Here is a 57671-nt window from a genome sequence, read left to right on the forward strand (position 1 = left end):
ATGTATGTACTTCGGATTGCCTTCCTGAAAGCACATCGTGCCGCCAAGGAGATCAAAGTGAGGAACGGATGGTTTGTCGGAGAGAAAAGGGTTGTCCGGGTGGATACCAAGCTTTCGCTGCTTAAGGAGCGAATGATGATTTCCCCATTTTGGTTTATAGTGCCTGCGCTCATTGGCGCTGTTCCATTTATGATAGGGGGGCAGGGAGACGGCGATAACCGGGTGATCGGAGCGGTTGCATTGGCGACGGTGGCGCTGATGCTTGGCGTATTTCGGGCTTTTGGCAAAATGAAACCGAAGGTGTACAGCGTGGACAGTGAAGTGAATGTAAAACTCAACCGGATCAACCAGAGCTACTGGTCGCTGCTGTGGCTTGTCCTCATCATTCTAAATAGCGTTAGCGCTGTTTTGCTTGCCTATGCTCTGCAGAGAGAGGTCTTCCCGGAGAATGCACTATGGATAGCGGGTGTTCTGATCGTTAGCGTTCTGCCTGTGGTCGGTATTTTGCTGGTACACCACAAAGTGCAGACGTTATCGGCGGACATCGCTGGGCAGGGAGAAGGGAAGGTCTTTGTTACCGATGATGATGAGTATTGGATTAACGGGACTACATATAATAACCCAAGCGACAGCTCACTTATGGTACCAAAGCGGATAGGGATCGGCACAACGATTAATATTGGGACAAAAGCGGGTAAAAGTATATATCGCAGTCTTTTTGTATTTTTGCCAGTTGTCCTCATCGGAGCGGGCTGGATGACTGTACAGGCAGAATTCACAACCCCACACCTTGCGTTAAAAGGTAATGGACAGGTTAGCATTGAGTATCCGCTGTACAACACTAAGGAATCGTCCCAAACGAAGAGGATTTTTGCCGACTTGCAGCAAAGGTGAGTTATATCATTGATTTATGAAAAAATCGTATCCACTGGTGGGTTACTGTGATACAATAATCTAGTTGTCTAATTTTAGTCCTCGCCTTATAGATTTTTTGAAATTAAAAGAATAATTCACAGGAAAACAGAGCATTTCAGTGTATTCCGGTGGATTGCAGAGTATTAACGGCGAAACTCAAAGATTTTACTCAAAAGATATCATTTTTTGTCGGTTTTTATTGATTATTTGGGAACTATTCTGTATAATCAGCCTTGTTGATTTTGCATATGGAATTTAGGAGGTTATTAATTTGGGAAAAGCGTTAATTATTGGCGCTGGCGGTGTTTCCAGTGTTGTTGTTCATAAATGCTGCCAGAATCCGGATGTGTTCGAAGAGATTTGTATTGCAAGCAGAACGGTTGCGAAGTGCGACGCGCTGAAGGATAAATTAGATGGTGGCCGTACGAAGATTCAGACGGCACAAGTTGATGCGGACAATACGGAGGAAGTAATCGCGCTCATCAAGAGCTTCGGTCCGGATGTTGTCATTAATGTGGCTCTCCCTTATCAGGACCTGACCATTATGGATGCCTGCCTGGCAACCGGTGTTCACTATGTGGATACTGCAAACTACGAACCACAGGATACTGCGAAGTTCGAGTACTCCTGGCAATGGGCTTACAAGGAAAGATTCGAAAAAGCCGGCCTTACTGCACTACTGGGCAGCGGGTTTGACCCAGGCGTGACAGGTGTGTTCACAGCCTATGCGCAAAAGCACTATTTTGATGAAATTCATACGATTGATATTGTGGATGCTAATGCAGGTGATCACGGTTACCCGTTCGCAACCAACTTCAATCCTGAAATAAATATTCGTGAAATTACCGCTAACGGACGTTACTTCGAGGATGGCAAATGGATCGAAACACCACCGTTGTCTGAGAAAAAAGTATATGACCTTCCGGAAATCGGTCCGAAGGACATTTACCTGTTGTACCATGAGGAATTGGAATCCCTCGCCGTTAACATCAAGGGCGTGAAGAAGATCCGCTTCTGGATGACCTTCTCGCAGAACTACCTGAACCACCTGAAGGTGCTTGAGAATGTGGGCATGACTTCCATCGAGCCGATTGTATATGAAGGCAAAGAAATCATTCCTTTGCAGTTCCTGAAAGCGATTCTGCCAGACCCGGCTTCCCTGGGACCAAGAACTAAGGGTAAAACTAACATTGGTTGCATCATCCAAGGTACCAAAGACGGCCAACCTAAGACTTACTATGTATACAACGTGTGCGATCACCAAGAGTGCTACGCAGAAGTAGGCTCCCAAGCGATCTCTTACACAACCGGCGTACCGGCGATGATCGGTGCCATGATGATCTTGAAAGGCATCTGGAATAAACCAGGCGTACACAACATCGAAGAGTTCGATCCAGATCCATTCATGGAGCAATTGAATAAGCAAGGATTGCCTTGGCAAGAAGATTTCTCGCCAACGCTGCTTGACTAAGGCCAATGAATAAAGAAATCGACATTGACATCAGCAACCTGCCGTCACCCAGCTATCTTGTGGATGAGAGATTACTGGTTCGTAACCTTGAAGTTTTGAATTCTGTGCAAGAACGCTCTGGCGCCAAGATCCTCTTGGCCCAGAAAGGTTTCTCTATGCACTCTATGTATCCACTCGTGGGCAAGTATTTACATGGCGTGACTTCCAGCTCTTTGTTCGAAGCCAGACTTGGCTATGAGAAAATGGGCAAGGAAGTTCATGTCTACGCTCCGGCTTATATGGACCGTGAGTTCGATGAAATCATGAGCTACAGTGATCATATTGTGTTCAACTCCTTCGATCAATGGAACCGGTTCAAGGACCGGGTACAGAGTGCACCGAAGAAGATCAGCTGCGGTATTCGCGTTAACCCGGAATATTCGGAGCTTGAGATTCCGCTATATGATCCGTGCTACAACTTCTCCAGAATGGGTGTAACGCTACCTAACTTCCGTCCGGAAGAACTGGAAGGTATTGATGGACTGCATTTCCACACGATGTGTGAGCAGAACTCCGATACCTTGGAGCGGACGCTGAAGGTCGTTGAAGAGAAGTTCGGTGAATACCTGCATGGTATGAAGTGGCTGAACTTCGGTGGCGGACATCATATTACCCGTCCGGACTATGATCTGGATACTCTTGTGCGCTGTATTGTGTACATGAAAGAGAAGTACGATCTCGAGATTTATCTGGAGCCGGGTGAAGCAGTAGCGCTGAATACCGGATATCTGGTGGCAACAGTGCTGGATGTTATGCACAACGGCATGGATATTGCCATTCTAGATACCTCTGCGGAGTGTCACATGCCAGACGTTCTGGCTATGCCTTACCGTCCTGGTATTATCGGAGCTGGTGAGCCAGGTGAGCATCCGTATACGTACAGATTGGGTGGCATGACCTGTCTCGCAGGAGACGTCATTGGTGACTACTCCTTCAAGGAGCCTCTGAAGTACGGTGACAAGCTCGTGTTCTTGGACATGGCGCACTACTCCATGGTTAAGAATCACATGTTCAACGGTGTGAATTTGCCAGCCATTGCTTCCTATAACGAAGAAGAGGGCATCAAGGTTATCCGCGAATTCCAATTCGAGGATTTCAGCGGTCGTCTGTCCTAATCCTATACGTAATTAAAGGGAGCTTCCGATAGCCGTTTACGGCGTTGGAAGCTTCTTTGTTGTCTTTTCCTTCTGGACAGCAAGTAAATCATACACATCTCAAACGGCGAAGCAGGGAAGATTACGATTTGTAGTCATCCTTTTAAATTTTTATTATGCGAAAATAGACGCCGCTGTGATACAATAAATCAGTCTGTTTTTAGAGCAGGGGTCCGCATTTGGAGGAGGAATTCAGCATCAATGAGACAAGCACCATTTATTGCCGTGGAAGGGCCAATCGGAGCAGGGAAAACAACGCTGTCTTCGATGCTGGCAGAAACGTTGCACCTTCCGATCATCAAGGAAATTGTTGAAGAGAATCCATTCATAGATAAGTTCTATCAGAACATGGACGATTGGAGTTTTCAACTGGAGATGTTCTTTCTCTGCAATCGCTACAAGCAGCTTGAAGAAACCGTCAGCCAGTACATAGACAAGAACAAGCCGGTGATTTCGGATTACCATATTTATAAGAATCTGATTTTTAGCGAGCGGACGCTGAAGGGGACAAAGCGGGATAAGTACCGCAAAATCTACCATGTGCTTACCGATGATCTACCGAAGCCGGATATCATTCTATATATAAGAGCAGATCTGGATACCCTGCTGGCTAGAATTGCGAAGCGCGGTCGCTCTTTTGAAGAAGGAATGGACAAGGCCTATCTGCAGCAACTGATCGAGGATTACGATGATGCGATGAGTTCTCTGGCTGCCCGTGAGCCGTCCACTATAATTATGACCATAGATGGCAATACGGTCGATTTCGTGGAGAATCGTATGCATTTTGAAGAAATTGCTACAAAAGTAAAGGAGCTTATGGAATGAATCAATATCAAATTCCGGAGAACGCAATCATAACGGTGGCCGGAACCGTGGGTGTAGGCAAATCGACACTGACAGGTGCGCTGGCGAGCCGACTCGGCTTCCAGACTTCACTGGAGCAGGTGGATCATAACCCTTACCTGGAGAAGTTCTATCATGATTTTGAACGGTGGAGCTTCCACCTGCAAATTTATTTCCTGGCTGAACGCTTTAAGGAGCAGAAGAAAATGTTCGAGATGGGCGGAGGGTTCGTGCAGGACCGTTCCATTTATGAGGACACTGGCATTTTTGCCAAAATGCATGCAGATCAAGGGACGATGTCCAAGACGGATTATGAGACTTACACCAGTCTTTATGAAGCTATGGTAATGACTCCGTACTTCCCGCACCCGGATGTGCTAATCTACATTGAGGGTAGTCTGCCATCCATTCTAAGCCGGATTAATGAGCGTGGCCGCGAGATGGAGATTCAGACAGATGTTTCTTACTGGGAGCAGATGCACCGCCGGTATTCGATATGGATCGATGAATTCAAGGCTTGCCCGGTGCTGCGCCTGAACATTGATGACTATGATGTGCATGATCCAGCGTCCCTCTCGGATATCCTGGAGCAGGTGGGTCGGACCATTGCGGGCTCGGGAGAAAAAATATAATTTCTGGAAAAGGCGGCATGCTTAAAATGCCGTCTTTTTGCTGTCTTAAGACATGTGCATGTTTAAATTTCCCGGCCCATGTTACAATATTTGAACAACAAGATGATGAGGTGACGATAGTTGAAGTATGATTTTGACCGTGTAATTAACCGCCGCAATACGGGTTCCGTTAAATGGGATGAATGCGGAAAGCTGTTTGGAAACGAGAATATTCTGCCTTTGTGGGTAGCAGATATGGACTTTGAAAGCCCGCCTGCTGTGAAGGAGGCGCTGCTGCGTCGTGCAGAGCTGGGACTTTATGGATATAGCATCAGTGATGACTCCTATCAGGAAGCCATTATCTCCTGGTTTGAGAGAAGGCATGACTGGGTATTGAAGCGGGAGTGGATTGTTAATTCGCCTGGTGTCGTAGTCAGCCTGGGCTTGTGTGTGGAGCTGTTCAGCGGACCGGGGGATGGAGTGATTATTCAGACTCCTGTTTATGGTCCATTCTATGATGTGATCGAAATGAATGGTCGTACTATTGTTAAGAATCCACTGTTACAGCAGGGTGGCCGTTATGAGATGGATTATGAGGGTCTGGAGAGACTAATGCAGGATGGGGCAAAATTGATGATTCTGTGCAGCCCGCATAATCCCGTCGGCCGGATATGGGAACGTGATGAATTGCTCCGTCTGGGTGAGCTATGTCTGCAGTATGGAGTGACGGTTATCTCGGACGGTATTCATTGCGATATGGAGTTTGAAGGTCATAAGTACCTCTCGTTTGCCGGGTTGTCTCCGGAACTGGCGGACATTACGGTGACAGCCCTGTCTGTGACGAAGACCTTTAATTCGCCGGGACTGCAAACCTCCTTTATTGTGGTTTCCAACCCAGTACTGCGGCGAAAATTCAAACGTAGACTGGATGCATTGGGACTTAACAATCTTGGTTATTTTGCCGCTGAGGTCGTCAAGGCTGCTTACAATGAAAGTGAAGATTGGCTGGAAGAGCTAATTCAATACATTGCTGGCAATGTGAAATATGCTACCGATTATTTGGAACGCCATCTGCCGCAGATCGGCATTACCCGCCCGGATGGGACATACCTGCTATGGATTGACTGCCGAGCGCTTGGACTAGATGTTCCGGGCCTCAAGAAGCTAATGTACAAGGAAGCGCAAATTGCCTTCCAAGAAGGTTCAATTTTTGGCATCGAGGGCGAAGGTTATCTGCGAATCAATCTCGCCTGTCCCCGATCCACGCTGCAGGAAGCGCTGGAGCGCTTCGTCAGAGCTGTCGGGAGCCTAAACACACAGTAACATTATGTATATAACAAGGAGGCAACAGCGATGAACCCAACCAGACTTATTTTAGATGTAGACACAGGGATAGACGATGCATTGGCGATTTTATATGCCTTGAAAGCACCGAATGTGGTGGTCGAGGGGATTACGACGATTTTTGGAAATGTGGATGTGGAGCAGGCCACAGAGAATACGCTCCGACTGTTGACACTGGCACAGCCTGGGTATGAGATTCCGGTGGCCGTTGGTGCAGGCACAGCATTAGCGAAAAAGACCGCAGGATATGCCACCGGCGTTCATGGCGAGAACGGGATTGGCGGGGTGGAACTGGCTTCCTCCAGCCAGCAACCGGTCAAAGAAACTGCAGCGGAGTTTATCGTTCGTATCGCCAAGGAGAATCCCGGCGAGATTGTACTGGTCACGCTGGCTCATCTGACTAACTTGTCTAAGGCCCTGAAGTTGGAACCGAATCTGAAGAATCTGTTGAAGAAGGTTGTTGTGATGGGTGGTACAGTCTTCAGACCGGGTAATAAAACGCCGGTGGCGGAAGCCAATATATGGGGTGATCCTGAGGCAGCCGACCATGTATTCACCTCGGGTCTGCCACTGACGATGGTGGGACTGGATGTCACTCAGAAGACGGTTATTACGCGGGAGCACCTGAACCTTCTGCAACGTCAGGGACGGGAAGAGAATCGGGAGATCATCGCGTTCATGGATGAGTCGCTAACGCACTACTTCAAATTCTACCAGGAAGTGAACTATTTCATCGAAAGCGCGCCGCTGCATGATCCTTTGGCATTGATGGTGGCTCTGCAACCAGACCTGGTCACCACCCGCCAGATGAAGGTACGGGTGGAGTGTAAGGGCGAACATACTGCTGGTATGGTCGTTGCAGATCTGCGTCCTCAGCCTAAAGCGGGAGAGTTTATAGAGGTGGCAGTTGAGGTTGATACGGAGCGTGCCGTTGGCGTATTCCTCAGCGCCTTCATATAAACGTTCACTTTGTCTTCTTTAATTTGCTATATATATCATATTTGGTAAAATGATAGGGAGAAAAATAGAATAGCAAACTGAAATTCATATTCTCTTAGATTGGAGACTATCTATGAAACGGTTCAGCAAACTCTTATTATGCCTCGCTATCACCTTGAGCAGTGCCTCAGTCCTGCAGGCAAGTACTACTGAGGCGGCTGCAGCATCTGATGGGGTAAAGATCATCCTGGACGGATATCCCTTACCGTTCCCAGTGGAACCAGCTATGATGAACGGAACGACCATGGTCCCCTTCCGGGCAATATCGGAGGCGCTTGGCATCAAAGTGGAGTGGAATCAGGCTGCCAAGCAGATCACAGCCACCAAGGTGGATGCTACTAACGCCAAGGTGGTTGTCCTTACACTCGGCAGCAAGGACGCGACTGTCAATAGCGGAACGGTCAAGCTGGCCGTCGCTCCGCAAAATGTACGTGGCACTACGATGATTCCGCTGAGCTTCTTTAGCGGGCAGTTCGGTGCAGTGGTGACCTGGGATCAGGCGACCAAGACCGTCTCGATCACCTCCCCGAAGACGGACATGTATAAGCTCGGCTTCTACGCGCAGGGAGCTTATGGTGAGGTGTCGCTGATCCCGAGCTTCGACGCCGTAGCTTTCGGCTGGAGCCGGATTGACCGCAGCGGGAATTTTACAACCACAGGTGATGATTTCAGATGGCCGAAGCCAGCGGGAGATGTGACACCAGAATCTCTTGTCCTGGATGCGGCTGCCGGAGGAACCGAGCCTTACCTGATGGTCTATTCAGTGGATGGGAAGCTTGAGCTGACCAAGAACCTGGAGGACAAGGGGCTTCAGGAACAGACCATAACCAGCATTGTGGATACCGCGTCCCAAAAAGGGTTTAAAGGTATTGCACTCGATTTAGAGGGACTCGGGCTTACGGGGGACAAGGCTAAGGTGCAGGGAGAGTACAATGCTTTTGTGAAGAACCTGTCCACCAAAGCCAAGGCAGCAGGCTTGAAGCTTACCGTTATTCTTCACCCGCTTAACAGCTCTTATAAAGGTTATGATTATAAGACCCTCGGAAACTTAGCGGATGACCTGATCATTATGGCTTATGCCTATGAGGATGAATCCCGGCCTGAACCGATCAATAAGGTCGATGAGGGCATCCGGCTAGCTCTGCAGCAGGTCAGCAAGGACAAGCTGATTCTCGGCATTTCCGTACATAGCGAGAATGAGAGCTCGGTTAATGCCAAGATCGGGCTGGCTAAGCGATATGGTCTCAAAGGCATTGCCATCTGGCGGATCGGTATTATCGGGCAACCGGCCTTGGCTGAAATGAGCAAATCCGTGGAATTCTAGGGATATGTATCCGAAAAAACGTCTGTTGAACAGGATAGCAGCAGACTTCAAGCAGAAAGGCAGGAAACAGCTATGAATACACAGCATTCGCGCAAAGGTCAAAGTATTATCCAGGAAGTAAATGAAACAGAGGTTCCTTACGGTACGCTGGCGGTATGGTTTCTCGGGCAGGAAAGCGTCATTGTCAAAGGGGACGGGATTACTGTCTACATAGATCCGTATGTGTCCGAGAATCCGCATCGCACTTATCCCGCGCCGATCGGGCCTGAGGATATTACGAATGCCGATATCTGCTTGATCACACATGAACACCTTGATCATCTGGATACGGGTTCGATTCCTTCCATCGTGAAAAACAATACGGATATCCGCTTTGTGGCTCCGGCCGTATGCGCAGCACCACTGCACGAACTGGGTGTGAAGGAAGATCAGCTGCTGACCGCGAAGCCGGAGAACTGGATAGAGCTCGGACCCAAGCTGAAGGTATTGCCTGTTACAGCCTCGCATGAGCAGTTGGATCGAGACAGCGAAGGACTCCCACATTATGTCGGTTACATTCTAGAGCTGAATGGGGTCACACTCTATCATGCCGGGGACACTGTGTTGTTCCCTGAGTTAATTGAGACAGTGAGCCGTCAGGACATTGATCTGGCGATGCTGCCGATTAACGGGCGTGATTATTTCCGCAACCAGCGCGACATTGCCGGAAATATGGATTACCGGGAGGCAGCGGAGTTTGCGGCCGTAGCTGGATTCGAGACGGTTATTCCGCTGCACTATGATATTTTTGCTGGAAATGCTGAGAATCCAGGTTACTTTGTGGATTATCTCTACCGTCATTTCCCGGAGCAGAAATTCCATGTGATGGCCCGGGCGGAGCGATTCATCTATGTGTCGCCCAAGGCTTTTCTGAACAGCAAATAGAGCAATCATCTGTAAAAGGATAGATATGTAACGGAAACCCCTCGAAGTAATGAGGGGTTTTTGCTGTGTTTTGGGTGTTTGTACATATATATTTTGAACTAAAGAAAGAAACGAAAGGGGAGAAGGAGTGGAGGGGAAGATTGGAACTGCAGGAGCGTTTTCTAATTTGGTTTTCATTTACATAGAATAAAAATCACATAATCCTGTGCTGCAAACCTTTATAATCACTAAGGTTGACTTACTATTTTGCAGGAGGACTTGTGAACATGAAATATAAATCTCTGGAACTGGACAAACCGTTAACATACGAACTGGAGGGGCTGGAAATTGGGGTCACCTCTAACTGTAATTTTCGCTGCGATTACTGCTGTGCTTACAACCGAAATGATGGGCAAAGTATTGATGCCAAGGAAGTGATTACTATTCTGGAAGAACTGCCTGGGCTCAAAAGAGTACGTCTGTCCGGCGGTGAAGTAACATTGAAATACCAAGATTGCGTAGATATTGTAGCTTACTGTGCCTCACGCGGCATTCAGACGCAGTTGAACTCCAATGGCAGTCTGCTCAGCGCCGAGCGAATCCATAAACTGGTGGAAGCTGGATTAACCACGATCCATATTTCCTTCAATTTCACTACGGCAGAGGCATTTTCCAAGTATTATAATATCCACCCCAGTATTTATAAAAAGATCAGAGAAAATATCAGTCTCTTCGCGGCCACCCCGGTAGATACCGTGCTGGAGACGCTACTGTTCAGCGAAACGCAGGATAACATGAAGGCGATCAGTGACCACGTCTATGATATGGGGGTACGTACTCATGAGATTCAGAACAGTATCATCATGGGACATACTGGCTGGAAAGCCATTGCCGCGCGGGAGCAGCTCAAACAGGCTGTCAACGATTTGATCTCCCGTAAAAAAGACGATACCACGCTGTACTTTACTTGCATGGACCGCTTTATGGAGGAGATGGGCTTTCAGGAACAGCCGGGAGTATATTTCCCGCACTGCATCGAAGGCAAGAAACAGCTCCATCTGCATGGCAATGGTGATATCCTGATCTCCGAATTGTGCCATCCCGTGATCATCGGCAACATCTATAACGGCACTTCGCTCAAGGACTTGTACAGCAGCATGCCAGGACCACTGGCTCAATTTCTGGATAAGCAGCCCTGTCCGGCTAGGGATGCTTTGTTTCCCAAAAAGGTCTAAAGAACCGGATATTGCTCCGTAAAGTAGGATGAAAGACCAGGCCGGCCGGTGCTGAACACTGCCTGTTTTTTCATTCATTTAAACTTTTAAAACATTAAAATTTACATTTCGACAAAATATGATCTAATTTATTGTTTTTCGACTTTTTATATTCATTAACCAGGGCCCATATCCGATAGTAATGGTAATAAAAATGATTGCAATAATTGAATTCCTAAAAAGATTAGATCATGCCGGAAGGGTGTCGAGTACGATGAAGATTCGAATGAAATTATCGGTCATGCTGATTGCAGTAACTCTGTTTTCCACTGCAGTAATGGGTATATTTACCTACAACAAGTCAACCCACACGATACTTAATCTTACAGAATCTTCAATGGAGCAAGTTACGGACAACAAAGCAGAGAATATTGAAGCCATGATCGACAAGGAAAAGAGAAGTGTTGCACTGGTTGCCGGACAGACAGAGATCGCTGAACTGCTCCGAAAAGCTGGTAGAGGAGATATCCAGGCCGGCGACCCTTTGCAAAATGAGGTGAACACTAGGCTGCAGGGCCTGGTGAAAGACGCCGGTAATCTGGAGCATATGTTTGTAGTCGACATGAATGGGACGATCGTCGGAGATAGCGACACGAAATTGCTCGGAGTTAGCGTAGGAGACAGAGCCTATACGAAAAGCGTGCTTGCTTCTGGTGCGCCAGTGATCAGCGAAACGCTGAAATCGAAATCGACGGGTGCGTTCGTGATTGCTTTTGTCCACCCGGTGAAGAGTGACGGCAAAATGGCCGGGTTCATTGCTGCTGCTGTAACGGCCAATAGTATCACACAATATTTGGACGACGCCAAAGCTGTTAATGCCCCATCGTCCTATGCCTACCTAGTGGATGAGACAGGGATTATTCTCTATCATCCCGATGAGAGTAAAGTAGGAAGTGCCGTGGAGAACGCACAAATCAAGTCAGTCGTAGAGCAGGTCAAAGCTGGGGTGATGCCAAAGGACGCTTCTGTGGAATATGTGTATAAAGGTTTGCAGAAGAAAGCCTCTTACACAGTGCTGCCGGATACTAAATGGACACTGGTATTGACTGGCGATATTCACGAAATCAAGAAACCAGTGGAAGAGATGACGAAGTTCATTTTGTTGCTGGGTCTGGGAATTTTATTTGTTACGTTGATCACTGGATTATGGCTTGCTGGTAGAATTTCGTCCCCGATTGTTAAGCTGACCGAGTTGATTAACCGGACGGCCAAGCTGGACCTGAAGTATGATGCGCAGTACGAGTATTTGAAGAAGAACAAGGATGAGACAGGCACCATTGCCAAGGCGATGTTCGAGACACGTGTAGTGCTTCGGGAGATGGCTGGTAGCCTGCTTGCGATCTCGACCAAGGTGCTGGGTAATGCTGAGACCCTGGAGAAGCTGTCCATTGAAGTGCGCGAGAATGCACATGACAACTCGTCTACGGCAGAGCAGCTGTCAGCGGGTATGGAGGAGACGGCGGCTTCCACTGAGGAAATGACAGCAGCCATCCATGAGATTGAGACCCATGTACATATGATCTCCGGTAGAGCCAAAGAGGGGGCTGAAGTGTCCAGCCTGATTACACAGCGGGCCTTGACACTCCAGCATGATGCAATGTCATCTACGGATAAGGCCAAAACGATCTATGAAACGGTACGTACCGATATGGAAAAGTCGATCGAGCGCTCCCATGCCATTGCGGAGATCAATGTACTGACCGATACGATACTTTCGATTACGAGTCAGACGAATCTTCTGGCCTTGAATGCGGCGATCGAAGCCGCGCGGGCGGGAGAAGCAGGCAGGGGATTCGCCGTAGTAGCCGGGGAGATTCGCAAGCTGGCTGAGAAATCTTCTGCGACGGCGGCTGGTATTCAGGGTGTTGTGCAGAATGTATATTCTTCTGTTGAGCAGATGAAAGACAACTCCGAAGCGATCCTTGCTTTTATCGACCAAAATGTTCTGGGAGACTACGGGCGACTGGTAGAAGTCAGTGAGCGTTATAATACGGATGCTCAGATGGTCAATGCACTGATGCATCAGTTCGAATCCGCCGCGGATCACTTGAGTGAGGGTGTAACGAGCATTACCGTTGCTGTGAATCAAGTGGCGGCAACAGTGAATGAAGGCGCCGTTGGTGTGCAGGATATTGCGGTAAAAACAGCGGATATCGTGGAAAAGAGCTTTGAGGAAGCCGCGATGGCAGATGCTAACACCCAGAGTGCCAAGGAAATGCTGGCACTTGTTGAGAAGTTCAAAATTTAGCACAAGCTGCTATAAGGCGAATGCAAGAAGGTAGCGGCCCATTTGCTTAAAAAATAATGCTTAAAAAGAACATGGTGGTACTCAGGAGGATTCCTGAACCCGTCATGTTCTTTTTGTGGTCGACGCCCCTTGAGCAAAGGATGGACAAGCGGAAGGCTAACGAATTGCTATCGAGTTGCTAACGAGTTGCTTCAGAAGGTTGAAACTCATGCATGGGGGCTAACGGACCCTACCGTCGTTCTTTGCACATCAAGCAGCATCTGGAACATGTAACGGACTCAGGGGACGCTATTTCCTCCCAAATCGTGGATTTTACACAGGATTTCTGCTCATAACGTCTTTGGAGTCCGTTACCAGATGGAACAAGAAGGCAAGTACAGATTTCGAGATAGATCCATAAATCTAATGATGGATGTTCTCAAAGAAACTACGTTTTCAACAGTCTGACATTTCACCCCCTTTTTAATGAAGAAGTCTAACCTCGTCTGGTTTCCGGTTGTTTGGAACATACTGTTAATTATAAATAAGCACGTGGGCTGCCTTCACTGCAGGGCAGACAGCGTGTACCCGTTCTGGACAAGGGGCTGGTAGAATGTACGGGGTAATGCTAGTTGACGATGAGAAGAGTGTTCGCAGCAGCATCAAGTCCAAGATTGACTGGAAGGCTGCGGGGTTCGAGATTGTGTCAGAGGCAGGGAGCGCAAGCGAAGCATTGAAGCTATTGAAGCGCAAACCCCTGCCCCAGGTAATCATCTCCGATATGCGAATGCCGCAGATGGACGGTATCGAATTCATCCGGATATGCAAGGAAAAGTATCCTGGGCTGCGGACAGTGGCGCTGTCGGGATACTCTGACTTTGAGGATCTGCGTGAAGCCGTCAGGCTTGGCGTGAAGGATTACTTGCTGAAGCCTGTTGCACGTGATGAACTGAATGCACTGCTTGCTAAACTTGCGATTGATCTTCGCGAAGGACAGGGTTCTGCTCAGTCTTCCAGGCTGAAAGCGAAAACGGCTGTACGAAGCGAGCAGTTGTGGCTTCTACAGGAGGATTATCTGCTGCAACTGGTGAAGGGGGAGTGGTACAGTACCGGCGCTGTGAGGGAACGGCTTGCGCAACTGGGATTGGCCTCACTTACCGGGAATGACCTGAGGGCGCAGTTTGTGGCAGTGGAGATGCATCTGCCGCCCGTATGGTTGACCGAGCGGCAGGAACGGCGCGAATTGCTGTACCAGGGTTTTCAGAGTCTATGCCGTGAGACAGCGGCCAGGTGGAAAGGTATTTATCCGTTCAGCGATTTCGGGAATCCGGCGATGATGTATTTCCTCGTCTCTCTTAAGAAGGAGACCGCAGAAGAGAACAAGACCGTCCGGTTTTCGCAGGAACTGCAAAAGGCATCTGGAGCCGAGTTGATGCTGGACAGTGCGGCAGGAGTCGGGATGGAATTCAAAGGACTCAAGAATTTGAAGAACGGATTTGCTTCTGTTCTATGGAATTGGAGCCGTAGCAGGGAGGGCGATGGCGATAATGAGACGGACCTGCAGACTCTACCTGCGTTTTCCCCAAGTACGGAACGAAAACTGACAAACAGCATTGAACTATGCGAGAGGCAGGCTGTCCGAGAACAATTGGTGGGTATTTTTACAAGTAAGGATGTAGAAGAACGCTCTGCCACTGAGTACAACTTTCTGGCTCTGCGAATCCAACTGCTACTGGTGGCTCTGGCCGGGAAGTATGCTTCCACTGGTTCCTCGCTTCAGAATTATCTCTGGAATGGACAGTTGCTGCTTTCCAGTCATCGCTCCGGTGAATGGTTGTTGGAAGCGCTCAGCGAAAGAGCCCAGAAGGTAATAGAGGAAGTGGAGAAGACGGAAGGCTGGAATGGAGTGCTGCTGGTCGAGGTGGTCAGAAAGTACGTGGAGGCCAATTATGGCTATGGATTGAGTCTTCCAATACTGGCGAACAAATACCATTTGAATGAAGCAGACTTGTCGCGGTTGTTCAAGCAGCATGTCGGTTCCAGTTTGAGTGACTATGTGAGTGGTGTGAGGGCAGCAAAGGCCGAGCCATTCCTTCAGGAGAACATACTAAAGCTGTCCGATATTGCCGTGGCCGTCGGTTATGCAGGAACAGATGAGTTCAGCGCTGCCTTCAAGAAGCACTATGACAAGACCCCGAAAGAGTATCGGGAGCGCTATAGCAAGATGCGTTCAGAAGCATAGGAAAACACCTCCAAGGATGTCTTCCTACCATAAGACAAGGTTCCATTCTCTTGAAGGTGTTTTGATTTGTCTCGCGTTATGGGGGCAGTCCTAAGGTACTGGAGAGGCTCCTGTACCTCTTTCTGCTGTGGCTTGCTCTAAGCGGCGGAACAACGAGAGAATCCCAAAGCAGCAAGCAACCCAGGTCAGCGGTATTGGGCTGCCACGCGGCCATCTTATACCGGAAGATGATCCGCAGGGGCTTCTTGAGGCGCCAGCTCACTTTTTGATCCACTAACCAATAGTTACTTGGTGATCAGGTAGATAGCTTCATCTGGAACGACTGCATATTCGCATTGCTCCCGCATATCCTTCAGCCGTACAATGCCTTCACTAGCTTCATTCTCACCGATCAGAACGACATATCGGATGCCCTTGGTAGAGGCAGAGGCCAGCATTTTTTTGAGCTTCCGCTTCCCGGTCTCAACCGTGGTACGGATACCTTCCTTACGAAGCTGGGCGGCGGTCATCAGTGCCTGTGCCATTGTATCGTCGCCTATCGGGACAATCATGACGGAGGCGTTATTCTCTTCCACCTTGCGTTCACCCAGGAGTGCCATGATCGATTCCATGCCAAAAGACAATCCAACCGTCGGGTACGCCATATCTTCCCGTTCAACGAGCTTCCCAATGATGGCGTCATATCTTCCGCCACCGCCGAGACTGGAAGTGAAAGTGCCGGTAGCATCGAAAATCTCATATACCGTACCGGTGTAGAAGGATAGACCTCGCGACAGGAACGGATCGAATGGACAGGTCTCCTGCAGCCCAATTTCTGAGATCAGGTTCTGAAGGGCCAGTACCTCCACAGCGCCGGGTTGTCCGGTGAGGTTGTACTTGCTACACAGTTGTTCAAAACCGGGATTCTCCATCCCGATCAGTTCGAGAATGGCGGCGGCTGTATCACTGTTAAGTCCCTTAGCCGCCAGCTCACTTTTCACGCCAGCGATACCGACTTTTTGCAGCTTATCCAGGGTTAGCATCACCGATAAGCTGTCGGTGGCTGGAACGCCAAGAGCTTCGAGAATTTCGCCCAGAAAGCGCCGGTTGTTCCATTTCATCACGACAGGGATCTCCAGCTTGCGGAAGACCTCGTCTGCAAGCTGCATCAGCTCGGCTTCTGCCTCTGGGCCGGAAATGCCGACGACATCGGCATCACATTGCAGGAATTCCCGCAGCCGTCCCCGCTTGACCGGACCGTCGCGGAATACTTTTCCGATCTCATAACGCTTGAACGGCAATTCAATTCCGGGATTCAGGGCAATCACTTTGGCGAAGGGGATGGTTAAATCATAGCGAAGTCCCAATCTGCGTTCTCCCTGATCGCTGAGCTGGTACATCTCCTTCAGGATCTCATCGCCTCCGGCGTACTTTGAAGTCAACAGCTCTAATTCGTTCAGCAATGTGGTGTCCATAGATTCATAATCATATAGCGCGAACTGTTCTTCGAGGAGGGTTTGAACTTTTTTTCGCAGCCGTTGCTCTTTTCCGAAGTAATCGTAGGTTCCTTTAACGTTTTGCATGGTTGGCAGCTCCTTTAAATTGGCATGGTAATAGATAAAAAGAACAAAAAAACGCGCAGGACCTCTTGGTCCTGCGCGTTCTCATATGCCGCAGGGAGGCCAAACGCGAAAGCGTTAGCCCGCCCTGAATAGTTACAGGGGTGCTAACGCTGTTTGTAGTAATGATGGAGATGATTCAATATAAAGGTCGTTGTAGTAAGACACATAGTGAATCAGCTCCTTTTTCTTCATGATTACAGCAGATTATAACGGATAATGTTAGGTCTTGCAAGTCAATACTTTTCATATCGTCTCAATTAAGGTAGGCGAATGGCTGTGTGTAGGCTATAATGAGACGTCCATGTACTATTATTATTTATAGCGAAAAGGGAGCATACCCATGAACACCTCACACATTATTTCCCGCACAGAGGAATTTGTGCAGGAGCAACTGGGCCAGGATACGACGGGCCATGATTGGTGGCATTCCGATAGAGTCAGAAATACCGCCTGTGCCATTGCGGCGCAGGAGCAGGCAGACCCCTTCATCTGTGCCATGGCGGCACTGCTGCATGATGTCGCCGACGAGAAATTGAATCCTTCTAAGGAAGCTGGAATGGGGAAGGTCCGCGATTGGCTCCTGTCCTGTCTGGAGGATCATGGTCAGATTGATCATATCCTCGAGATTATTGGCACTATGTCTTATAGCGGTGGTGGGGGCGAACCGATGAAGACCCTGGAAGGGCAGGTGGTGCAGGATGCGGACCGTCTGGATGCACTTGGCGCGGTCGGCATTGCTCGTACATTCGTATTCTCAGGAGCGAAAGGACGCCCAATGCATGATCCCGGTTTGCCTCCACGCGAGGAGTCGCTGAAATCAGAGTACCGGGATTACAGTAAAGGAACAGCGGTCAATCATTTTTATGAGAAGCTGCTGAAGCTGAAAGATCTGATGAATACGCCTTATGGGCGTAAGTTGGCCGAGGAACGGCATGAGTTTATGCTTCATTTTCTAGAGGAGTTCTACAAGGAATGGAATGCGGGCAGCTAGCTGCTACTTGGGTAAAGAAGAGGTTGAATAATGAGCGGATTACAATTTAAGGATTATGGACTACAAGAAGATATTCTGAAAGCGCTGGAGGCACTCTCCTATGTGGCGCCCACAGAAGTACAGAGCAAGGTTATTCCCACAGCGCTGACGGGGCGGGATCTGATCGTCAAATCACAAACCGGCAGCGGAAAAACAGCGGCCTTCGGGATTCCGGTCTGCGAGCTGGTGGATTGGGCAGAGAATAAGCCACAAGCGCTGATCCTGACGCCTACACGGGAGCTTGCTGCGCAGGTGCAGAGTGATATTACCAACATCGGACGCCTCAAGCGGATCAAAGCGGTAGCCTTGGTCGGTAAATCGCCTTTTGCCCCGCAGAAGGTCGAGCTTACGCAAAAAACGCATGTCGTTGTGGGGACGCCCGGACGTGTGTTTGACCATATTGAACGAGGCACATTGCCGCTGAACCGGCTGAAATACCTCGTTATTGACGAAGCGGATGAAATGCTTAACATGGGCTTCATTGAGCAAGTGGAGGCGATTATCAAGAAGCTGCCGGGGGATCGGGTGACCTTGTTATTCTCCGCAACTTTGCCGGACAAGGTCAAGAATCTGTGCCGCAAGTACATGAATGATCCTGTGGATATTGAGATTCAGGCCAACGGCATCACCACGGCGACCATCGAGCATGCGCTAATTGAGGTGAGACCCGCAGCCAAATTCTCGTTGCTGAGCGATCTTCTCACCGTGGAGAACCCGGACAGCTGCATTATCTTCTGCCGGACCCAAGAGCAGGTGAATGATCTGTTCCGCGGCCTAGCCGAGCTGGAGTACCCGTGCGACAAGATCCACGGCGGCATGATGCAGGACGAACGCTTTGAGGTCATGAATGCTTTTAAAAGAGGCCAGTTCCGTTACATGATTGCCACCGACGTAGCCGCACGAGGAATCGACATCGAGAATATCACTCATGTGATCAACTATGATATCCCGCTGGAGAAAGAAAGTTATGTTCACCGGACGGGAAGAACTGCGCGGGGGGGCAAATCAGGTAAAGCCATCACTTTTGTGACGCCGAATGAGCATAAATGGGTCAAGGAAATTGAAAGCTATATTGGCTTCAGCATCCCTGTGATGCCGGTTCCTTCTGATAATGACGTAGCTGCAGCGCAAGAAGCGTTCGGGCAGAAGATCAACAGACAGCCAGTACGCAAGAAGGACCGGAGTGAAGACTTAAGCAAGGACATCATGAAGCTGTACTTTAACGGCGGCAAGAAGAAGAAACTCCGCGCGGTTGATTTTGTCGGAACACTGGCGAAGCTCGATGGGGTGACTGCAGAAGATATCGGAATTATCACGATACAAGATAACGTGTCTTACGTGGATATTCTGAACGGCAAAGGCCCACAGGTGCTTCAGGCGATGCGGGAGACTACCGTGAAGGGCAAGCTGCTGAAAGTGCATATCGCGAAAAAATAAGCTACACTGCTATCTGAGGAAGGCTACTGTTTTCTGGTGATTGTACGCAAAAAAACAGGTCAACCAGAACGCTCTGGTTAACCTGTTCATCTGAAGCTGCCCCGCGTTCATGAAGCGAACGCTGGGGCAGCTTTTCTTTTGGGCAAAGGCCGATTCTCTGGTACATCTCTGAGCTATTGAATGCTATGCGTTAAACTGCACCTGATGCAGGCGGCTGTAAATTCCGCCGGCATTAACCAGTTCATCATGGCGTCCTTGCTCAGCGATACCATCTTCGTTAACAACGATAATTCGGTCGGCATTCTTGATGGTCGTCAGGCGGTGGGCGATGACCAGCGTGGTCCGGCCCACGGACAACTCGCTCAGTGACTGCTGGATCGCGGCTTCTGTCTCCGTATCAAGCGCTGAGGTCGCTTCGTCGAGAATCAGAATCGGTGGATTCTTCAGAAACATTCTCGCGATAGCCAGGCGTTGCTTCTGCCCACCGGACAGCTTCACGCCACGCTCGCCGATCACGGTCTCCATCCCCTCCGGCAGATTCTGGATCAGTTCTTCCAGATGGGCCCGACGGGCGGCTTCCCAGATCTCCGGCAGCTGGGCATCCAGTTTGCCATAAGCAATGTTCTCACGGATCGTGCCGGAGAACAGGAACACATCCTGCTGTACAATACCAATCTGCTTGCGCAGCGAAGTCAGCTTCAAGTCACGAATATCAATGCCGTCGACGGTAATCGCTCCTCCAGTGACATCATAGAAGCGGGGTAGCAGGCTGCAGATGGTCGTCTTGCCTGCACCAGAGGGACCGACAAAGGCGACTGTTTCTCCGGCCTTGACGTTCAGGCTGATGCCCTTCAGCACCGGCCGCTGCTCATCATAACCGAAGGTGACGTCCTGGAAGGCGATATCGCCACGTAATGCATTGACGTCTACGGCGTCCGGCTTGTCGCTGATCTCTGGTTCGGTGTCTATGATCTCCAGGTAACGTCTGAAGCCGGCGATGCCCTTAGGATAACTTTCGATAACGGCGTTGATCTTCTCAATTGGGCGGAAGAAGACATTGGACAACAGGATGAAAGCAACAAACTCACCGATGGCCAGCTCGCCTTGAATAAAGAACCATGCGCCGCTGATCATCACCAGAACGGTAATGAGGCGGGTCATCATATAGGTGACGGACAAGCTTTTTGCCATGATTTTATAGGCCAGCAGCTTCGTGCGACGGAACATTTGGTTGTCTACTGCGAACAGCTCTTTTTCATGATCTTCATTGGCAAAGGATTGTACCACGCGGATACCACCGACATTGTCTTCAATACGGGCATTGAAGTTGCCGACATTGCCGAAGAGCTGGCGATAGGTCGTGGTCATATTGCGTCCGAAGTAAATAATGACCCAAGCCATGATAGGAACGATGACGAAGGTAATGATGGCGAGCTTGAGATTGATGTCTGCCATCAGGATAAAGGCACCGACCAAGGTCATGACCGCGATGAAAACATCTTCCGGTCCATGGTGCGCCATCTCGCCGATATCATTCAGGTCGTTGGTAATCCGGCCGATCAGATGGCCGGTTTTGTTATTATCGAAGAAACGGAAAGATAATTTCTGGATGTGGTCGAACATTTTTTTACGCATATCCGTTTCGATGTTAATCCCCAGCATGTGGCCCCAATAGGTCACGATATACTGCATCACAGTATTGAGGGCGTAGATCGCAAGAAGCGCAACACAGGCAATGAGAATGAGTGGCCAATCCTGGCCTGGGAGCAGGTCGTCTATAAATTTGTTAACGGCCACTGGAAATGCAAGCTCGAGCAACCCCGCGCCGACTGCGCAGGAGAAGTCGATGATAAATAGCTTTCTGTAGGGCCGATAATAGGATGCAAACCGACGGATCATCTTACTTCACTTCTTTCTGTTATTAAAATATGTGGGATTATAACTGGCTTGGTAGGTATAATCTCCATTATTAGGATACTAAAGAGGCATCTTTGATTTGTCAATGCTGTGTTTGCCGTGCACAAAGCGTATAATAGGTTGGATTGGACTTGTAAGACCCATAGCATGATCCATTCCTGTCAGGTTTTTGGCCTGCGGGTATTTTTTTGGCCCCAAGGAGGAAATAACATCATGAAAACAAGACATGGACAAGCAGCCACAGACGATAAAAAATCTACATCCCGATCCCGAATGGACAACTGGCTGCTTATTCTGGGAATTATAATTGTAGCGGCGGCCCTGCGGGCTCCGTTTACTTCCGTTGGACCGCTGGTCAAGACGATCCGCGACGATTTGGGCTTATCCAATACAGCAGCTGGGGCGATCACTACGCTGCCGTTGCTGGCCTTCGCGCTGTTGTCCCCGTTCGCCCCCAGGCTGGCTCGCCGGTTCGGCCTGGCGAATGTGCTGGTTGCATCAATGTTGCTGCTGTCGATAGGCATTCTGATCCGCTCTGCTGCGGGGACGGGGATGCTGTTTCTTGGCACGGCTATTCTGGGGCTTTCCATCGCTGTCTGTAATGTGCTGCTGCCCGGGCTTATCAAAGGGAAATTTCCACAGAATACCGGACTGATGACCGGGATTTACTCTGTATCCATGAATCTGTGCGCCGCTGTCGCTTCAGGCATCAGTGTACCCCTGGCTACCCAGACTGGTCTCGGCTGGAAAGGGACGCTGGCCATCTGGTTTGTCATTGCTGCCCTGTCCACACTGCTCTGGATTCCGCAAATCCGCAATCTCGAGCAGCGTTCCCCGGGAGCCGCTCTCGCTACCGGAGGGAATCTGTGGCGTTCTGGATTGGCGTGGCAGGTTACAATTTTTATGGGTCTGCAATCGCTGCTCTACTATGTCATGGTCGCCTGGTTTTCCGTTATTCTGGTGGAACGGGGGATGACTCTGAGTCATGCCGGCTGGATTCTGTCCATTATGCAGCTTGCCCAGCTTCCGTTCACCTTTTTTATCCCTCTTCTGGCCGGACGGATGAAAAATCAGCGAAGTTTCGTTATCGGCATCGTTGTGCTCTATATAGTAGGCATTGGAGGCGTATGGCTCGGCAGTACGTCATGGATGCTGCTGTGGGCTTGTTCTATCGGGATCGCCGGTGGTTCTTCCTTCGGACTGGTGATGATGTTCTTCAGCCTGCGGACACGGAGCACACAGCAAGCCGCTGAGCTGTCGGGCATGGCCCAATCCATCGGCTATATGCTGGCGGCAGCGGGACCCGCTCTGTTCGGGCTATTGCATGACCTGACTGGCAGCTGGACGTTACCGCTGATTTTGCTGCTCGGAGCCAGCGTAGTGCTGCTGTTCGTAGGACTTGGCGCGGGAAGCAACAAATATGTTGAAGATCAGAGACTGCGCGTCGTGGACAAGCAGTCCTAATACTTCATCTATAAAAGGGTAAAGCCGCCGGAACTACCGGCGGCTTTGCTGTACGTATAGTGATCTCAGAAGCGCTCTATTACAGGTAGTATGCTTCATCGTAATCCCAGCATTGCAGTATTCCTTGGACCGGTCCGTTGCCGTTCAATCTCTATTGTGCGTCAAATCATCGGCAACAGCAAGGTAATGATTGTATAAAAAAGTTTTGTCTACCGCTTGTAAGCCGCCACCCGAATTCTCCGGTAATCCATGACCCAGCTTCCTTCTTGGAACAATGTCGGTTTGAGCTCCACTTCCATCCAAGAAATGACCTCTGCACGTTCAGCAGGGGAGAGGACCTTCAGAATTCCATTGGCAAAAATGTTCAGCCATGTTGCAAAGCCCTGCTCCGCGCCCTCCAGCGGTGTCGGGCGGTCGAAGCACAGGGCGAAGTCCACGGTGAACCCGTGGCGCTCCAGCAGGGAGGCATATTGCCCCGTGCTGGGAAAATACCAGGGCAGGCGGAGTTTGTCGCTCTGGCCAATTGCAGCAAAGGCGCGGGGCAGCCCGGCGACAATGGACGCTATATTGCCCAGCGCGCCGAATTCTGCGACTAGACGTCCGCCCGGCCTGAGGCTGGCCGCCATGGAAGCCGCCGCACCATCGGCATCCAGCAGCCAGTGGAGGGCTGCATTGCTGAAAATGGCGTCTGCCGCTGACTCCGCCACGTAGTTCTGACCGTCTGCTTCAATAAAGGTCAGCTCCGGATGCTTGCTGCGCGCCGTTCTGATCATATCGGCAGAAGCATCAACGCCAGTAATGACTGCGCCATGGGAAGCGATCGTCGCCGCGAGATCACCAGTGCCACAGCCCCAGTCGATAATATGCTCGCCCGGCCGGGGCTGAAGCAGGTCGATCAGCGACTCGCCAAACTGTGAGACAAACGCCATATCTTTATCATAGGTACTGGTATGCCATAACTGATTCATAAGTGAAGCTCCCTTCGTTGTGAAGTCTTATTTCTGTTGTAACATACAATAGTCTTATAAGTGAAATATATAGAATGGATAGACGTGATTGGTTTTTCCTATATTGCTTTATGAATCTAAAAGACAAAATAGTTTTTTTGAAATAAAGCTTGCAATTCATTCGGAAAAGGAGTATATTCTTAATTACGGTGATTGGTTCGCTGGTTGAAACAAACCAGATATGAATCAAACTATACATAATATGCGGTCGTGGCGGAATTGGCAGACGCGCACGGTTCAGGTCCGTGTGGTAGCAATACTGTGGAGGTTCGAGTCCTCTCGACCGCATCATAGCTTTAGTTCAATAAGCTTGTGAACTTTCCTTATGGGAGTTTGCAAGCTTATTTTATATATATAGAACGCATTAAAAAAACAAACATAACCAAGAAAAAAGAGAGCTTATATAAGAAGGATAATTAGCGCCATTTTCGTACCGTAAATCCTCTGCAGCTAAGGGTTAGTGGAGATTAAGTGCAATATTGTATCTTAAATCTTCCAAAATACCCTGTTCAGCGTGCTTTTTTGAAAAATAAGATACAATAATACCCTTATTTAACTCATTTACTTAAATAAAAGGAAAATAAGGTACGAAAATGCTGTTAATTGGGGAGGTGACCTCTCTTTTTCACTGTTAAGACGACTGGTGAATAGGAATATACCGCTTCTAGAGGTTGAAATCTGTCGACAGACTATGATCCGGTGCTAGCTTTCCTATAGAAAGCTAGGCGAGCGCTTTGCGCCTAAAGTTCCAAACTTCCCCGTTCGCTCACTTCGCTTTTTGTTAATTTCTTTTGTTTGGCTTATATAGTAAGAATGTTTAGGCTATTATTCATGACTTAGGCAGAAGAAGTTTTGAGCTATAGTCCAAGTGAGCTACTGCCAATACCATTTGGAAATAAAAAGAATACTGGAGCAGTATTCTTTTCATAGAATTCAGTGTCAAACTTTCCCGATCAACAGCCATCAACACCACAGCTAGTTCCTTCCACCACGGTTTCCAATGTCTGTTTAGATTCGTTCCATACACGATTAAGCATTTCAAGAAGAACTTCGGGGGAGTGGGCACCCGAGATTCCATAGGTCCGATTGAACGCCATAAAGGGAACGCCTTGTACACCCAGTGTTACGGCGGTTTGCTTATCGGCAAGGACCTCCTGCGTATAGCGATCGGTTCTCAAGACATCGAGCACCTCTTCAGGAGGGAGACCAACCTCGATAGCTAATCGTTCAAGATCTGCCACATCTCCGATAGCAGCCCCTTCGCTAAAGAAGCCTAGGAAGAATCTCTTCTTGAGTGCGTCTTGCAATCCATATTCGACAGCTAAATGCAATAAACGATGCGCATCAAACGTATTTCCTTCTCTGGCTTTCTCCATATGGAATTCCAAGCCCACTTGGGCAGCCAGATCGACCGCTCGATTTTGAATCTCAACATAATCCTCTCTTCGTATACCTTTGTAGGTCGCGTGATACGTTTCACGGTCTCCCTCGATCAGACGGGGAGCATCTGGGAATAGCTCGAAGCTCCGCCATTTGATGTCTACTTGATCACGATGCTCAAATGAAGAAAGAGCAGTCTCTAATTTCTCTCTTCCGATTGTGCACCATGGACAGACGATATCCGACCAAATTTCTATTTGTATCTTTGTGGATTCTTTATCGACAGGCATTTTTGATCTCCTTCAAAATATATGATTTTTAGTTTAGAGACTAGCGCAAGGATAAGCCCTCTGACCGGCCTATCGAGCAGCCTTGTGTAAAGTAGGCCCTTAAACTATAATGATCATTATAGAATACTAAAATTGAGATGGCAAGGTGAATCATAATGAACGTTATAGAAGATAAAAATGTTTCCCATTCGTCACCAAAGACACGTCGTAGATTTGATCGTGACAAAGCGCTGCAGATTGCTCTGGAGTTATTTTGGCGTCATGGCTTCGAAGCTACCTCCATGGCTGATTTGCTGAAGGCGATGGGGCTTTCAGCTCCGAGCTTGTACGCTACTTTTGGGAATAAAGAGGAGCTATTTCATGAAGCTGTTGAGTTGTATGCATCCACTTATGGGGTAGCGCTAACTCAAGCCCTGTATAAATCTATAGCAGCAAAGCAAGCGATTGAGGAGATGCTTATGGATGCAGCACATTTCTTCACTAATCCGGATAACCCGGCAGGATGCTTCTTTGTCTCTGGCGCAACGAATTGTTCACAGAACTACGCTTATATTGGCGAATTATTGGCGGCGAGGAGAGCAGAAAGAGAAGAGGGAATATTCCTCCGTCTTACTCGTGCTGTTGAGGAGGGAGAACTACCAGGGAGTGCTGAACCGCGGCATATGGCCAAGTTTTTTCACACGGTATTGCAGGGGTTAACAACACAAGCGCGTGACGGTGCGTCAGTAGATGAGTTGAGAGCAACGGTAACAATTGCGATGAGAGTATGGCCAGTACAGGTATAGATTTAAAGGCGGTAGCAGCTATACCTGTGCCGCCTTTTTGATTGGCTATCGTTATGATTGTGGTTTTTGTCATTTGCATTGGGGGGGAGCTCAGGGAATTGGAGTGATTCAATTCTTGAATAAATCTATTGAACTTTTCAATTATACATTCTGACAGGGGTATTCTAATATGGATAATACCTACTTATTATATAGGAATTATTAAATATGAGGAATGATGATGCTGCACTGGAAGCGAAATCTGTATATTTTGTGGCTAGGACTATTCTTCAATCATATGGCCTATACCCTGTCTGTTCCGTTTTTCCCACTGTTTCTGCAAGAAGATTTGGGCATTCAAAATGGCCTGGAAGTCTGGTCTGGTGTTTCGATTTCAATCAGCTTTCTGATCAGCGGATTATGTGCCCCATTCTGGGGCTCGTTGGCTGACAAATACGGCAGCAAGTCGATGCTGATTCGTTCAGGCGTGGGGCTGGCTATCGCCCATATGGCGAATTACTTTGTCCATGATCCCTATATGTTTATTGCGGTGCGGATTTTTCAGGGACTTATGGCCGGCTTTACTCCTGCATCCATCACATTAGTGGGTACGAATACGCCTGAGAAGCATGTGGGGTATGCACTGGGTGTCATCTCGACCTCTACCGCTGCCGGGGGGATTCTTGGGCCGCTTGTGGGTGGTGTGCTGAGCCATTGGATCGGACTACGGGGCTGTTTCATTGCATCAGGAGTGATTACGCTCTTATCTGCTCTTATGGTTCTGTGGGTAAAAGAATCGCGCGAGCACCGCACTGTGGTGCAATCAAGCATCCTGGGTGATTTGAAGAAGGCGGCTTCCAACCCTGGTTTAATGCGGATTTATGGTCTGATTCTACTCGTCTCGACTTCCGTGCTGATTATCGAACCTGTGCTAACGCTTTACGTCGTTCAGATTGGCGGAGATATCAGCAATGCTACACTCAGTGCAGGAATCGTCTTTTCAGCGATCGGTGTTGCTACGGTGATTATGGGCCCTCGTTGGGGTAGAATTGGCGGTCGGATCGGATATGAGAAAACATTGTTTATCGGTCTGCTGGGTGGCGGGATTGGCAGTCTTCTGCAACTGACAGCCTTTAACCTCATTTATTTTGGAAGTCTGCGATTTATCTATGGGCTGTTCTTCGCCGCCGTGTACCCGGCTATGAATGCACTGATCATCAAATATGCCGACAACGATTTTCGGGGCAGAGCTGTTAGTTTAAGCCAGACCGCGAATCAATTCGGAATCGTGCTTGGGCCGCTGATTGGCGGTTTTCTGGGCGGATGGGTTGGAATCCCTGTTGTATTTCTCCTTACGGGTATTACGCTGCTGGGAGCGGCATGGGCAGTTAGGATGAAGGAATTTAAGCAGGTGGATCGAACAAAGCTGGGCATTGCGGGGGAACCCGCTCGCAGCAGTTTGAACAAATGAGAACGTTATCCGTCATCAAGAATGATCAATATAGATATCACAATATGAGGAGGATTTAAATATGTCTAAAAGACAATTGAAATTGGGAGCAGTCTTGCAGGGGGTTGGCAACAGTATTTCCTTTTGGCGGCATCCAGACATTCCGATCAATGCCAGCGTAAGTCTGGATTTCTACAAGAAGCAGGCGCTGAAGGCAGAGGAGGGGAAGTTCGACCTGCTTTTCGTTGCGGACGGTCTCTATATCAATGAGAAATCTAATCCGCATTTTCTGAATCGTTTTGAGCCATTGACTATACTATCTGCGTTGGCGGGCTTTACTTCGAATATCGGGCTGGTCGCTACATTATCTACTTCATACAGTGAACCGTTCACGGTCGCAAGGCAATTCGCTTCTCTAGATCAAATAAACGGAGGAAGAAGCGGCTGGAATGTGGTGACTTCACCACTGGAAGGATCGGCGCTTAATTTTGGCAAAGGTGAGCATCCGAATCATTCTTTGCGCTACGAAATTGCGGAAGAGCATTTGGAGGTAGTCAAAGGCTTGTGGGACTCATGGGAGGACGATGCATTTACCGGGGATAAGGACAATGATGTTTTCTTTGACCGCACCAAGCTGCACACGCTAAATCATAAAGGAACACACTTTTCAGTCCAAGGGCCGCTTAATGTAGCACGCTCCAAGCAGGGATATCCGGTCATATTTCAGGCGGGTTCTTCTGAATCCGGTAAGGATTTGGCTGCCAGATCAGCCGAGGCCGTATATACAGGGCATGAGACACTGGAAGAGGCAAGGGAGTTTTATAAAGACGTTAAGACAAGAGCTGCGGTGTATGGACGCAAGGCAGAGGATATCCTGATTTTCCCTGGCATTGGTCCGATCGTTGGCAGAACAGTAGAAGAAGCCGAGCGAAAGTATCAGGAAATCGTGGAACTGGTCAGTATCGAGCAGGCGCTAAATTATTTGGGCCGTTTTTTTGAACACTTTGACTTCTCGGGGTTCCCACTGGATGAGCCTTTCCCTGAGATCGGTGATCTCGGCAGTAACAGCTTCCGGAGTACAACGGACAAAATCAAGCAGCAAGCCAGAGAGCAAGGGCTAACGTTGCGCCAGGTAGCACTGCAGGCCTCTACGCCAAGAACATCGTTCATCGGCACACCGGATCAGATCGCTGATCAGATACAGGAATGGTTTGAAGGCGGGGCTGCAGATGGCTTCAATATTCGTACCGTTGTGCCGGGCGCGCTAGCGGACTTTGTGGATCTGGTCGTTCCGGTCTTGCAGCAGCGGGGTCTTTTCCGTACAGAATACGAGGATGACACGTTGCGGGGCAATCTGGGGCTTAAGGTTCCGGACAACCGTTATATATTGGAGACGGTAAAATAAATCAACCATTTTTGACAAGCCCCTCAATATAGAGTAATATCCACATGTGATTTAATATGGATTCGCACCCAAAGACTCTCTCTTTACAGGGAGAGCTTTTTTTGTATTTACATATTAGGGAATCGGTTAATAGGGGTGGAAATCGTGGATACTGCTATTCGTAATCATGTATTGATTGTTGAAGATGACGATAATATTAGACGTTTTATATCGATTAATTTAATCAATAACGGCTTTGTGGTGAGTGAGGCGGCAAATCAAGGAGAAGCTTTACAGAGCTTCACTACGGATCATCCCGATGTTATCGTTCTGGATATTATGCTGCCGGATGGTAACGGTTTTGAAATCTGCCAGAAGCTAAGAGAGCAGGACCCTGGGGTCATTATTGTTTTTTTAACCGCACGTGGACAGGATCTGGACAAAATCAAAGGACTTGAAATCGGCGCTGATGATTATATCGTCAAGCCCTTCAATCCGCTAGAGCTGGTAGCAAGAATCAAAGCCATCCTGCGCCGTACAGAATTAGTTGTAAAGCCGCAAAGGCTTGTTCTGCAATCCGGACCGATTCGGATGGATCTTAATGCCAATAAGGTGTTTAAACATGATGATTTGATTGAATTAACGCCGAAGGAATTCCAAATGATCCGAACGTTCCTGGAACATCCCGATACGGCACTTTCCAGAAATGAATTAATGAATCTCGTATGGGGTGAGGATTATATTGGCGATCCTAAAACGGTAGATGTTCATGTACGCAAATTGCGGGAGAAGATCGAAGATGACGACTCCAATCCGTATTGGATCGAGACCGTATGGGGAGTAGGTTATCGTTTTAGGAAGGAAGGCTAAAGGGATGGGGATTCAGAAAAGATTAGTAGGCAGTTATCTGGTAGTCATTTGCCTGACGGTTCTCATACTGGAGATTTTCCTTAACGTATCCGTGAGATATTATTATTTTCACAATATAGAGCGAATCCTGATGAATCAAGCGGAGCTATCCGCTTCTTTTTTTCAGCAGTATTTTGCTGAAGAGGATCTGGAGAAGGAATCGGAACGCCTGTTGAAAGGATTTGCTAACCATTCTGATGCGCAGGTGCAGATTATTAGTTCATCGGGTCGGCTTTTGCAGGATTCGAATGGACTTCAAGGCGATAAGGTTATGACTGCGGATGTGCAGTCAGCGATTCATGGTCAGCCTGGCACCTGGAGAGGGAAGGACCCTGTGACCGGGGAAGCTATTTTAGCGGTCGCCTATCCTTTACAAGCCAATGAGGTCATCGTCGGGGAAGTCAGGTTTATCACGTCCTTAACGGAGACCATACATACAGTGAATCAAATTACAATTTTATTGATCGGTGTCGGGTTGCTGGTGATTGTGATTGTGACGATTCTTGGCTTATTGCTGTCTTGGACCATTACGAGATCCATCAAAGACCTTAAACAAGCCGCAGATAAAATGACTGAAGGGGATTTCAGTATAAGAGTCCATAAGCGCTACCAGGATGAGCTGGGTTCCTTGGCGGATACTTTGAATATGATGGCGAGACGAATTTCTAAGAGTGAACAGCTTAAGAATGATTTTATCTCATCCGTATCCCATGAATTGCGCACCCCGCTAACCTCCATAAAAGGCTGGGCCATCACATTGAAGGCCAATGCGGGCGAGAACCGGCCTCTGCTTCAAGATGGACTTGAAATTATTGAATCAGAAAGTGACAGATTAACTCATATGGTGGACGAGCTACTCGATTTCTCCAAGCTGGATAACGGTAGAATAGCCATACACCCCGCACCAGTGGATCTGACGGAACTGCTGCAGCATATCGGGAGGCAACTGGCCCCAAGAGCAGCCCGGCAAGGGATCTCACTCGAAGTAAGTGTCAAGGAGGGCCTGCCTGTCATTCAGGCGGATGAAAATCGTCTCAAGCAAATCATGATTAATCTTATTGATAATTCACTCAAATTCACTCCTCCTTCAGGTCACATTCTGATTGAAGCCCACACCGTTCCGGGAAAAGTATTGATTACGGTAGAAGATAATGGTTCAGGAATCGCAGAGGCCGATTTAGAGAATGTACTGCACAAATTCTATAAGGGCGATCCAAATGCTTCAGGCAGCGGACTCGGTCTGTCCATATCGGATCAGATCATTAAGCTGCATCATGGAGTATTGGGAATAGACAGCGTGCCAGGAGAGGGAACACGGGTTCAAATAGAACTTCCAGTATAGGTGATCCACAAATTTAACTATTTCATAACCACTTTAATCCCTTCCGCAGATAAAATAGGTAAAGAGCGGATAAGCGAGGAGTCGATGATCTCAATGTCCAGCAAATTCATAAAAATAGGTGTCATGCTGACAACGTTATGGTTGCTTGGCGGATGCCGGGTTCCGGCAACACCTATAGATATGATAAAGCCTCCCTTATCCGAAGCGAGCAAACAGCGTTATGATACCAGCCAGGAGCTGATCAAGCTGTTGCCGGATAAGGCGCAACTGGTCACCCCTTTACAGGGACAAGAGGGTCATGATATTTCTTTTGGAGATATGGATGGAGACGGAATTGATGAAGCGGTCGTTGTCTATGAAGACAATAAAGAGACGGGTAAGCCGTTGAAAGCCGCACTATTCAAGCAGCAAAACGAGAAGTGGAAAGTGGTCTCGGAGATCCAAGGTTTTGGTTATGGTCTGGAGTATGCCGGATTTCTAGATTTAGATCATGACGGCTTTAACGAGCTTGCCCTAGGCTGGTCATTGGGTGAGGCTGGAAACGGATTGGATGTATATAAGTTAAGTGAGGATAAGTTAAAGCTGTTCTCTAAGAAGGCTTATCACGGGCAACTCAATCTGAAGTAATTTATTCGTGAGTAGTACTGGCATGGTGGAGGTGATCTATGATTTGAAACTTAAAATAAGAGGTCGCCCCGATTTCACCCTGTTTTTCTTGACCTTGTTGTTGGTTGGTTTTGGTTTGGTTATGATTTTTAGCGCCAGTTATCCTGCTGCTTTCATAAGACATGATAGTCCGTGGCACTACGTCATGAAACAAGGCGTATTTGCGCTCACCGGATTATTTGTGATGCTCATTTTTATGTCTATTCCGTTTTCAGTGTGGAAAAAATCTTCGCCCATTCTGCTGACATTCTCCTTGCTGGCCCTTGTTCTGGTCTTAATAGGAGGAGCAAATATCAATGGTGCGAGACGATGGTTTGTTCTAGGTGGTTTTAATTTGCAGCCGTCGGAGTTCACCAAGTTAACCGTTATCGTATATTTGTCGGCCATCATTAGCAGAAAAGGGGAGCGAATTCGCAATTTTCGGAATGGCTTATTGCCTATTATCGTGGTCGTTGGTACGATGCTGCTGCTGATTATGCGACAACCGGATTTCGGAACCGTGTTGATCCTGTTCTTTATTGCAGTAACAATCCTGTGGGTCGGTGATGTTGACCTCCGTCATATGTTGTTGCTTAGCATGGCTCTCGTGCCTATGTTTGTTTATCTTGCGGTTAGTAAAAGTTATCGTCTTGAGCGCGTCAGCGCTTTTCTGAATCCGCTAGATGATCTGCAAGGCTCGGGTTATCAACTTACACAGTCATTCTATGCTTTGGGCAATGGAGGCCTTACTGGGACGGGGATTGGTCAAGGTGTGCAGAAGCTGTCTTATTTGCCGGAGGCTCATACCGATTTTATCTTTGCTGTGGTTGGCGAAGAATTGGGATTTGTCGGTACATTTATGCTCTTCGTCGTATTTTTTCTGTTCATCTGGCGAGGGTTTATTACTGCAATAAGGAGTAGTGATCCATTCGGTCTCATGCTGGGAATGGGTATTGTGATGATGATATTTATTCAATTCCTGCTGAATGTTGGATCTGTGATTGGCAGCCTGCCGATTACGGGAGTACCTCTCCCTTTTATTAGCTATGGCGGATCATCGCTCATTCTGTGTTTGGCCAGTACCGGGATTCTTCTTAGCATTTCACGAGATAACCATAGAAGACGTCAAGAAAATGCCAGAAATTCGACAAAATAGAGGTAGTCATATGTTTATCACCAGCAAGTTTGCAAAACTGGATCTATCCACACTTATTCTTGTGACATGTCTCGTTTCCATTGGAACCCTCGCTATTCATGGAGCAACAGCAGATACACATCTAGCGGGACTTCAAATTAATTATCTATATCTCTTTGGTGCATTTTGTATTCCGATGTTAATGATCGCATTGATTGATTACAAAGTTCTATTGGGCAAGCTGGCCTATCTTCTCTATGGAATGAGTATCGGGATGCTCGTACTGGTCAAGTTTGTTGGAGAACACATTAATGGTGCCTCCCGGTGGCTTAGCATCGGAAGCTTTCAGCTTCAGCCGTCGGAGTTGGCGAAAATCTCCACGGTGCTGCTGATTGCCCATATGCTAGGAAAACGAGAGGGGAAGGAACTCCGTTTCGTTCAAGATTTATTACCGGTCTGTGGTATTTTTGGCCTTCCATTCGTCTTAATTTTGCAACAACCAGATTTAGGTACGGCGCTGGTGTTTGTGGGGATATTACTTAGCATGCTTTGGGTTGGCAATATCCGGGCAATGTATATGATTCTGATCCTCGGTACAGTGTTCGCTTCGATTGGTACTATATTATGGTTATTTAATGCCGACTTCGAATTGTTATCCAAGATTGTAAAGCCCCATCAAATGTCCAGGATTCAAGTTTTTCTAGATCCAACCAGTGATCCAGATAAATCGTGGCATGTTAAAAATGCAATGACAGCGATAGGGGCCGGAGGTTTGTCTGGCAGTGAAGGGGTTTATGTACGCAGAGGATTTATTCCTTACGCATATTCCGATTCAATTTATGTCGTCATTGGGGAGAATTATGGTTTTATAGGTTCTGCTGTGCTGCTGCTTCTGTACTTACTGCTTGTGTATCGGATGATCTTTATCGCAATGGACAGTAGAGAACGTGCAGGGTCCTATTTGGTTATCGGTTTTATCGCCATGTTAATCTTTCAGGTATCCGTGAATATCGGAATGCATATCGGTTTGCTGCCCCTGACGGGTATTTCATTACCATTTATCAGCTATGGAGGCAGTTCATTGCTCAGTAATATCCTGGCGATTGGTTTAGTACTAAGTGTTAAAGTTCATAAGGATGAAATCTTCATTGAACCATCTGAGAAGTAGAAGGCAGGTTTAAGGATTGGATATATACAGCAATGGATGCTAATGAAGTGGAGTGGAAGGAATCATGTCTAGAAAGAACAAAGGTAAGAATAAAAGTAAGTGGAGCACGACCCGCAAAGTTGTGACGAGTATAAGTCTAGTTATCGGCGCTCTCCTAATTGGAGTGGGGCTGTATGTGGGGTATTTATACCAAAAGACGGACACGGCCATTCAGCGCATGGCTGCACCGGCGGCAATCGTTCAGCCTTTGGCTCTTCCAATGGAGACCGATAACAATAATAAAAAGGAAAACATCGAGCCGATGATCTTTTTGCTCGCCGGTGTAGATAGCCGGGAAGGAGGCGGCGGGGTGATGAATACGGATGTGCTGATGCTCGTCAGCTATAATCCGGAAACCAGGTCCACCAGCCTGTTATCGTTGCCGCGTGACTTACTGCTTAAGCCCAAATCCTTGCCTTCCCGCAAAGCCAATTACTATTATGCCTATCACTATATTAAAGATAAGTCGCAGGCTATTCCTAATACGAAGCAATTTTTTAGCGATCTACTAAGTATTCCAATTGATCATATGGTCGTGGTGAATTTTGATGTGTTAAGGCAAACGGTGGACTTGCTAGGTGGACTGGACATTGATGTCGACATGGATATGAAATATACCGATACTGCAGATGGGACAAATATCGATTTGAAAAAAGGGTTGCAGAAACTTAATGGCAAACAGGTGCTGGACTTTGTTCGGTATCGCAAATCCAATCAAGGCACCGGAGAATCCTCCGACTTCGCACGTAATGATCGGCAGCAGCAAGTTATCAAGCAGATCGTTGACAAGCTGGGTGCTTTTCAAGGGATTTCCCAATGGGGAAGAGTGCTCGACATTATCGGCAATAATGTAAAGTCAGATATACCGGGAGAGGAGCTCCAGCAATGGGTGTTCAGTTTCCCTAAGATCAAACCAGAGCATATTCGTTCATTACATATGGAGACCCTTTGGAAAAGTCCTTATGTTTACGTGAAAAAAGAGGATTTACAAGCGGCACTTGCTACTCTGCGTGATGAAGCTGGCATTAGTAAAAGCAGTTCATTCAACCTGAAAGCCGTGGGGACGATGGATTGATATCAAGCAAGTGCTATACGATCTTTAGTGTATCGAAAAACCCGATCATTTTGATGATCTCGGGTTTCTTTTTTTTGGTGGTGAAAAAAAGTAATTGACTTACGATAATTATCCTAATATTATTATAAATATCTTTAAGATAAATAATTATATTATAAGTGATGGGGGATATTATTTATGAGTATTTTATCAATTGTATTGCAGTCCATTTTGGCGTTGGGCTTCCTTATGTTCGGCTTCACGAAGTTTGGTTCGAAGCAGATGGTGGAAGAATTCAAGCGTTATGGGCTTCCGGCAGCGTTCCGTATTTTCACAGGTTTGGTTGAATTGGCGGGGGGCGTATTCATGGCTATCGGGATCTGGAAAGAGCAATTTGCGGCTATCGGTGGAATAGTCGTTGTGGTGACCATGATCGGGGCTGTTGCTACACATGTCCGCGTGAAGGATCCTGCCTCCAAGCTGGGAATGCCTTTGGTATTATTGATTCTCGGGCTTGTGGTATTATTTATAAATTGGGGGGCGTTAGTCGGCTAAGACGTTCAAAAATCCCCCTTTAGTTGTCAACGAAGGTGGTAATTGAAATGAATTTGGATAATGAACAACATCAGCTTGACCTGCGTTTGCTCAGGGTATATATGAAATCCGTGCAATCTGTAGTCGAGTTCATGAAGAAGGATATCAGCAGTTATGGAGTGGATATAGGGGCCTTTCATATTCTAGAGTTTCTATATAATAAAGGTCCCCATGCTATTCAGAAGATCGGTGAGAAATTTTCTATCCCAAGCGGAAGTGTCACTTATGTGGTGGATAAGCTGGAGAAGAAGGGGTTTATTCAACGGGAAGTAAGCGCAGAGGATCGAAGATTGGTGATGATCAAGCTAACCGATGAAGGACAAGCACTTTTTGATGATATTTTCCCCAAACATACGCAGACTATAGCCGACATGTTCTCTGTATTGACGGATGAGGATAAACATCAACTGACGGAATTGTTGAAGAAGCTGGGCTTGCAGGCTGAGAGTAAATTAAAGTCCTAAGGGACACTCGGATAAGGAGGTGATCCACTTACCTGCAGGAGTGCAGGAGGCAATAGGTTATCAGGAAAAAGCTTATTTTTAGAAGCTGCACATTATAAATAGAATAGACAAAGGGAGAGAAATTAAAATGGCAAATGTATTATTCGTGAAGGTAAATGATCGTCCGGCAGAACAAGCGGTAAGTGTGAAAATGTATGAAGCGTTCCTGGGAGCGTACAAAGAGTCACATCCACAGGATGCCGTGACAGAGCTGGATTTATACGAAGCTAACCTGCCCTACTATGGTAACACTGCCATTACTGGACTATATAAAATAAGCCAAGGTTGGGATTTGACGCCGGAAGAAGCATCCTTGACTGCAACAGTGAACGGTTATTTGGACCAATTCCTTGCTGCTGATAAAGTTGTTATTGCGTTCCCACTTTGGAATTTCATGGCACCTGCACCACTCATCACGTATATTTCCTATCTTGCACAAGCAGGGAAGACATTCAAATATACTTCCGAAGGTCCGATTGGACTGGCAGGCGATAAGAAAGTTGTATTGCTGAATGCCCGCGGCGGAGTATACTCCAGCGAGCCGATGTCTGCTTTGGAATCCGCTGTGAAGCCAGTGAAGACTGCACTGGGTATGTTCGGAATTCAAGCTGAAGAGATTATTATTGAAGGTCATAACCAAATCCAAGATCGTTCCGAAGCTATTATTGCCGAGGGACTGGAGCAAGTAGCTAAAGTGGCTGCAACATTCTAATAGAGTGACATAACAAGCTTCCTGGCTTTTTGCCAGGGAGCTTGTTTCATTTATTAGGTTTAAGAAGGATCGAAGTGTAATATTGTACCTTGAATTTTCCAGAATACCCGTCCAGCGTGCTTTTTCGAAAAATAAGATACAAAAATGCTGTTAGTTGGGTAGCTCGTCGCTCACTCCCAGAGGCTTCATGTCACCGGCAAGCATACAGACGAAGAGATGCCGAATAAAAATTCCAACATTAAAGAAATTTGAAAAAATGGTTTTCGCAATTTAATGTCACATTGCATCAATCCCCGCATATGCTTCTAACAACTCCCATTATAGAAGGGGCTCGCCTTCCATTGGTCCAATTCAATACCAGGGCTCTTGAATTACTGGGACCTGAGCTTACAACTAATTAAGCAAACGGAGGATGCAAATGACCTTTGATTACATTAACTACTGGGATCAAACGTATAAGACAGGCGGAAACTCGGGATCTGGATCTTACGGTGTACTGGCAGAGTTCAAAGCCGCGGTTGTCAACGCCTACATTGAGCGCTATAACGTCAAAGAGGTGATTGAATTTGGCTGCGGCGACGGGCATCAGCTGGGATTAATTAACTATCCGCAATACATTGGACTTGATATTTCATCGGAATCCGTACGCATATGCCAGGATAAATACGGTGATGACCAGACTAAAGCTTTTGCTACTTACCATCCGCTGACTTGGACGGGGGATCAACAAGGATTACAAGCAGATATGACAGTCTGTTTAGATGTACTTTACCATATTATTGATGAAAGCCACTTCCAGGCAACACTGTCTCATGTACTTAATACGTCACGTGATGTCGTCGTTATTTATTCCAAACTCGATACCGGTGAGGATGAGCAGGTCATTTATACGATCAAAGACCGGGACTTACTGAGCAGACTCGCGCAGTTCAGCGATTTTCAAATTGTAGAACGCATCCCGCAGGTGTACCCGGATCACTCTTCTGCCAGCTTTGTCATTTTACGCAGAAAAAGCGCAATTTCATAAACAACTAATATGCCAGTATTTCGCTCTTTCTGGTAATGCCTTTTCTCATGACTGCAGAGGAGAACACTATAAAAAACGCTGGATTAAAAGAATCCAGCGTTTTTTTGGGTTCGTATGCTATTTGGTCACTGTGAGCAGGAGTCCCTTTTAGTAGTCAGAAAGGCAGCCTGTTCAGACGATTACGCGTCCACTCGTTTAAAGCTAACCAGCCCCGCTTTTGGAACTGCTACTTCAAGCAAGCCTCTATCCATCTCTACGATCTTCGAGCTGATAATTTGTCCGCAGCAGTCTTTGACTTGCAGCTCATAGCGAGCAGGGGAGAGGGTGCTTCTAATTACTATCCGCTGGCTGTAGGTGCCGTTCACGATAAACAAATGAGTAAAGTCCTGCTCTACAGGCACAATAACATCAGCATAGATGGCGGTGATCTGAGTGTCGTCCTTGCGTGCAGTCACGAGCGGGTATAACAGCTCCGGTTGTTGCGGAGACAGTTCGCCCCGCAGCAGGACATCGCCGTGCTCTCTGCTGAATGCCAGCCAGAAGCGCAGCATGGACAGATATTCCTGGCCAATTTCATTAAGACGCAAAGAAATTTGCGGTACAGAGAAGATCACATTAACCAATTGCATCGCCGCGCTCTCCACAGGTTCATTGGGATTGAACATGATCATGTCGGAATGTACAGCTGTATTTCCTGAGAGGAGTCGCAGATCTAGCGTACGTACCCGGTTCTGAATGGAATCGTTAGGGCAATCATTCGCGCGGAACATGTTGCCGTATTTTCGCATCAGCGGGCCGATATAGGTCTGACGGAATTCAATGAGAACATCTGGTTTGATAGCTCTTAGACGTTCCATGACATCGGAGAGCAGGCGGTCAACCGCTTCTGGCACCGACTCATGATCCCGGCCTTCGGCTGTACCTTCCTGTTGATCCGGGCTCAATCTGAAGCTATCCACGAAATCAAGTTTCAGGCCGTCGATATCCCATCCGATGATCGCCTGTTCGTAGGTGTTGATCAGGTATTCCCGCACGTCTGGGTACCGAGGGTCTAACACGCCAGCGTTCAGCTTCTCGTCAATCCGTAGAAGTTTGTTCTCGAACTGGCCCCATACTTTGCTGGACTTGCCCACGAACGGGACGGAGTACCAGAGCATGTATTTCAGGCCTAGCTTATGAACGGTATCGACATGCGCTTTCATATCTGGAATCTTGCCGCCATAGACTTCCCAGTCACCAGTAAAGGCATAACCCCGATTGTTATCGTCCGTCTGCCATCCATCATCGACAATGATAGTGTCACAGCCAAGTTCCTTGGCCAGCTTGGACTGCTCCTCTAATTCGATTGCGGTCAGCTCCTGGTGATAGGAATACCAAGTGGAGTACATAGGCCGGAGGGCCACATCCGGGACCTCTGCAGGCTTATAGCCGGGAAGGGTTTCCCACCAAGAAGTTACTTCCTCCAGCGCTTTATTGTAAGAGATATCTCTGCGGTCGATCCGCAGAGTAGCTTCATAATGATCTATTTTCGGCATGGCTTCCTCAAATAAGGTAACAGAACAGAGGAAAGTCGAGTCTTCTTCATGGATACCCGCTTTAATTGATACATTGTTCAAGGCATCGGTAAAAGCGAAGGTCATGCGGTTGCGCCCGTCCAGATTGTACAGAGAAGCCACGGGTGCCAGGGAAGTGCTCTTCGACTGGAAACCGTCACCCCAATCCACCTGAAACGCTTTATTACGATCTGTTCCTGGATGCCATAAGGAATGAACGTCTACGGCAGGAATGGACCATTCAATAGTACATACTGGAGGATATTCTTTCTGAACTGCGTTGAGCTTGATATGAACCAGGAACAGATTTTCCGTGACCGTCTCGATTTCAGTTGTGCTGTTAAATAAGGGACTGTCGCTGATGACAGTGATAGTGGGACAAGTGTTGTTGATTAAAGTTTTCATAATGCCTCCTGCTTGCAAAAATAGATAATGGGCTAATGTTTACTGTTTAGAGTATATTATTTACGAAACGTATAGTAAACAAAAACTTTATATTGGTCATTAACGATTAGATTGAGCGTATTATCAGACTTGAAAGTTATATGTAAGCGGAGACAATTGGGTATTGTCAAACGTTTTGATCTCTGTTATATTGAATTCACGCATTAGTTCACTAATGTTTAGTAAACAAAATACATTTTGATTGGCAAAAGCTTGGCGGAATTATAAAATGATCATAAGGGGTGTTTCCCAAATATGAAGTGAAAAGGTGATTAGTCGTGGCAACTATTCGTGATATCGCAAGTCTGGCTGGAGTATCTGCATCCACAGTTTCCCGTGTGCTGAACGGAGATCCTTCCCTTTCGGTATTGGAAGAGACAAGAAGAAAGATTATTTCCGCTGCTGAACAGCTGCAATATAAAGGAAGTCAACGACGTCAGTCTCATCAGGCGGCACAGTTGAAGGATTATAAAATTGGTCTAGTAACCTTTTGTTCAGAACAATTTGAATCGGAGGACCCGTACTACCTGTCCATCAGGCTGCAAATCGAGAAGGAATTCAATCAATTAGGCCTGCACATTACGCGGACGATCCGCTGGGTGAATCATGATTCTTATGAAAGTCTTTCAGGATTGGATGGTCTTATCGTTATCGGGAAGTTTGAGTTTGATCCTTATAATCTGTTCTTTAGCCGGATTCAGAATGTCGTCTTTGTCGATTACTCGCCGGATGAGAATCGCTTTGATTCCGTTGTGGTTGATTTTGATAAAGTTACACGAACGGCTTTGGATCATCTTACCGGGCTTGGCTATACTAGGATCGGTCTGATCAGTTCTCGCGATTTCATTAACCGTTTTGGTTCCAACTCCGGTACGGATTCTGTGGACCAACGGCAAAGCAGCTTTGAAGCTTATATGAAGCAGAAGAATCTGTACCTGCCAGAGCATGTCCACATTGGCAAAGATTTCTCCATGTCCACCGGATATCAGCTGATGCAGGAAGTGATTGAGAAGCAGAATTTGCCGGAAGCTTTCCTGATCGGTTCTGATCCTATGGCGATTGCCGCTGGTAGAGCACTGAAGGAAGCTGGCTTGAAGGTACCTAAAGATATCGCATTAGTTGGCATTGATGATATTGAAATGGCCTCTTATGCTAACCCGCCATTGACCACGGTGAAGATCTATACTGAGCAAATGGGGCAGAGTGCGGTGAAAATGCTGCTCGAACGCATCGGGGGCAGAGAAGTACCGTTAAAGATCGTTCTGCCATCCAAGCTGATGATCAGAAGCAGCTGTGGTGCGGAAATTCGGTCATCAACTAGTTAAACATTCTTAGGGGGAATACATGATGAAAAAGTGGTCTTTGATTGTTTTATCTCTGCTTGTTGTAATCGCTTTATCTGCCTGTTCCGGCAACGCGGGGAGCGATAGCGACTCTTCGAATTCCGGCGGAAACAGCGGGGCTGCGAAAGGGAAGATCACGTTTGCTTTCTGGGGAGCTCAGAGCGAGGCTGATGCGATCAAGCAGGCCATTGACAACTTCCAGAAGACTTATCCTGATATCAAGGTAGAAAGTCAATGGATTCAAAAGGACTATCTGACCAAATTGCAGACGATGATTGCCGGAGGAACCACCCCCGACGTTATGTTGATCTCCGGAGGGGATTTACCGGGTTTTGCGAACGCTTTCCAGGAACTGCAGGTTGATAAATCGCTGTTCAGCTCGCCTTCTTTTGTAGATTCAATGAGTGTGGATGGCAAGGTATATGCTGAGCCTTTCATTATCAAACCGAAGGTAATGGCGATTAATGTGGATCTTTTCCAGAAGAATAATATTCCGCTTCCAAGTCAAACCGTACCGATGACTACGGAAGAATTCAAGGACATTTCCAAAAAGCTTACTTCTGGTGAGGGAGCGAGCAAAATTTTCGGTTCGGAGCCGCTGTGGCTCGGCAACTGGATCTATTCGTTCGGCGGCCAGTTCTACACTGATGATCTGAGTAAGTCAGCACTTGATTCACCGGAAGCGATTGCAGCTGCTGAATTTATTGTCTCCACTAAACAAGAGGGCATCGTACCTAATGATAGTGAGAAACAAGGTCAGAACATGATGAACTGGTATCTGGGCGGCAGAATCGGCATGTTTACCGACTTTGGTCCTTGGTACCTGCCGCAGATGGCAGATGTACAGAACTTTAAATGGGATCTCGTGCCATTCCCTGGCAACGGCGGTTCCAAAGAAGTTAACGGATTGGCGCTCAGTAAGAACAGCAAGAATGCAGAAGCAGCCAAGCTTTTCATTACTCATATGACGCAAAACGAAGAGGCACAAAAAATCATCGGTGGCAATAAAAATGCTTACGGAGTGCCGGTTATCTCTAGTGCTACAAGTGCATTTGAAGCTGTCGCTGCTAACAAGAACATGGCAGCCTTCGTGCTTGCCGCCGAGAAGCAGCATACACAAGAAGCTCAGAAGAGTACCAATGAGATCAATAATGAGATGAAAGCCATCGACGATACAACGCCGATCGGAATCGGCACTAAGGATGTCAAGGAAGTATTCCCGCAGGTAGCTGAGAAGATCAACAATATTTTACAACAAAACTAACGGGAGCATACTTATGAATGGACTAATAGAAGGGATCTACAATTTCTATGAAGGAATCGGGATGCCGGCAGCATTGCTGCCGCTTCTCCCTTTTCTGACCGTTATCGCGCTGGTGTTTGCTATTATTTTTGCCGTTACTAGGCTGCTTGTGAAGAAGAAAATCATGCATACCAAAACGGCGAGCTTCTACATGTTCGTCTCGGTCTGGGTGATCGGCTTCCTGCTGTTTACGGTAGGTCCGATGATTTTCTCCTTCTATATCAGCTTCACCAAATGGGAAGTTGTTAGCGATCCGCAGTGGATAGGGCTGGGCAATTACAAAATGCTGTTCAAAGATACATTGTTCTATAAATCGTTATCCGTTACGTTCTATTACACTTTGGTAAGTGTACCGCTGCAGGTCATTCTGTCGTTTGCGATTGCGATTCTGATGAACCTGAAGCTGCGCGGCATTTATATTTTCCGTACGATTTATTATCTCCCTACCCTGGTGCAGGGTGTTGCACAGATGGTGCTGTTCATCTGGATCTTCAACCCTAATGTGGGTCTCGTCAATTCACTGCTGCGTCTGGTAGGTGTTGAAGGACCCGGCTGGTTCTCCAGTCCGGATTGGTCGATGCCTGCGGTCATTATTATGAGCCTCTGGACGGTCGGCGGTAACATGATCATCTATCTGGCTGGCTTGTCGGATGTTCCGCAAAGCTTGTATGAAGCGGCCGAGATTGACGGCGCCACTGCTGCGAGAAAGGTATGGCACGTGACCCTGCCACAGATTTCGCCGATCCTGTTCTTCAACGCGGTAACAAGTATGATCGGGGCATTCCAGACCTTTACCCAAGGCTTCATGATCAATGGGGGGCCGGATAACTCCTTGCTGTTCTATGCTTATTATCTGTATCAAAATGCTTTTATGTGGTTCAAAATGGGCTACGGATCAGCGCTGGCCTGGGTACTCTTCGTGATTATTCTGATATTCACCGCGATTGTATTCCGCAGCAGTGCTTTATGGGTGTACTACGAAACAGAGCAAAACGGAGGGAGGAAGCGTCGTGTCCGTCAAAAAAGAGCGTAATTCTACCAAGAAAAAGGTGCATTGGCTGGCCTATCTCCTACTTTTAATCGGGAGCGTAGTATTTCTATATCCCTTTATCTGGATGGTCTCTGCCTCACTGCGGAGTCTGGAGGAGCTTGCAGCCTCCGGGATGAGCATCTGGCCGGAACACTGGCGCTGGGGCAACTATGCCAAGGCACTGACGGCCTTTCCGTTCCCACAATATCTGCTTAACACCGTGATTACAACCATCTTGCCGATTATCGGTACGGTTCTTTCCTGTTCGCTTGTCGGCTACGCTTTCGCCCGGTTTAAGGTGAAAGGGAGCGGGTTCCTGTTCGTACTGGTCCTATCGACCATGCTATTACCTGGTGAAGTTACAATGATCCCGCAATTTATTCTATTTAAAAAGCTGGGTATGCTGGATACGCTGTATCCGCTGATCGTTCCTTCCTTCTTCGGCTCGGCGTTCTATATTTTCTTAATGCGCCAATTCTACTCCCGATTGCCTGTTGGTCTCGAAGAAGCAGCAATTATCGACGGCTGTGGTTATTTTAAAATCTGGCGCACGATCTTCCTGCCACTGTCCAAGCCAGCCTTGATGGCTGTCGGTGTTATGGTCTTCATGGGCTCCTGGAACAACTTCATGGGACCGCTGATTTATATCAATAGTGATAAATGGAAGACGCTTACGCTGGGGTTGGCCGGATTCCAGGGTACTTATGCCACGGATACCAACCTGCTGATGGCTGCGGCTGTCGTCATTACATTGCCATGTATCCTACTGTTCTTCTCAGCACAAAAAGCATTTATGGAAGGTCTGACCTTCTCAGGTTCCAAGGAAAGCTAATATAGACAAAGGACAGGAGTGACCTTAGCATGACCTATGAGAGAGAGATTAAAGCCAAAGCTGGTGCAGTAACTTTTCAATCCTCCGATAAAGATCTGAATGAAGGTTTTGTCTGGGCCAAACGCCAGGCACTTGAATACGCTCATTTCGGTGAAGATGCCGTCGGGCTGTGGTACGAAGCTGCATTGCCTGAACGCGAGGCATTTTGTATCCGTGATGTAATGCATCATAGCACTGGAGCTGCGGTACTGGGGCTTCGATATCATACCAAAAATATGATCATGCGTTTTGCCGAGAACATTGCCGAATCGCGGGACTGGTGTACGTACTGGGAGATTACCAAGGACAACGTGCCTGCCCCGGTGGATTACGAGAATGACGAAGATTTCTGGTACAATCTTCCGGCGAACTTCGATATTATTCATACCAGCTGGCGTCAATATGAATGGACAGGCGATGATTACTATTTGAATGATAGTCAGCTGCAGAAATTTTTCGAACTAACATTAAATGAATATACTAAGACTTGGGACAAAGACGGCGACGGGATTTTGGAGTATTATCCGGAATACGGCCGCAGAGGTCTGGCTACCTTCAATGAAGCTGGACTTCATCCGCTACTTGGCGGTGACATGATCGGATCACAGGTTGCCGGATACCGGTCGTTCGCCCAACTGGCCCGTCTCAGAGGACAAGCTGAATTAGCCCAGCAGTATGCTGACAAGGCAGATGAGCTGGAACAGCGTTATGAGAAAGACTGGTGGAATGGAGGGAAAGACCGCTTCTACGGTGCGATGCTGCAGGATCGGTCATTCGTGAAGGTCTACCATGCTGAAGGTAATTTCCTCCCGCTCTATTATGGTTCCATTGGGAATCGTGAGAAGCTGCGTAAGACGTTGGAGGATGTCAAAATCAACCGTGTAGCCAATGTTGAGGGCAAAACCTACCTGCCGGATATTTTCTACCGGTACGGCGAGAACGAAGAAGCCTTCACAGAACTGAAGGAATTGGTAGACCCCTCCCTGGATCGCCGGGATTACCCGGAAGTGTCCTATTGTGTGGTTGGTTCCGTGGCTGCCGGATTGATGGGGTTAGCTGGTGACGGAGCATCCGTAATCAGCACCCTGCCTAGACTGGCACAATCACTGGAATGGGGGGAGTTGGGGGATGTCCCAATTCTTGACCGTACCATTACAGTAAAACATAATGGCAACACCGAGAGTGCAGTGACGCTGCAAGCTGGGGAGTCTTTTGTCTGGAAGGCGGCTTTTCCTGGTCATGTGGATACACTCTACTATAATGGTAAAGGCATAGCTGCAAAGCAGGAAACCACAGTAGGTGGAGAACAGGTCAGCTATATTACAGTAGACATCGCAGAAGGCGAGACACATGTGGTGTCTACTACACTAAGAGGTTAATATTTATGAACTTTAATCTACAGGATCAAGCATTCAGCACCTATGGTTCTTATCTGGCTTTCTCTTACCCTTTTGCTAAGGACAGCATTTATAAGGATAATGTTTGTTTGCGGGTTTTGTATGGGGAATTTGAGAATCAGGAGCACTATCCGCTTCTGATTCTTGATGAACTGGGCAAGCAGGCTCCTTATCATGCGGCTGGGTCACCGGCTGAATGTGTATTAAGCAGTCAGGCCGGGGAATTGAGATTTTGTTATCAGGATACTGAAACAGTTCATTTCACCGGCAATTGTGGCGTGCAAATCGCTAAAGAGCAGATGGACCGTTACAGCCGTCTTATTTATCATAAAGATAATATGTGGGAATTTGCCGGGGATAGCTCTTCCTTAATGGTAGTTGTTAAGAGTGGGACGGTACGCAATCAATCGGTTTGGGGAAGCAATGGAGTGGGTAATGAAAGCATCTTGTTTCAGATTCTTCCGGATGAATCGGGAGGGGTTGATTTTCAAATCAGACGCTTTGACCTGACGTATCATCCTCAGCCTTATCGTGAATATGATCAGAACCTGAGTGCCAAAGAGGAAGAGTTCCACCGTTTTCTGTCTCATATGCCCGAGGTCCCAGGCCAATATTTGGAGGCTGCCAAGCTGGCGCTGTATATCAATTGGTCAGGTGTGGTTGAGCCGGAGGGGTATATCAAAGCGCCTGCTATACTTATGACGAAGTCTTACATGAATTTCATCTGGAGCTGGGATTATACGTTCAATGCTTTGGCAATGTGCAAAGGTTGGGAAGAGCTTGCGTATGACCAGTATTTAGCGATGGTACATGTGCAGGATGAGAACGGGGCATACCCGGATTGCTTTCACGCCCGCAAAGTGATTAGAGGGTTCGTCAAACCCCCTGTCCAAGGCTTTATTCTGGAACGGATGATGGAGCATTCCACCCCGTCTACAGAGGTTCTGTCTACGCTATATGATTCGCTCACCAGGCTCACGGGATGGTGGCTTGACAACCGCTCGGGTGCCGATGGCCTTCCGATGTATTTTCATGGTAATGATTCAGGCTGGGATAACGGAACGGTATTTGCGGAAGGGGTTCCGGTCAAATCTCCGGACATCTGTACCTGGCTGATCCTGCAAATGGACTTTCTGAAGGAAGCGGCTCTGAAGTTGGGGAAAGCTGAAGAAGCTGAAGCATGGGGAGTCAAAGCTATGGAATTATTGGCTAAAATGCTGGAGGTTCTCGTTCAGGACGGCAGATTTATCGCCAAGAAGATCCCTGAGAACCGCAATGTTGGTGACACCAGCCTGTTGCTGTATGTTCCTTTATTGCTGGGTACACGTCTACCTGAGGATCTGCGGCAGAACATGCTCCATGCGTTGCTGGAGAAGGGGCGCTTCAAAGCACCTTACGGTTATGCTTCTGAAGCCTTGGATAGTAGATATTTTGAGGAGGATGGGTATTGGAGAGGGGCAGTCTGGCCTCCATTGTCTTATATCGTATCCGAAATTTTAAGAATCAATGGCTATGAAGATGAGGCGCTGGACAACGCGAAAAAGTACTGTGACATCTGTGTGCAGTCCGGATTTGCAGAGAATTATAGCGCGTTGGACGGTCGTGCCTTGAGAGATACTGGGTATACATGGACAACAAGTATTTTTCTCGTATTTCTGCGGGACTACTTGATGAAGAGATAGGAACCGGAAGATTTCCTGCTATTCATTCAGTGGTTAACCGATAGAAGTTCTGCTTCACCTATAAAAAGCCTCAAATCCCTTGTGACCATGGGATTTGAGGCTTTTATTTCATTCTGTCGAGCGCTGGGAGATGGCTCTTCTGCGCTGAGGAACCTGTGGCTCAGAAGGCCACAGGCTCTGGGGCTGCCTATCAATATTAAGGCAACACGTTACCAGCAGCACGGTAGATCTCGTACCACTCTTCTTTGGACAGGGTGATGTCTGTAGCTTTGGCGATATCGCGCAGACGCTGAGTGTTGGTGGTGCCAACAATCGGCTGCATTTTAGCCGGATGTCTCAGCAACCAAGCGATGGCAATTGCAGTATCGGCTACGCCTTTTTCGTCAGCCAGACGGTTAACGACCTGATTCAGCTCAGGATACTTGTCGCTGCCCAGGAATACACCTTCAAAGAAGCCGTACTGGAACGGCGACCAAGGCTGAATGGTCATGTCATGCAGACGGCTGTATTCCAGGATGCTGCCATCATGGTCGATGGAAGCCGGGTTGGCCATGTTGACATTGAAGCCAGTGTCGATCATGCCTGTGTTAGTAATACTTAGTTGTAACTGGTTGAACAGCAGCTTTTGCTTAACATTTTTCTTGAGTAATTCAATTTGCAGCGGTTTCTGGTTGCTGACCCCGAAGTGTTTGACCAGGCCTTTTTGCTCCAGAATATCGAACGCTTCGGCCACTTCTTCCGGTTCGAAAAGGGTGTCCGGGCGGTGCAGCAGCAGAACATCCAAATAATCGGTTTTCAGGCGCTTCAGGCTGCCTTCTACGGAATTCAGGATATGCTCTTTGGAAAAGTCGAACAGACCCGGACGAATACCGCATTTGCTCTGGATCAGGACTTTGTCACGCAAGCCAGGGTTATTGACGAGCACATCTCCGAATACTTCCTCAGCTTTGCCGCCAGCATAAATATCGGCATGGTCAAAGAAATCAATACCCACTTCCAGTGAGGTAAGGATGTGCGCCTCCGCTTCCTTCGGGGATAAATCCGCAATTCGCATACAGCCCAGGGAAATCTGGGAGACTTCAAGTGTACCGTTGCCTACATTAATTTTCGCTGCCATTTCAACATTCACTCCTTCATTTGATAGCTTCATGATAAATTGTAAACCTTAGAGGTTACTAGAAGGCAATAGTTTTATGTTATATTATTATCAATGGGTTTTTGGAATAACCCTCTGATCCTGTATCGGCCTAATTTAGGTTAACCACTAGTATTGTGTTTGAAACCTATATAGTAGTAGAGATTTTCTTTTGACGATTAAGCTGTGCCGAAGCAAGCGGCAGAAATGGAGTCAGCCCATGGGATACAGTATCAAAGCCATCTCGCAAAAAAGCGGATTAAGTCCATATACCCTGCGTTATTATGAGAAAGAAGGCGTGTTGCCTCTGGTCGCCAGAGACGAGAACGGCAACCGCTGCTTTCACGACGAAGATATTGACTTGATCTCTCTGATTTGTTGCTTGAAGGATACAGGCATGCCAATTGCGGAAATCAAGCAGTTTGTCGCCCTGTCCAAAGAAGGCGGCGGGACCCTGCCGGAGCGGCGGAAGCTGCTGATGGAGCACAAGCTGGAGATTGACCGCAAAATCGAATTTTTTCAACAGTTTTCCAAAAAGATTGATCACAAGATTGCCCACTTCTCTTCCTTGGAGAATGAAACGTCCTCCCGGCCTGAACAGCAGACAGAGGAAGAAGCGAATTGAACAAACGGCCCCCGGGGAGAGTATTCCTCGGGGGCCGTTATTTGCAGGAATTGTTAGTTTTAGGTCTTATGGCATAATTTGTGGCCGGGACTCTACTAGGTGATATAGGCATAATCGCCCTGAAGCTATACTGACAATACTGTACAAATTACGGCTTTCGATGGAGCGAGTTTTGCTGCCGTATGTGCCCAATCTTTTTTTGCTAGGCGTTTATTGGGACTTCCGGCGCAATTTCCGTCCGAAGTCATGGGGTGATGGTACGTGTTGGGTTGCTTCGCTGTCCATAGTGGCCTTGCAATTCAAATTATCCCTGGTCACTCGCAGCTTTGGCATAGCCGCCTTGCAATTCAGTCTGTCCCGAGGGATCCGCAGTTTTGCACTACCGCTTGGGATCGGACTGGGGGCGGCCATTGCCGGACTTGAGATGTATGTGGGAAAACGGGTGATGCTATACCTCCATTCACTGCGCACCCTCGACAAGGAGGTGCTTGGAAAGGGGAGTTTGAGCCCGGATTAACAATTCATTTTGGTGCTAATGAACCTATTGTATTTTATTGTGTCCAGATACTATTCTATCGGCCGGATGAGCCACAGAGATGTCATCGCCTGACCGGTTCACCATCCCCCAAATGTATTCATGTGCTCCCTTGAAATGTTCAAGGGAGCTTTCGTTTTTTTGGATTCAATACATTTAGGCCTCAATTATCAGGCTTATTTACCGAAATAAAGGTATACTGATATTAAAATTTGTCAATTACGTTTGTCGTCCCCATTCTTTAGAGGAGGCTCCACCAGTGCATGACTTTATCTTTAAACAATTGTATATGCAGTCTTCTAGCGGCATCGCGGTAGTCTCTGTGAAAGAGGGGACTCTTTTGCATTCCAATCCTGCGCTTTGCGAAATGCTGGGATACATAGAAGAAGAACTTTTAAATAGACATTATTCCAATTTGGTATATAAAGACGATCGTGAGTTCACAGAACCGGATCTTCTGGTGAATCGTCTTCTTCAAGGGTCGGGATCCGCGGTTGATCTGGAGGTGCGTCTGTTGGGCAGTGATGACTCGGTCATCTGGGCCTCGCTCCATGTGTTTCTGATTCACGGAGAAGCCGGGGAGGGGCCGCTATATCTGGTCGCCGAGACGACGGATATTACAGAGCGCAAGCATGCGGAGAAACGCAACCTGGAGAGCCAGCACCTGTACAATCTCATTACCCGTAATACACCGGATATGATTTCGTATGGGGAGCCAGACGGTACGCTATATTATGTGTCACCTTCGGTAGAGAATCTGCTTGGCTATACACCTCAGGAAATGCTAGGAAACAAGAGAGTTGACTATTATCATCCCCAGGATGTCCGTGAGATGCTAGAAGAAGGCAAGCTATATTCGGATAATGAGGTAGCTGTGCGCAGAGCCAGGCATAAGGATGGCCGGTATCTGTGGATCGAAAGTACATTCCAGGCCATGCGCAATGAAGAGGGTGAGGTTGAGAAGGTACTGGCCATCGCCCGTGATATCACTGAGCGTAAGAAATATGAGGACATGCTGGCCACGGCCCATCACCTGGCTGGCATGGGTTCCTGGGAATGGGATGTTGTGAACAGAACTCTGACCGTCTCGAAGGAGCTGCGTTATATTTTCGGCTTCAGAGAGGACTGTGGCAATCATTCGCTTTGTGACCACAAGCAGATTATTTCCTGCATCAAGCCAGAGGACTTCATGAAGGTTCTGGGCATGCTCAGGAAGACAGTGAAGGACGGAACTGACGGTGAGTCGATTTTCCAGATCATGACCAATGAAGGGGAAGTCAAATTTATAGAATCTCACTGGCAGGTCACGCTGGATGAAGGCGGCAAGGCGCTTCAGATCAGCGGAGTGGTGCAGGATGTGACGGAGCGCCGCCGCATGGAGGCGCAGCTGCGAGAGAGTGAGCGGAATTACCGCCTGATCTCGGAAAATTCACTGGACTTCATTACCCGCTATGCTGCGGACGAGCATGTAACCTACTTGTATGCATCCCCGATCTGTCAGGCCATGTTGGGCTACACTCCTGAGGAAATGGTCGGGACTCCCGGCATAGCGTACATTCATCCCGAGGATGCGGATCGTGTACAGGCATATCTGCAAAGCTGCATGCACGGTGAAAAGCTGGAGCCGGTAGTGTTCCGTTTCCGGCGCAAGGACGGATCGTATATCTGGACGGAGACGACCTTCCGCTATATTTACTCTGGCGACGGGGAGGTGTCCGAGCTTGTCGGCGTGACCCGCGATATTGCCGAACGGAAGCAGTATGAAATGAAGCTTCTGGAAAGTGAAAATCGCTACAAATCCCTGTTCGAATATAATCCGTCGGCGATCAGCGCCATGGATCTGCAGGGTAGGACCCTTTCCGTCAATTCAAGTCTGCTGCATCTTACCGGGTACTCGCGGGACAATCTGCTGCTGTCAGCATTCACTGAAGTAGTCGATCCGGATGAACTGGATAACGTCCTCCAGCGGTTCGAGCTGGCTTCGGGCGGAGAGGCTCAGACCTTCGAGAGCCGTCTCATTCACCGGGACGGGCATGTGGTCGAGGTGAGCGTTATTTATGTGCCGATTATGGTCAGTGGTACGGTGGCGGGTGTATTTGCCATCACCAGTGATATTACGGAACGCAAACGCCACCTGGAGCAGATCGAGAAGCTGAGTTACGAACATGCTCTGATTTTGAATTCCGTTTCTGAAGGCATCTTTGGCGTGAATTTGACTGGTGAGATGATGTTCATTAACCCGGCCGCTGCGGGAATGCTCGGATATGAGCCAGGAGAGTGGTCGGCCAGCAGTCATTTGCTGACTATTCAGCAGACTTGGCTAGACGGAGAGCCGTATTCCGGCAGTCAGAAGACGCTGATCCAGGCCTTGTCGGAGAATGTTACATACGAAGAGCGAGAAGGCGTGTTTTGGCGGCAAGACGGTTCTAGTTTCCTGGTAAAATACCGTCTGACTCCGCTGTTTGACAACGGCGAGCGCAAGGGAGCCGTCGTCGTCTTCCGCGATATCACAGAAGAGAAAGAGATTGTACGGGCTAAGGAATCCGCCGAGCAAGCGGACCGGGCCAAATCGGAGTTTCTGGCGATTATGAGCCATGAGCTACGGACACCGATGAATGGTATTATCGGCATGGCTGACTTGCTCACAGGAACGGAGCTTAACGAGGAGCAAAGCTATTATACGCACATTATCAATAAAAGCGGCGAGGCTCTATTGCATATTCTGAATGAAGTTCTCGATTTCAGTAAAATTGAAGCTGGGATGATGACACTGGAACCACGACCACTGGAGCTTACTCAGGTTATCCAAAATGTAAGCGAGGTGTTCTATCCCAAAGTGAAGGAGAAGGGACTGCTCCTGACAAGCGAACTTGATCCAGCCCTGCCGCCAGTAGTTGTCACCGATGAAGCGCGGCTACGGCAGATTCTCGTCAATCTGGTGGGGAATGCGGTGAAATTCACAGAGGAAGGGGATATTCGCATCTCTGTGAAGCTCCACGAGCGGCTGGATTCCGGACAAGTGGTCCTCAAGTTCTCGGTAGAGGATACGGGGATCGGTATTCCACTGGGTAGTCAGGGGCTTCTCTTCCAGTCTTTCTCCCAGTTGCATCCTTCTATCAACCGGAAGTATGGCGGAACGGGTCTTGGACTTGCGATCAGCAAGAAACTGGCCGAACTGCTGGGCGGCGGAATCGGAGCAGTGAGCCGGGAAGGCGAAGGTTCTGAGTTCTACTTTACCGTACAGGTCACCTTGCCGGGAGAAGAATGGCAGCAGGAGTCCGTTAGTAACAGTTCGGCTGGAAAATCCCGGCATGATAAACCCACAATTATAGCGGGCGAACTGGCCGGGGGCAAATATGGGCCGTTGTCCATTCTGGTCGCTGAGGATCATCCGGTGAACCGACAGCTGCTACTGGCGTACTTGAAGAAACGGGGGTACGTAGCGGATGTGGCCCTGAACGGCGCGGAAGCGGTGGAAGCGGTGCTCTCCGGCTCCTATGATCTGGTGTTCATGGATATCCAGATGCCCGTTATGGATGGGATTGAGGCCACAGGTCTTATCCGGGAGCGGCTGGGACTCAGCCCGGTGATTGTTGCCGCGACCGCCTTTGCCCGGAAAGAAGACAAGGAAATGTGCATGAGAGCAGGTATGCAGGATTTCATCTCGAAGCCGCTTCACGTCAAGGAGCTGGACCGGGTGCTGCGTGATTGGTCGGCCCGGATTCGCAGTGGAGCATGAAGGCGTGACTTGAGCGGTACAGAAGGCTGCTTGCGCGTTGACAAATAACGATCCACTGACTATATTTAATTTGTTCGTAATCATTACGTATTTTAAATTTTAATTAGGTTAGTGAGAGGGTATCTACATTGCAAAAGATGAAACGCGGCGATTTTATCATTATTCTGCTGGTGCTGCTCGCAGCTGGCTCTATTTATGGGGTCAAATGGTTCAATAGTTTGAATGACCATTACAAACAAGGGGATCTGATGGCCCTGATTACAGTGGACGGCAAGGAGTACAAGACCGTGCCCCTGACCAAAGAAGAGCAGATTATTGATATCAAGACCCAATTCGGACACAACACGCTCAAGGTGTTCGATTACGGAATCCAGATGACTTATTCAGACGCACCGCTGCGGATTGCGCTGGAAATGGGCTTTATCTCCAGGCCTAGGCAGCAGATCATCTGCATACCGGCCCGAATAATGGTTGAGGTCTTTAATCCGAATAAGTCATCGGGTGATGAAGATGAGCTGGATGCTATTATCTAATATTTTTGCCAGAGGCTTGTAACTTTGCCCATTCCGCAACGGAGTCGGGACTGGTGTAGATATAGGGTGTCGCCGGCCGCGGGATGGGTATGATCGACACTGCGGAGATCTGAAGAATATCTTTGCCTTTGTATTTTCCAACATGAAGCTTGCCCCGGACCTCTACCCAGGTGTCTGCGGGCAGGCTTTTTTGCTTACCAGGATACACCATAATCCCAAACGGTGTGGCATCCGCGGTACAGCATTGCACCAGAAAGCGGCTCAAGACAAACGGGCCGTTCGTAGTCGCGGCGTTCTCCCGGTAGACGAAACCAGATGCGACAATCTCTTTGCCTTCAAATTTTTGCTTGTATCTGTCAATGGCGCCGAAGGTTTCGGAGAAAATCTCCGGGTAGACCGGAATTTCAGGTTGACTGTACAACAGCTTCGCCAACTGGGCAAACTCGACTTCAAAAGGGTCATCGCTCTCAAATTGGACCTCGCGGTCCGGTTCCTTGATGTTATAAGTAAGCTCAATCCCCTTCACAGATGCAGCCAGACTTCCCAGTGGCCGATCGGGCAGCAGGAAGCCGAACAGCAGCGGCAGGAGAAACAATCCATACAAGGCAGTGCTTCTGATACCCCACCGGGGAAGACGGTGATCACAGTCACACAAGGCAGCACCCTTGCCAAACAGTGCCTGTACCGTTAGGCTGAGTGCCATCAAGACTAGGGGGAGGGGGCAGAGCTTGATCCAGCGTGCTAGCTTAGGTGCCACATAATAATGCAAGGCGTCCTGCTGTGTCAAATGAGCAATATAGAGGGCAAAGGCCAGCAGAAGCACCGCCCTAAGCAGATAATGGAGCCGAATGCTCCGGGATTCATTCAAGGTCCTTCCCTCCTAACTACAACCATCCTGACATCCATACTGACCCGATAAACACCGTTGAGAAGATCAGAAAGAACAGGAATAAGGCAAAACGGGTTTTGAACAGCGACAGTAGCATTAGCGCATTTTTGAAATCAAGCATCGGACCCAGCACCATAAAGGCCAGTAGGGAACCTGCCGGGAAAGAATGCAGGAAAGTCGAGGCTACAAAGGCATCAGAGGTGGAGCAGAGGGAGAGCAGGAAGGCTAGTCCCATCATGAAAAAATAAGACCCCAATGGTTTTCCGCCGATGGCTGCTAGACTACCTTGCACCATAAAGGTTTGGATACCGGACGTCAACAAACAGCCGATGATCAAATATTTGCCCATTTCAAAAAATTCGTCTGAGGTGTGTACGAATACGGCAGCGGCTTTGCCACCGCGTGCACTTGGATGATGATCCATCCCATTCTCCTGCCGGGCAGACAGACGGAGAGGGGACTTGGAACTGGTGAAATAAACGATCAGGCCGATGATAAAAGCAACTGCAAAGGCCAAGCCCATGCGGCCATAGGCCAGTTCCGGGTGAGTACGGAAGGCGGTAATCGTGGCCCCGTATACAACCGGATTCAGAATCGGGCCGGAGAGAATGAAGACGATCGCTACATACACAGGCATGCCTTTATGAATCAGGCGGCGGACTAGCGGAATCATGCCGCATTCGCAGACTGGGAACAGTACGCCCAGCAGACAAGCGAAGAGAATGGCGGGTACAGGGCTGCGCGGAATCCAGCGGGAGATCATTTCGTCCGGAACGAACACCCGAAGCAGGGAGGACAGCAGAGCCCCCGCAAGCACAAATGGCAATGCCTCCAGCAGAATGCCGATGAAGCTTGCTTTGAAGGAATGGAGATACGCGTTATCCAGCAGCTCCAGATGGCCCGGTAGCCACACGATGCCAAGAATAAGCAGGAAGGCTGCGGGCAGGAGCAGCGGGAATATTTTTACCGGTGAAAAAGAGGTCAAGAGCGGAACAAGGCGAACCAACGTTCAGTCAGCAGCGCTTCATTCAGATTCAATCCGATGCAGACCACATAGGGTTGACCGGGATAGCTGGAGGCTTCCCAAGTCGTTCGCATGCCAGCATATTGCACAAGCTGGACAGGCTCATCATTCGATAGGATCACATGGCCTTTGGCGCGCAGCAGACTATCACCGCATTCTCGAAAGAAGGTTTCGAACTGTCTTCTAGCGAGCTGAGCTGGCGCTCCCTGTGGAAAAGTCAGCGTCACAGCAGCGACCTGGGAATAGGAAGTCTCCTGCTCGGTGCTATGTTCCTTCAATGCAGTTCCGCCGGAGTCTGGCAAGATTCTGGTCATTGAAGCGCTTTTGAAGGTCCGGGGAGCGCGCTGCGGCGCTGGAATGTGAAGTTCCCGAGGAGTGATGCCGGCGAGCAGGGGGGCCAGATTGATTTTACTATAATGGGTGTACACGATTTCTGCCTCTGCGTTCTGCTTTCGGACCGCCTTCTCTATCTTCCATAACGTCTCTTGCTCTACGAGATCGCTCTTGTTTACAACAATGAGATCCGCCGAACGGATCTGTTGGCGCAGTGTGCGTACAAGGTGACGGTCAGCGGACAGCCGGCTGTTGTATTCCAGTGTATTCTCTGCATCCAGCACTGTAGCGGTAAAATGTAACGTAAGACGGTCCCGCAGAGGCACCTCCAGTAGCGCGTGAGCGATTTCTTCTGGGTTCGCTACGCCGGTTAGTTCTATGAATATGGCATCCGGACGCCTTGCCAGCAGCACTTGAAGACATTCCCCAAGCTCTTCCTTGCGGCTGCAGCATATACATCCGTCCAGTAGCTTTTCTACAGTCATTCCGGTATGCTCCTGCAAAATATAGCCATCCACATCCCGTTGCCCCAGCTCATTCATCACAATGCCCGGATTCAGGCCTCTCTGCTTACTCTCTTGCAGCAAGGACAATAACAGCGTGGTTTTGCCGCTTCCCAGAAAACCACTGAGTATGATTACAGGTATCTTCATTTTCCTCACTCCTGCCTCATTCTTTGTAACAAGAATCATAGATTCATATTTCCATCTCTATGTCATAGGTCCACTGGAAAGACCACAAATAACAGCGTTTCGAAATTTTACGCCCTAGTTGTTGACATCTGGTGAATAAAGCGTGTATGATTTATTAATCGTAATAATTACGATTTAAGAAAGGGATGAATGAAATGAGAGTTATCGTAACTTTGGCATGTACAGAAACCGGCGATCGCAATTACACCACAACCAAGAATAAGAAGAATCACCCGGAGCGGCTTGAGATGAAAAAGTACAGCCCTCGTTTGAAAAGAGTGACACTGCACCGTGAGACTCGTTAAGAAGGTTCATAGCACAATCTGATATTTGATCACTGAAAGG

General features: G+C 48.1%; 48 protein-coding genes and 1 tRNA gene (1 of these 49 cut by a window edge). 40 read left to right on the forward strand and 9 right to left on the reverse strand.

Annotated features, from left to right (window positions below):
- The 12 genes from ACFVRY_RS16365 to ACFVRY_RS16420 form a co-directional block, all read left to right on the forward strand.
- Positions 1–894, forward strand: the 3' portion of a protein-coding gene (locus ACFVRY_RS16365) for a DUF5808 domain-containing protein (protein ID WP_387501287.1). Its footprint begins 276 nt before the window's first position; only the last 894 of its 1170 coding nucleotides appear in the window; its start codon lies off the left edge, out of view; its stop codon occupies positions 892–894.
- 292 nt (positions 895–1186) lie between these two features.
- Entirely contained in the window at positions 1187–2386 is a 1200-nt protein-coding gene (locus tag ACFVRY_RS16370) for a saccharopine dehydrogenase family protein (protein WP_387501288.1), read from the forward strand.
- Between the two features lie 17 nt (positions 2387–2403).
- Positions 2404–3540: a carboxynorspermidine decarboxylase gene (gene nspC, locus ACFVRY_RS16375; RefSeq protein ID WP_387501410.1), complete on the forward strand. Its 1137-nt coding sequence runs from the start codon at positions 2404–2406 to the stop codon at positions 3538–3540.
- A gap of 240 nt (positions 3541–3780) precedes the next feature.
- Positions 3781–4404, forward strand: coding sequence for a deoxynucleoside kinase (locus ACFVRY_RS16380; protein ID WP_387501289.1), 624 nt, complete (start codon positions 3781–3783; stop codon positions 4402–4404).
- Complete coding sequence (locus ACFVRY_RS16385; RefSeq protein WP_387501291.1) at positions 4401–5054, forward strand: deoxynucleoside kinase; 654 nt, start codon at positions 4401–4403, stop codon at positions 5052–5054. The genes ACFVRY_RS16380 and ACFVRY_RS16385 overlap by 4 nt, the downstream gene beginning before the upstream one ends.
- A 120-nt stretch (positions 5055–5174) precedes the next feature.
- Entirely contained in the window at positions 5175–6356 is a 1182-nt protein-coding gene (locus ACFVRY_RS16390) for a MalY/PatB family protein (protein WP_387501292.1), read from the forward strand.
- Between the two features lie 30 nt (positions 6357–6386).
- Positions 6387–7337, forward strand: a complete 951-nt coding sequence (locus ACFVRY_RS16395; protein WP_387501293.1) for a nucleoside hydrolase — start codon at positions 6387–6389, stop codon at positions 7335–7337.
- Positions 7338–7449: 112 nt separating this feature from the next.
- Positions 7450–8700, forward strand: a complete 1251-nt coding sequence (locus ACFVRY_RS16400) for a stalk domain-containing protein (RefSeq protein ID WP_387501294.1) — start codon at positions 7450–7452, stop codon at positions 8698–8700.
- Positions 8701–8772: 72 nt separating this feature from the next.
- Entirely contained in the window at positions 8773–9624 is an 852-nt protein-coding gene (locus ACFVRY_RS16405; RefSeq protein ID WP_387501295.1) for an MBL fold metallo-hydrolase, read from the forward strand.
- A 266-nt stretch (positions 9625–9890) separates the two neighbouring features.
- Entirely contained in the window at positions 9891–10838 is a 948-nt protein-coding gene (locus ACFVRY_RS16410; RefSeq protein WP_387501296.1) for a radical SAM protein, read from the forward strand.
- Between the two features lie 253 nt (positions 10839–11091).
- A complete protein-coding gene (locus ACFVRY_RS16415) occupies positions 11092–13125 on the forward strand; it encodes a methyl-accepting chemotaxis protein (protein ID WP_387501297.1) in 2034 nt (677 codons plus the stop codon).
- A 592-nt stretch (positions 13126–13717) separates the two neighbouring features.
- Positions 13718–15346, forward strand: coding sequence for a response regulator transcription factor (locus ACFVRY_RS16420; RefSeq protein ID WP_387501298.1), 1629 nt, complete (start codon positions 13718–13720; stop codon positions 15344–15346).
- Positions 15347–15630: 284 nt separating this feature from the next.
- Here ACFVRY_RS16420 and ACFVRY_RS16425 read toward each other — a convergent pair whose 3' ends face one another.
- Positions 15631–16908, reverse strand: coding sequence for a histidine--tRNA ligase (locus ACFVRY_RS16425; protein ID WP_387501299.1), 1278 nt, complete (start codon positions 16906–16908; stop codon positions 15631–15633).
- A 379-nt stretch (positions 16909–17287) separates the two neighbouring features.
- Between ACFVRY_RS16425 and ACFVRY_RS16430 the strand changes: the two genes are divergently transcribed.
- Both ACFVRY_RS16430 and ACFVRY_RS16435 read left to right on the forward strand, forming a co-directional pair.
- On the forward strand, positions 17288–17938 hold the full coding sequence (locus tag ACFVRY_RS16430; RefSeq protein ID WP_387501300.1) for an HD domain-containing protein: 651 nt from the start codon (positions 17288–17290) through the stop codon (positions 17936–17938).
- Between the two features lie 30 nt (positions 17939–17968).
- Complete coding sequence (locus ACFVRY_RS16435; protein WP_387501301.1) at positions 17969–19414, forward strand: DEAD/DEAH box helicase; 1446 nt, start codon at positions 17969–17971, stop codon at positions 19412–19414.
- Positions 19415–19597: 183 nt separating this feature from the next.
- Here ACFVRY_RS16435 and ACFVRY_RS16440 read toward each other — a convergent pair whose 3' ends face one another.
- Positions 19598–21313 carry an ABC transporter ATP-binding protein gene (locus ACFVRY_RS16440; RefSeq protein WP_387501302.1) on the reverse strand — a complete coding sequence of 572 codons (1716 nt, stop codon included), beginning with the start codon at positions 21311–21313 and terminating at the stop codon, positions 19598–19600.
- A gap of 231 nt (positions 21314–21544) precedes the next feature.
- Between ACFVRY_RS16440 and ACFVRY_RS16445 the strand changes: the two genes are divergently transcribed.
- Positions 21545–22795 carry a CynX/NimT family MFS transporter gene (locus tag ACFVRY_RS16445; protein WP_387501303.1) on the forward strand — a complete coding sequence of 417 codons (1251 nt, stop codon included), beginning with the start codon at positions 21545–21547 and terminating at the stop codon, positions 22793–22795.
- A 209-nt stretch (positions 22796–23004) separates the two neighbouring features.
- Here the strand turns inward: ACFVRY_RS16445 and ACFVRY_RS16450 are convergent, their stop codons facing one another.
- A complete protein-coding gene (locus ACFVRY_RS16450; RefSeq protein WP_387501304.1) occupies positions 23005–23763 on the reverse strand; it encodes a class I SAM-dependent methyltransferase in 759 nt (252 codons plus the stop codon).
- A gap of 243 nt (positions 23764–24006) precedes the next feature.
- Between ACFVRY_RS16450 and ACFVRY_RS16455 the strand changes: the two genes are divergently transcribed.
- A tRNA-Leu gene (locus tag ACFVRY_RS16455) sits at positions 24007–24090 on the forward strand.
- Between the two features lie 665 nt (positions 24091–24755).
- Here ACFVRY_RS16455 and ACFVRY_RS16460 read toward each other — a convergent pair.
- The gene (locus ACFVRY_RS16460; protein ID WP_387501305.1) at positions 24756–25472 is read right to left on the reverse strand and encodes a DsbA family oxidoreductase; all 717 of its coding nucleotides are present in this window, start codon (positions 25470–25472) and stop codon (positions 24756–24758) included.
- Between the two features lie 155 nt (positions 25473–25627).
- Here ACFVRY_RS16460 and ACFVRY_RS16465 point away from each other — a divergent pair, with 155 nt between their 5' ends.
- From ACFVRY_RS16465 to ACFVRY_RS16525, 13 genes are all read left to right on the forward strand, one after another.
- The gene (locus tag ACFVRY_RS16465) at positions 25628–26257 is read left to right on the forward strand and encodes a TetR/AcrR family transcriptional regulator (protein ID WP_387501306.1); all 630 of its coding nucleotides are present in this window, start codon (positions 25628–25630) and stop codon (positions 26255–26257) included.
- 250 nt (positions 26258–26507) lie between these two features.
- Entirely contained in the window at positions 26508–27707 is a 1200-nt protein-coding gene (locus ACFVRY_RS16470; RefSeq protein ID WP_387501307.1) for an MFS transporter, read from the forward strand.
- A gap of 61 nt (positions 27708–27768) precedes the next feature.
- The gene (locus tag ACFVRY_RS16475; protein ID WP_387501308.1) at positions 27769–29091 is read left to right on the forward strand and encodes an LLM class flavin-dependent oxidoreductase; all 1323 of its coding nucleotides are present in this window, start codon (positions 27769–27771) and stop codon (positions 29089–29091) included.
- Between the two features lie 144 nt (positions 29092–29235).
- The gene (locus ACFVRY_RS16480) at positions 29236–29940 is read left to right on the forward strand and encodes a response regulator transcription factor (RefSeq protein WP_387501309.1); all 705 of its coding nucleotides are present in this window, start codon (positions 29236–29238) and stop codon (positions 29938–29940) included.
- A gap of 4 nt (positions 29941–29944) precedes the next feature.
- A complete protein-coding gene (locus ACFVRY_RS16485; protein ID WP_387501310.1) occupies positions 29945–31321 on the forward strand; it encodes a sensor histidine kinase in 1377 nt (458 codons plus the stop codon).
- Positions 31322–31444: 123 nt separating this feature from the next.
- The gene (locus ACFVRY_RS16490; protein ID WP_387501311.1) at positions 31445–31948 is read left to right on the forward strand and encodes a hypothetical protein; all 504 of its coding nucleotides are present in this window, start codon (positions 31445–31447) and stop codon (positions 31946–31948) included.
- A 43-nt stretch (positions 31949–31991) separates the two neighbouring features.
- The gene (ftsW, locus tag ACFVRY_RS16495) at positions 31992–33122 is read left to right on the forward strand and encodes a putative lipid II flippase FtsW (RefSeq protein WP_387501312.1); all 1131 of its coding nucleotides are present in this window, start codon (positions 31992–31994) and stop codon (positions 33120–33122) included.
- A 10-nt stretch (positions 33123–33132) separates the two neighbouring features.
- Entirely contained in the window at positions 33133–34269 is a 1137-nt protein-coding gene (locus tag ACFVRY_RS16500) for an FtsW/RodA/SpoVE family cell cycle protein (protein ID WP_387501313.1), read from the forward strand.
- A gap of 64 nt (positions 34270–34333) precedes the next feature.
- The gene (locus ACFVRY_RS16505; RefSeq protein ID WP_387501314.1) at positions 34334–35383 is read left to right on the forward strand and encodes an LCP family protein; all 1050 of its coding nucleotides are present in this window, start codon (positions 34334–34336) and stop codon (positions 35381–35383) included.
- 177 nt (positions 35384–35560) lie between these two features.
- Positions 35561–35917 (forward strand): DoxX family protein, encoded by a 357-nt coding sequence (locus ACFVRY_RS16510; protein WP_066372027.1) that lies wholly within the window; start codon positions 35561–35563, stop codon positions 35915–35917.
- A 47-nt stretch (positions 35918–35964) separates the two neighbouring features.
- A complete protein-coding gene (locus ACFVRY_RS16515) occupies positions 35965–36420 on the forward strand; it encodes a MarR family winged helix-turn-helix transcriptional regulator (RefSeq protein ID WP_387501315.1) in 456 nt (151 codons plus the stop codon).
- A 127-nt stretch (positions 36421–36547) separates the two neighbouring features.
- Positions 36548–37171: an FMN-dependent NADH-azoreductase gene (locus ACFVRY_RS16520; protein ID WP_387501316.1), complete on the forward strand. Its 624-nt coding sequence runs from the start codon at positions 36548–36550 to the stop codon at positions 37169–37171.
- Positions 37172–37589: 418 nt separating this feature from the next.
- On the forward strand, positions 37590–38198 hold the full coding sequence (locus ACFVRY_RS16525; protein WP_387501317.1) for a methyltransferase: 609 nt from the start codon (positions 37590–37592) through the stop codon (positions 38196–38198).
- 179 nt (positions 38199–38377) lie between these two features.
- Here ACFVRY_RS16525 and ACFVRY_RS16530 read toward each other — a convergent pair whose 3' ends face one another.
- Positions 38378–40156 carry a glycoside hydrolase family 36 protein gene (locus tag ACFVRY_RS16530; RefSeq protein ID WP_387501318.1) on the reverse strand — a complete coding sequence of 593 codons (1779 nt, stop codon included), beginning with the start codon at positions 40154–40156 and terminating at the stop codon, positions 38378–38380.
- A gap of 317 nt (positions 40157–40473) precedes the next feature.
- Here ACFVRY_RS16530 and ACFVRY_RS16535 point away from each other — a divergent pair, with 317 nt between their 5' ends.
- The 6 genes from ACFVRY_RS16535 to ACFVRY_RS16560 are packed head-to-tail and all read left to right on the forward strand — an operon-like array spanning position 40474 to position 47821.
- Complete coding sequence (locus ACFVRY_RS16535; protein ID WP_387501320.1) at positions 40474–41520, forward strand: LacI family DNA-binding transcriptional regulator; 1047 nt, start codon at positions 40474–40476, stop codon at positions 41518–41520.
- 19 nt (positions 41521–41539) lie between these two features.
- Positions 41540–42802, forward strand: coding sequence for an ABC transporter substrate-binding protein (locus tag ACFVRY_RS16540; RefSeq protein ID WP_387501321.1), 1263 nt, complete (start codon positions 41540–41542; stop codon positions 42800–42802).
- A gap of 13 nt (positions 42803–42815) precedes the next feature.
- On the forward strand, positions 42816–43874 hold the full coding sequence (locus ACFVRY_RS16545; RefSeq protein ID WP_387501323.1) for a carbohydrate ABC transporter permease: 1059 nt from the start codon (positions 42816–42818) through the stop codon (positions 43872–43874).
- A complete protein-coding gene (locus tag ACFVRY_RS16550; protein WP_387501324.1) occupies positions 43852–44703 on the forward strand; it encodes a carbohydrate ABC transporter permease in 852 nt (283 codons plus the stop codon). Before ACFVRY_RS16545 ends, ACFVRY_RS16550 begins: the two co-directional genes overlap by 23 nt.
- A gap of 29 nt (positions 44704–44732) precedes the next feature.
- On the forward strand, positions 44733–46121 hold the full coding sequence (locus ACFVRY_RS16555; protein ID WP_387501325.1) for a glucosidase family protein: 1389 nt from the start codon (positions 44733–44735) through the stop codon (positions 46119–46121).
- Between the two features lie 5 nt (positions 46122–46126).
- Positions 46127–47821 carry an MGH1-like glycoside hydrolase domain-containing protein gene (locus tag ACFVRY_RS16560; RefSeq protein WP_387501326.1) on the forward strand — a complete coding sequence of 565 codons (1695 nt, stop codon included), beginning with the start codon at positions 46127–46129 and terminating at the stop codon, positions 47819–47821.
- 196 nt (positions 47822–48017) lie between these two features.
- On the opposite strand, the gene ACFVRY_RS16565 is transcribed toward ACFVRY_RS16560, so the two are convergent.
- Complete coding sequence (locus tag ACFVRY_RS16565) at positions 48018–48938, reverse strand: aldo/keto reductase (RefSeq protein ID WP_387501328.1); 921 nt, start codon at positions 48936–48938, stop codon at positions 48018–48020.
- Between the two features lie 190 nt (positions 48939–49128).
- On the opposite strand from ACFVRY_RS16565, the gene ACFVRY_RS16570 reads away from it, so the two are divergent.
- The 4 genes from ACFVRY_RS16570 to ACFVRY_RS16585 all read left to right on the forward strand — a co-directional run bounded on the left by ACFVRY_RS16570 (position 49129) and on the right by ACFVRY_RS16585 (position 54388).
- Entirely contained in the window at positions 49129–49581 is a 453-nt protein-coding gene (locus tag ACFVRY_RS16570; RefSeq protein WP_387501329.1) for a MerR family transcriptional regulator, read from the forward strand.
- Between the two features lie 160 nt (positions 49582–49741).
- Positions 49742–50098, forward strand: a complete 357-nt coding sequence (locus ACFVRY_RS16575) for an ABC-2 family transporter permease (RefSeq protein ID WP_387501330.1) — start codon at positions 49742–49744, stop codon at positions 50096–50098.
- Between the two features lie 277 nt (positions 50099–50375).
- The gene (locus ACFVRY_RS16580; RefSeq protein ID WP_387501331.1) at positions 50376–53855 is read left to right on the forward strand and encodes a PAS domain S-box protein; all 3480 of its coding nucleotides are present in this window, start codon (positions 50376–50378) and stop codon (positions 53853–53855) included.
- A 137-nt stretch (positions 53856–53992) separates the two neighbouring features.
- Positions 53993–54388: a NusG domain II-containing protein gene (locus tag ACFVRY_RS16585; protein ID WP_387501411.1), complete on the forward strand. Its 396-nt coding sequence runs from the start codon at positions 53993–53995 to the stop codon at positions 54386–54388.
- Here the strand turns inward: ACFVRY_RS16585 and ACFVRY_RS16590 are convergent.
- The 3 genes from ACFVRY_RS16590 to ACFVRY_RS16600 are packed head-to-tail and all read right to left on the reverse strand — an operon-like array spanning position 54381 to position 57287.
- Positions 54381–55256, reverse strand: coding sequence for a TIGR03943 family putative permease subunit (locus tag ACFVRY_RS16590; protein WP_387501332.1), 876 nt, complete (start codon positions 55254–55256; stop codon positions 54381–54383). The two genes, ACFVRY_RS16585 and ACFVRY_RS16590, sit on opposite strands and share 8 nt — an antisense overlap.
- Positions 55257–55272: 16 nt before the next feature.
- Entirely contained in the window at positions 55273–56262 is a 990-nt protein-coding gene (locus ACFVRY_RS16595; RefSeq protein ID WP_387501333.1) for a permease, read from the reverse strand.
- Positions 56259–57287, reverse strand: a complete 1029-nt coding sequence (locus tag ACFVRY_RS16600; RefSeq protein WP_387501334.1) for a CobW family GTP-binding protein — start codon at positions 57285–57287, stop codon at positions 56259–56261. Before ACFVRY_RS16600 ends, ACFVRY_RS16595 begins: the two co-directional genes overlap by 4 nt.
- Positions 57288–57481: 194 nt before the next feature.
- On the opposite strand from ACFVRY_RS16600, the gene rpmG reads away from it, so the two are divergent.
- Complete coding sequence (gene rpmG / locus ACFVRY_RS16605; protein ID WP_387501336.1) at positions 57482–57631, forward strand: 50S ribosomal protein L33; 150 nt, start codon at positions 57482–57484, stop codon at positions 57629–57631.
- Positions 57632–57671 lie beyond the last annotated feature (40 nt).

Source organism: Paenibacillus sp. NPDC057934 (assembly GCF_042887565.1).
Classification (GTDB): Bacteria; Bacillota; Bacilli; order Paenibacillales; family Paenibacillaceae; genus Paenibacillus_AQ.

What these genes read in the sequence shown, in the direction of transcription:
- ACFVRY_RS16380 (WP_387501289.1), top strand. Translation starts at nt 3,781, where the DNA reads ATGAGACAAGCACCATTTATTGCCGTGGAAGGGCCAATCGGAGCAGGG.
- ACFVRY_RS16385 (WP_387501291.1), top strand. Translation starts at nt 4,401, where the DNA reads ATGAATCAATATCAAATTCCGGAGAACGCAATCATAACGGTGGCCGGA.
- ACFVRY_RS16395 (WP_387501293.1), top strand. Translation starts at nt 6,387, where the DNA reads ATGAACCCAACCAGACTTATTTTAGATGTAGACACAGGGATAGACGAT.
- ACFVRY_RS16400 (WP_387501294.1), top strand. Translation starts at nt 7,450, where the DNA reads ATGAAACGGTTCAGCAAACTCTTATTATGCCTCGCTATCACCTTGAGC.
- ACFVRY_RS16405 (WP_387501295.1), top strand. Translation starts at nt 8,773, where the DNA reads ATGAATACACAGCATTCGCGCAAAGGTCAAAGTATTATCCAGGAAGTA.
- ACFVRY_RS16410 (WP_387501296.1), top strand. Translation starts at nt 9,891, where the DNA reads ATGAAATATAAATCTCTGGAACTGGACAAACCGTTAACATACGAACTG.
- ACFVRY_RS16415 (WP_387501297.1), top strand. Translation starts at nt 11,092, where the DNA reads ATGAAGATTCGAATGAAATTATCGGTCATGCTGATTGCAGTAACTCTG.
- ACFVRY_RS16420 (WP_387501298.1), top strand. Translation starts at nt 13,718, where the DNA reads ATGTACGGGGTAATGCTAGTTGACGATGAGAAGAGTGTTCGCAGCAGC.
- ACFVRY_RS16425 (WP_387501299.1), bottom strand. Translation starts at nt 16,908, where the DNA reads ATGCAAAACGTTAAAGGAACCTACGATTACTTCGGAAAAGAGCAACGG.
- ACFVRY_RS16430 (WP_387501300.1), top strand. Translation starts at nt 17,288, where the DNA reads ATGAACACCTCACACATTATTTCCCGCACAGAGGAATTTGTGCAGGAG.
- ACFVRY_RS16435 (WP_387501301.1), top strand. Translation starts at nt 17,969, where the DNA reads ATGAGCGGATTACAATTTAAGGATTATGGACTACAAGAAGATATTCTG.
- ACFVRY_RS16440 (WP_387501302.1), bottom strand. Translation starts at nt 21,313, where the DNA reads ATGATCCGTCGGTTTGCATCCTATTATCGGCCCTACAGAAAGCTATTT.
- ACFVRY_RS16445 (WP_387501303.1), top strand. Translation starts at nt 21,545, where the DNA reads ATGAAAACAAGACATGGACAAGCAGCCACAGACGATAAAAAATCTACA.
- ACFVRY_RS16450 (WP_387501304.1), bottom strand. Translation starts at nt 23,763, where the DNA reads ATGAATCAGTTATGGCATACCAGTACCTATGATAAAGATATGGCGTTT.
- ACFVRY_RS16460 (WP_387501305.1), bottom strand. Translation starts at nt 25,472, where the DNA reads ATGCCTGTCGATAAAGAATCCACAAAGATACAAATAGAAATTTGGTCG.
- ACFVRY_RS16465 (WP_387501306.1), top strand. Translation starts at nt 25,628, where the DNA reads ATGAACGTTATAGAAGATAAAAATGTTTCCCATTCGTCACCAAAGACA.
- ACFVRY_RS16475 (WP_387501308.1), top strand. Translation starts at nt 27,769, where the DNA reads ATGTCTAAAAGACAATTGAAATTGGGAGCAGTCTTGCAGGGGGTTGGC.
- ACFVRY_RS16485 (WP_387501310.1), top strand. Translation starts at nt 29,945, where the DNA reads ATGGGGATTCAGAAAAGATTAGTAGGCAGTTATCTGGTAGTCATTTGC.
- ACFVRY_RS16490 (WP_387501311.1), top strand. Translation starts at nt 31,445, where the DNA reads ATGCTGACAACGTTATGGTTGCTTGGCGGATGCCGGGTTCCGGCAACA.
- ACFVRY_RS16500 (WP_387501313.1), top strand. Translation starts at nt 33,133, where the DNA reads ATGTTTATCACCAGCAAGTTTGCAAAACTGGATCTATCCACACTTATT.
- ACFVRY_RS16505 (WP_387501314.1), top strand. Translation starts at nt 34,334, where the DNA reads ATGTCTAGAAAGAACAAAGGTAAGAATAAAAGTAAGTGGAGCACGACC.
- ACFVRY_RS16510 (WP_066372027.1), top strand. Translation starts at nt 35,561, where the DNA reads ATGAGTATTTTATCAATTGTATTGCAGTCCATTTTGGCGTTGGGCTTC.
- ACFVRY_RS16515 (WP_387501315.1), top strand. Translation starts at nt 35,965, where the DNA reads ATGAATTTGGATAATGAACAACATCAGCTTGACCTGCGTTTGCTCAGG.
- ACFVRY_RS16520 (WP_387501316.1), top strand. Translation starts at nt 36,548, where the DNA reads ATGGCAAATGTATTATTCGTGAAGGTAAATGATCGTCCGGCAGAACAA.
- ACFVRY_RS16525 (WP_387501317.1), top strand. Translation starts at nt 37,590, where the DNA reads ATGACCTTTGATTACATTAACTACTGGGATCAAACGTATAAGACAGGC.
- ACFVRY_RS16530 (WP_387501318.1), bottom strand. Translation starts at nt 40,156, where the DNA reads ATGAAAACTTTAATCAACAACACTTGTCCCACTATCACTGTCATCAGC.
- ACFVRY_RS16540 (WP_387501321.1), top strand. Translation starts at nt 41,540, where the DNA reads ATGATGAAAAAGTGGTCTTTGATTGTTTTATCTCTGCTTGTTGTAATC.
- ACFVRY_RS16545 (WP_387501323.1), top strand. Translation starts at nt 42,816, where the DNA reads ATGAATGGACTAATAGAAGGGATCTACAATTTCTATGAAGGAATCGGG.
- ACFVRY_RS16555 (WP_387501325.1), top strand. Translation starts at nt 44,733, where the DNA reads ATGACCTATGAGAGAGAGATTAAAGCCAAAGCTGGTGCAGTAACTTTT.
- ACFVRY_RS16560 (WP_387501326.1), top strand. Translation starts at nt 46,127, where the DNA reads ATGAACTTTAATCTACAGGATCAAGCATTCAGCACCTATGGTTCTTAT.
- ACFVRY_RS16565 (WP_387501328.1), bottom strand. Translation starts at nt 48,938, where the DNA reads ATGGCAGCGAAAATTAATGTAGGCAACGGTACACTTGAAGTCTCCCAG.
- ACFVRY_RS16575 (WP_387501330.1), top strand. Translation starts at nt 49,742, where the DNA reads ATGGAGCGAGTTTTGCTGCCGTATGTGCCCAATCTTTTTTTGCTAGGC.
- ACFVRY_RS16585 (WP_387501411.1), top strand. Translation starts at nt 53,993, where the DNA reads ATGAAACGCGGCGATTTTATCATTATTCTGCTGGTGCTGCTCGCAGCT.
- ACFVRY_RS16600 (WP_387501334.1), bottom strand. Translation starts at nt 57,287, where the DNA reads ATGAAGATACCTGTAATCATACTCAGTGGTTTTCTGGGAAGCGGCAAA.
- rpmG (WP_387501336.1), top strand. Translation starts at nt 57,482, where the DNA reads ATGAGAGTTATCGTAACTTTGGCATGTACAGAAACCGGCGATCGCAAT.